This window comes from Kaistia defluvii (assembly GCF_026343955.1).
GTDB classification, from domain to species: domain Bacteria; phylum Pseudomonadota; class Alphaproteobacteria; order Rhizobiales; family Kaistiaceae; genus Kaistia; species Kaistia defluvii.
Genome location: NZ_JAPKNI010000003.1, coordinates 277,341 through 332,522 on the forward strand (window position 1 = coordinate 277,341; position 55,182 = coordinate 332,522).

Genomic DNA, 55,182 nt, shown 5'->3' on the forward strand with positions numbered 1-55,182 from the left:
CAAGGGTGGCGGCCTGATCGCCCCGAAGCACCAGTCCGCCTTCGAGACGATGGCGCTGTTTCCCATGCTGGACGATCCGACCTATGTGATGAAGCGCCAGCTGATGTGGATCCCGCTGTTCGGCTGGTACACGTGGAAGGCCGGCATGATCCCGGTCGACCGCGCCGGCGGTTCCAAGGCGCTGCGCAAGCTCGCGGCCGACGCAAAGGAAGCCGTGCAGGAAGGTCGCCAGGTCATTCTGTTCCCGGAAGGCACGCGCCGCGCGGCCGGCTCGCCGCCCGACTACAAGTTCGGCATCATCCATCTCTATCGCGAGCTGAAGGTGCCGGTGGTGCCGATCGCGATGAATTCGGGCCTGTACTGGCCGCGCAAGAGCTTCCTGCGCTTCCCCGGCACCATCGTCATCGAAGTGCTCGATCCGATCCCGCCGGGTCTCGATTCGAAGACATTCCTGGCGACGCTGATCGGCGTTCTCGAGCCCGCGACCGACAAGCTGCTGGTCGAAGCCGCCGAGGGCCCCTCTCCGCCGCCGCTGCCGCCGGAAGCCGCGTCGCGCATCGACACAATCCGGGCGAGTGAATCCGCCTAGCGCCGCACGCTCAGGCCGCCGGCTCTTCGGCCAGAAGCTGGCCGGCCAGCCACTCGAGCTGCGGATCCTCGATGCCGAGGCTTGCCAGATGCGCGGCCGTGGCAAGCACGTAGTCGCGGTTGCTGCCGGCTTTGCCGACGCTGTCGCGCACCTGCGCCAGCACCGCCTCGCGCGAGAGGTCGCCGGCATATTGCGGATGGTCGCGGTCGACGACATAGGTCACGGCCCGCACATAGTCCCGCGCCGGCCGCTCGAGCCGGATGCTGCGCTCGACCTCCAGGTAGGAATTGGTCACGAGTTCACGCTCGCGCAGATAGGCGAGAACCGAGTCCCGCGCGTCCGGCGCGACGCGAAACGCCATGCCCCGGCAGGAACCGCCGCGATCGAGGCCGAGCACCAGCCCGGGATGTTCCGGCGTCCCGCGATAGATATAGGACTGGACGCAGAAGGCGCGCCGCTCGCCTTCGAGATGCGCCGGAAGCGCTTCCTCAAACGGGAAGCCGGGCCGCCACATCAGCGAGCCATAGCCAAAGATCCAGAAATCGGACATGAGTGCGTCCTCGAAAAGACAGATTGTCACCGCGTAACAGCCGCCGCCCGCCACATCAACGGAGGAAACGGATGATCGACCCGGCCAAGACGGACGCAACCGCAGGCGCGGACGCTGCCGCGACGATCCGGCCCCGTTCCGCCCGACGCAAGTTCCAGTTCGTCATCGGCGCCGCCGTGCTGCTGTGCGCGCTCTGGGCCGGCGGCTGGTTCTGGGCCAACCGCATCGCGACCGAGCGAATCGCCGCCATGAAGGCGGATTTCGTCGCCGAAGGCGGCGTCATCGGCTGCGACGCCGAATCGCTGGGCGGTTTCCCGTTCAAATTCACGCTCGATTGCGCCCCTGCCTCGCTGGAACTGCCCTCGCGCGGCCTGTCGGCCAGCGTCGGCGCGCTGGAGGCGATCGCGCTCCTCTACAATCCCGGCCATGTGCTGGCCTCGGTGCAGGGACCGCTGTCGCTGAAGGCCCCGGGCGATCTCGCCATCCAGGCGAACTGGACCTCGCTGCAGACCAGCATCCGCGTCGGCACGTCCCGCCTGAAGCGCTTTTCCGCCGTCACCGACGACCTGACGGCCACCATCAACGCGCCGGCCGACCCGCGCCTGCCCACCGCCGCACGGGCGAAGCATGCGGAACTGCACCTGCTGCAGAACGACGCCGACGCCACGGCGCTCGACCTCGCCGGCACCGTCGACGGTTTCGCCGCCACGATTCCCGGCGCCCCGCAGCTGCCCGATCTCTCCGCCCAGCTCTACGCCATCCTGCCCGGCGCGCTGCCAGAGCTTCGCGACGGCCATGTCGATCCGCTGCCCGCCTGGCTCGCCGCCGGCGGTCAGGTCAAGCTCGGCCAGCTTGGCATCGATGTCGGCGGCTTCTTGGCCAATGCCAGCGGCAACCTCTCGGTCGCCCACGACGGCGTCATCTCCGGCAAGGTCGCGATCCGCGTCGACCAGCTCGAAAAGCTGCCCGATCTCGTCGAGCTTCTCCATCCCGGAAGCCGCGACCGCGTCGCGCAGATCCTGGTTCCGCTCTCCGCCTTCCTGAAGCCGGTTCAGGTCGACGGCAAGACCTGGCGCGAGACGACGCTGACGATCAAGAACGGCCGGGTCTCGGCCGGCTTCATCCCGCTCGGCCGCCTGCCGCCGCTGAAGCTCGGCAATGCCGCCGGCGTCGCCGGAACCTGAACCAGGCCTGGCGCGCGGCTTGCTTGCCGTTATCGGAACAAAAGCACTCCGGAGACCTGCGCATGATGAAACGGCCCGTTGGCACCCAGGCCCCGCTGCTGGGCACCCAAGCCCCGCTGCGGCTGATGGTGATCAATCCCAACACGTCGGAGGCGATCACGGGCAGGATCCAGGCCCTGGCCGAGGACGAGGCCGGACCGGATGTCGCCGTCTCCGCCATCACCGCCCGCTTCGGCGCGCCCTATATCTCCGACCGGGCCGGCGCGGCGATCGCCGCCGACGCCGTGCTGGATGCCGCCAAAGCGGAGGCCCTGAAGGGCGTCGAGCCGGATGCAATCGTCATCGCCTGCTTCGGCGACCCGGGCCTCGACGCCTTGCAGGCCGCCTTTGCCTGCCCTGTCGTCGGCTTCGCCGAGGCCGGCCTTCGCGCGGCGGCAGCCGAGCCCGGCCCGTTCATGGTTGCCACCAATGGCCAGGCCTGGTGCGACATGCTTTCGGAGCTCGCCGGGACGATCGGTCTCTCCGACCGCATCTCCAGCTTCCTGTCGATCGGCGATGCGGCCGCGCGCGATGCCGAACTTTGCCGCACGATGATCACGGAAGAGGCGGAACGGACGGGAGCGGCCCGCGTCGTGCTCGGCGGCGCCGGCCTGATCCCGATCCTCGGCGACGTCGCCACCGACCTGCCGCTGCCGCTCATCGACCCGCACAGGACCGCGATCCGCAAGGCGATCGCATTGGCAAGGTCTGATCCTTCCTTCACCTCTCCCTGAGGGAGAGGTGAAGGAAGCGCGGGCCTCAACCCCTACGGCTTCGTGTGATCCCGGCGGCCGAAGTCCGGCGCGGCGGTGTCCTGGCCGATCGCGACGATCGAACGGCGGATGGCGCGGGTGCGGGTGAATAGGTCGAACAGCGTGTCGCCGTCGCCATTGCGGATCGCCCGCGTCAGCGTCGCGAGGTCCTCGTTGAAGCGGCCCAGCATCTCGAGCACGGCTTCCTTGTTGTTGAGGAAGACGTCGCGCCACATCGTCGGGTCGGAAGCCGCGATGCGGGTGAAATCGCGAAAGCCCGAGGCCGAGAATTTGAGCACTTCGGAGCGGATGCCGGATTCGAGGTCCGCGGCCGTGCCGACGATGTTGTAGGCGATCAGATGCGGCAGGTGACTGGTGATCGCCAGCACCAGATCGTGGTGCTCGGCGCTCATCGCCTCGACATTGGCGCCGAGCGCGCGCCAGAACGCCATCAGCTTTTCAACCGCTGCGGGATCGACGGTTTCAGCCGGGGTCAGAACGCACCAGCGGTTCTGGAACAGATCGACCAGCCCGGCATCGGGACCGGAATGCTCGGTGCCCGCCAGCGGATGGCCGGGGATGAAGTGCACGGCCGAGGGCAGATGCGGCGCCATCGCCTTGACGACGGAAACCTTGACCGAACCGACGTCCGAGACGATCGCGCCGGCCTTCAGATGCGGGCCGATCTGTTTCGCCACCTCGCCGGACGCGCCGACCGGAACGCAGACGATGACGAGATCGGCATCGCGCACGGCATCCGTCGCATCCGCGAAATAGACGTCTCCCAAGCCGAGCTGTTCAGCGCGGGCGAGCGTCGCCGGACTGCGGGTCGAGATCGCGATCTCGCCCACGACGCCAGCGCGGCGCGCGGCGAGGGCGATCGAGGCGCCGATATGGCCGATGCCGACCAGGGCGAGCTTGCCGAAGAGAGGCTCCGACATCAGGGCGCCGTCCGGTGCACGAAGTCGCGCAGCGCCGCGATCGTCGCCTCGTTCGCCTCGGCCGATCCGATGGTCATGCGCAGCGCATTGGGCAGATGATAGCTGGTCATGACGCGCAGAATGATGCCATGCGAGACGAGATATTCGTCGGCGTCGACCGCGCGGCGACCCTTCTCTTCCGGGAAATGGATCAGCACGAAGTTGCCGACGCTCGGCGTTACCTCGAGGCCGAGGGAGCGGATGCCCTCGGTGACCCGGGGCAGCCACTCCTCGTTATGGGCAACGGCGGCGTCGATATGCGCGCGATCGCGCAGCGCCGCAATGCCGGCCGCCATGGCCGGGGCGGAGACGTTGAACGGGCCGCGAATCCGGTTCATCGCGTCGATCACCTCGGCCGGACCATAGCCCCAGCCGAGGCGCACGCCGGCCAGGCCGTAGATCTTCGAGAAAGTGCGCGTCATCAGCACGTTCGGCGCGCTGCCGGCGAGTTCGATGCCGCTCTCGTAATCGTTGCGGCGGACATATTCCGAATAGGCGGCGTCCAGCACCAGCAGGACGCGCGGCGGCAGCGAGGCATGCAGCCGGCGGATCTCGCTGAACGGCAGATAGGTGCCGGTCGGGTTGTTCGGATTGGCGACGAAGACGATGCGCGTCTTGTCCGTCACCCGTTCGAGGATGCCGTCGACATAGGCCGTCAGGTCCTTCTCCGGCGCGACGACGGGCGTGGCGCCCGCGGCCTGGATCAGGATCGGATAGACGTTGAAGCCGTGCCGCGAATAGATCGCCTCGTCGCCCGGCCCCAGATAGACATGGCTGACCATGGCCAGCACGTCGTCGGAGCCGTTGCCGCAGATGATGCGCGATGCATTGATGCCATAGGCGTCGGCGATGGCGGCGCGCAGTTCGCCGGCCGAGCCGTCCGGATAGATCTCGAGCTTCGCCGCCGTCGCCTGATAGGCGGCAACCGCCGCCGGGCTCGGTCCGAGCGGCGTCTCGTTCGAGGAAAGCTTGTAGACCTTGGAGCCGCCGGTGGCCTTCGAGCGGCCCGGCACGTAAGGCGCGATATCCAGCACGCCGGGACGCGGCACGGGCCGGTCGGCGGGCTTGGCGTCCGGCGTCTTCGACGACTTGCTCATCACGATACTCCCGCCTCGCCGAGGCGCTCATAGAGAACTGGATTGGCGTCGACATCGCCAATGGCGATGCCGCGCGACAGCGCGCCCACGCGCGCCACATCCTCGAATCCCGCATGCGCCGCGAGGGCGGCGACCGGTGTTCCGACCGGCAGAGCGATCAGCTTTTCCGCCCCTGCCTCGGCCAGCACGGTTCCGCCGGCCGCGACGATCGCCGGCCACGGATCCTTGCCGATCGCCGTCACGGCGAAAAGGTCAAGGTCAGGCGGCGTCGGATCGGCGAGTTCCGGCGCGATGACGAAGGTCGGATGCTCGGCCGGACGGCCGGCGATTCGGATATAGGGCGACATCGCCATGATGCGCGGCGCGGACGGACGCCCGAGCGCCCGCCACCAGGCGCCGGCGGAGGCCGGCTGCTCGGCCGAGACCAGACCGAGATCGGTGCCGGTCTCGCGGATATGGTTGATGGTCGATACCGCGTCGGCATAGCCGTGCAGCGCGACGGTGAAGCCGAACAGGAAGCGGGCGGTATCGCGCAGCGCGTCGCGGGCGACACCCTGGTCGATGCCGACGTCGAAATTCGCCTGCATCCGCGTGAAGGTCGTGATGATCTCGCGCCAGATATGCTCGACGGTCCAGATCGGCAGGGCTCCCTCGTGGCGGGCGACCAGCCGGCGCATCATGTCGGCTTCGCGGCCGGGACGGAACGCGGCGCCCGGCCGGCTCGTGCCCTTGACCTTGATCAGCGTGTCGATGGCCGTGCTGCGCTCGACCAGGCAGCGATGCATCTCGGCATCCAGCTCGTCGATCGTTTGCCGGATGCGGGCGAGTGTCACCGCGTCTGCTTCGGTGGCAGAATTCTTTGTCTCGGTCGAGGCCATCGTTCCGATCGGCTCTTGGCGGGAAAAACACAGGCCGCGCCAAGGCGGCCGGCGGCGGCCGATTCATAGGCAAGCCCAACCGCAAAATCAAAGAAAACATCGCGGTGGCGGCCGACAACGGCGGAGAAGATCTATCCGGGCGGCGCCAGCGCCGGACGGAAGGCGGGCTGGCGTCGGCGATGACTGCGCGCCGGCAGGCCCTGATAGACCAGCTTGGTCGCCTCGACGATCTGGACGCCGGCGAAGCCCGGCCAGAGCATCTCCCCGGTCCGCTCCCAGCCACGCCCGCTATGAATCAGCATCCGGCTGGCAAAGGGCGGGGCGAACAGCGCGCCGCTCCACGCCGTCTCGCTGAGCTCGGTATTGCGCAGCAGCGTCGCCAGCTGGCCACGGCTGAACGGCCGGCCATAGCCGAAGGGCGTGCTCTCCACCCGCGCCCAGATGCCGCGCCGGTTCGGCACCACGACGATCAGCTTGCCGCCTGGCACCAGCACGCGCCAGAGTTCGCGCAGCGTCTCGCGCGCATTGGACGCCGTCTCCAGGCAATGGATGACCAGGATGCGGTCGATCGACGAATCGGTCAGCGGCAAGTCGTCCTCGGCGACGAGCGCGGCCAGGTTGCCGCCCTCGGACGGCCAGTTCATCACCCCCTGGGCGGCCGGCATGAAATTGAGCACGCGCTCCGCCTGCGCCACGAAAGGGGCGAGATAGGGCGTCGCATAGCCGAGTCCCAGCACCCGGTCGCCGGTGACGCGCGGCCAGAGCGCCGTCAGCTTGGCCGCAACCAGGCCCTGCGCGACGCCACCCAGCCGCTCGGTGTAGAAGCTCGCGAGATCGAGCACGTCGGGCGTCAACGTACGGCCCTGTTCCAAGCACGATCTCCCCTGTCGATGTCGGCGCGACGATGTTAGGTAACGATCCGAAACGACGCCACCCCATCCCTACGCCCATATTGGAGTTCGTCATGGCTCTCGCAATCTTCCAGTTCCCCTGCCTCTCCGACAATTACGGCGTGCTGATCCACGACGAGGCTTCCGGCCGCACCGCCTCGATCGACGCCCCCGACGCCGCGGCGGTCAGCGCCGCGCTCGACAAGACAGGCTGGAGACTGACGGAAATCCTGACGACGCATCACCACGCCGACCACACCGACGGCAATCTGGCGCTGAAGACGACCACCGGCTGCACGATCACCGGGCCGAGCTACGAGGCCGACACCATCCCCGGCATCGACAACACCCTCTCGGAGGGCGACGTCTATGATTTCGCCGGCCATCCGGTGCATGTGATCCACACGCCCGGCCACACGCTGGGCCACGTCGCCTACTACCTGCCGGAAGACGGCCTCGCCTTCGTCGGCGACACGATGTTCGCGCTCGGCTGCGGCCGCGTCTTCGAAGGCACGCTCGACCAGATGTGGGATTCGCTGCAGAAGCTCGCCGCCCTGCCGGACGAAACGGTCGTCTATTGCGGCCACGAATACACCGAATCGAACCTCCGCTTCGCCATGACCATCGACGCCGCCAACCCGGCGCTGGTCGCCCGCGGCGAGGAAATCCGTGCGCTGCGGGCCGCCGGCAAGCCGACCGTGCCGACGACCATCGCCGCCGAGAAGGCGACCAACCCCTATCTGCGCGCCGGCGATCCCAAGGTCCGCGCCGCCATGGACATGCCGACCGCCCCGGCCTCCGAAGTCTTCGCCGCCATCCGCACCGCCAAGGACAATTTCAAGTGAGCTCGGCCGACGAGATCATCCGCAAGCTCGAACTCGAACCACATCCCGAGGGCGGCTTCTATCGCCGCACCTTCGAGGACAGCGTCACCCAGGACGGCCGGCCCGCCTCGACGGCGATCTACTACCTGCTCGCCGCGGGCATGAAGTCGCACTGGCACAGGATCGATGCGATCGAGGTCTGGCACTATTATGCCGGCGCGCCGATCGAGCTGTCGCTTTCGGAAGATGGCGGCGTGACCGAGACGTTTCGTCTCGGCGGCGATGTTCTGGCCGGGGAGCAGCCGCAGGTCATCGTGCCCACCGGCTGGTGGCAGGCGGCCAGGAGCCTGGGCGACTGGACGCTGGTCGGCTGCACGGTGGCGCCGGGCTTCCGTTTCGAAGGCTTCGAACTGGCGGCGCCGGACTGGGTTCCGCTCGATCAGCCCGAGCGTTGCTGAGGAGAAGACCGCCATTCTTCATCGAGAGTGGCGAAGCGGCATCGCCAAATCGGCGACGGCCCGTTAAGGTGCGGTCGCCGTTGGGGCAATGGCATGAAATCCTAGATCTGAGTTTGGGGGGAAGACGTTGGTGTACCGCAGGGATAGGTCATGACGGCCCCAATCAAGAGCGTTCTCTTCGTCGACTATGACAGCCTTTATCTGAGCCTTCGGGCCCGCGATCCGGGCATGGCGCGGCGTTTCGCGCTGCGGCCCGGCGTCTGGCTCGAGGCGATCGAGGCCGGATTGCTGCTGGAACCGCGCGGCGAGGAGATCGCCCGCCGCCGCATCCTGATGCGCCGCTGCTATGCCGATCCCAAGCTGTTGGGCAAGGCGCGCTCCGCCTTTACCGGCCATGGCTTCCAGATCGTCGACTGCCCGCCTTTGCCGGGCCGCGAGCGCAACTCGGCGGAAATCCACATGGTGCTCGACACCATCGATGCGCTGGCGCACCAGACCGGCTTCGAGGAATTCATCCTGCTGTCGGCCGATTCCGACCTGACGCCGGTGATCTACCGGCTGCGCTCCTACAACCGCTCCACGGTGATCTACTCGACGCTGACGACCTCGTCCGGCTATCGCGCCATCGCGGACGGCGCGCTGGATGAACAGGCGCTGATCGCCCTGCTCGCTCCCACCGCCGATGGCGAAACGCCCGAGACGACGGACGAGGCGGAAGAGGAGAACGCACAGGGCCGCCCCCATGGCAGCGAGCGCGACGGCCTGGCTGGCCTCGCCCGCCGCGTGCACCAGGCCACCAACGTCCCGCTGTTCTCGCCGCGCGTTTATGGCGAGCTGTTCCGTGCGCTGACCCGCGAAGTGGCCGAGAACGGCTATCACTTCCAGACCACCGCCGAGAATGTCGCCGCGCGGCTGACGGCCAATGGCCGCAACGCATCGCGCCGGCAGATTGCCTTCGTGGTCAAGGGACTGGCGCTGAAGGGACATGTCTTCTCGACCAGCGACAGCCCGGAAAAACTGGCGGAAGCGTTCAAGGAGCAGGTGCTTTATCTCGCCCGCAATGCCGGCGTCGAAATCGACGAGGGCATGGAGACGCTGATCAGCACCTGGATCGTCGGCCGCGACGGTTCGGCCCCGGCCGCCTTGCCGCCGCCGGAGGCGCCATTGGTCGCAGCCGTTCCGGTCGAGCGCCCGGCGCCGCGCCCGATCCCGTCGCCGCCGCCCATGCCGGCCGCGTCGCAGCCGGCCCCGGTCCAGACAGCCGGAACACGGCCGGCAGTGTCGCAGCCCGATGCGCCGCAACCCGCCACGCGACAGCCGCCTTCGGCGTACCAGCCCCAGTTCCAGCGGTCTGTGAGCGCGCCGCAGCCGGACGCCCCATCGCCGGTTTCCGCCGCCTCGCGCCTGTCGGCGCAACCCGCGGCCCAGCCGGTGGCGCCGCAGGCGGCCCCGCGCGAAGCGCGTCCGATCAGCCTGCAGCCGATCTCGGCGAGCATGCCCCAGCCGAGCCGACCGATCCAGGTCCACGCCATCGTCGAGCCGGCGCCCGAACCGGTCGCGCCGGAACCGCCGGTCGCCGCCCCCGTCGAGCGGACTCCACGTCCGGTCGCGGAACCCGCGGCGCCGGTGCTGAGCCCCGCGCCCCAGACGCCGCCGCCGCAGGCCAGCATTCGCGCCGAGGTCCGGGCCGAGCCGCCGCAGCCGGCGCCGCGCCGCTCGCAGGTGGATCCGGAATCGCTGCTCGCCGAGATTTCCTCGCCGCAGCCAGCCCCCCGCGCCCACATCGCCCCGCCGCGTCCGCGCGCGCCCCGGCCAATTGCCCCGGAACCGGCTGCCGAACCCGCGCCGTCAGCCAGCCCGGCGCGCCCGCAAGCCCCCCGCGCCCCGGCCGGCACCGCCGTCGCCACGCGGCCCCCCGCCCGGCGCCTCTCCAATCCGGCGCCCGACGATGCCGGCGACCCGATCGAAAGCTCGATCCTCGCCGCGATTGCCCAGGCGGTCGATGTGCTGGTCGATGACGGCGAGGCGGAGATGCCGCAGCCGGCGCCCAAGCCGGTCGAGCCGCCGGCGCAGCGCGCCACGCCGCCGCGGGCCCCTGCCCGCATCGCGGCACCCGCCCGGGCGCCGGAACCGACGCAGGACCCGGCCGCCGAGGATGGCGACATCGGCGACGAGATCCAGCGGATTCTCGCCGCCTACAGCCAGAACCGGAAGCCGACCGGCCGCTGATCGGGCGAACGACGCACCCAATGAAAAAGGCCGGCGCTGAGCGCCGGCCTTTTTTATGAGCGATGGCAGATCCGCTGCCGGCGATCAGCCATTCGCCATGTACTGGCCGCCATTGATGGTGAGCACGGCGCCCGTCATGAAGGCGGAGGCGTCCGAGGCGAGATAGGCGACAAGGGCGGCGATTTCCTCGGCCTTGCCAAGGCGACCGACCGGAATCTGACCGAGAATCCCTTCCATCACCTTGGGCGGCACCGCCATCACCATGTCGGTATCGATGTAGCCGGGGCAGATGCAGTTGACCGTGATGCCCTTGCGGGCGTTCTCGAGCGCCAGCGCCTTGGTGAAACCGACGACGCCGGCCTTGGCGGTCGCGTAATTGACCTGGCCGAGTTGCCCCTTCTGCGCGTTGATCGACGAGATGTTGATGATGCGGCCGAAGCCGCGCTCGCGCATCCCTTCGATCAGCGGACGCGTCATGGTGAACATCGAATCGAGATTGGTGCGCATCACGCTGGACCATTGATCCTGGTCCATCTTGTGAAACCAGCCGTCCCGCGTGATGCCGGCATTGTTGACCAGCACCGCAACGGGCCCGACGGCCTGTTCGACGGCGCGAACGCCCTCCGCACAGGCCGCTGCATCGCTCACGTCCCACTGAAACACCGGGATGCCGGTCTCCGCCTGAAAGGCATGCGCCTTCTCGACATTGCCGGCGAAGCTGGCCGCAACCGTATAGCCGGCCGCCTGCAGCCCCTTTGACACGGCCGCGCCTATGCCGCGCGTACCGCCGGTAACGAGGGCGACTTTCCCCATGTGTTCCTCCCCAGATTGACCGGTTGAATTCCGGTCTCGATGAAATCCGCCGAAGCGTTAGCGCTCGACGGTAAGAGCAATTCCCATTCCACCGCCGATGCAGAGGGTGGCGAGGCCCTTCCTGGCGTCGCGGCGCGCCATCTCGTGCAGCAGCGTGACCAGGATGCGGGCACCGGAGGCGCCGATCGGATGACCGATGGCGATGGCGCCGCCATTGACGTTGACCTTGGCCGGATCCCAGCCGACGCCCTGGTTGACGGCGCAGGCCTGGGCGGCGAAGGCCTCGTTGGCTTCGATCAGGTCGAGGTCGTCGACCGACCATCCAGCCTTCTGCAGCGCCTTCTTCGAGGCCGGGATCGGGCCGGTACCCATCAGGGCCGGGTCGACGCCGGCCGTCGCCCAGGAGGCGATGCGGGCAAGCGGCGTGACGCCGCGCCGCGCGGCCTCGGCGGCCGACATCAGCAGCAGCGCCGCGGCGCCGTCATTCAGGCCCGAGGCATTGCCGGCCGTGACCGTCCCGTCCTTCGAGAAGGCCGGGCGCAGCTTGGCGGCGGCCTCCATCGTCGCGCCGGCGCGGATATATTCGTCCTGGTCGACGACGATGTCGCCCTTGCGGGTCGAGATCGTGAAGGGCGTGATCTCGTCCTTGAACTTGCCGGCCTTCTGCGCCGCCTCGGCCTTGTTCTGCGAGGCGGTGGCGAACTGGTCCTGCTGCTCGCGGCTGATCTGGAATTCGCGCGCGACATTCTCGGCCGTGACACCCATGTGGTAGCCGTTGAAGGCGTCCCAGAGGCCGTCCTTGATCATGGTGTCGACCATGTTCATGTCGCCCATCTTGGTGCCGGCGCGCAGATGCGCCGCATGCGGCGACAGCGACATCGATTCCTGCCCGCCCGCGACGATGATCGAGGCATCGCCGGTCGCGATCTGCTGCATGCCGAGCGCGACCGAGCGCAGCCCGGAGCCGCAGACTTGGTTGAGGCTCCAGGCGGTGGTCTCCTTGGGCAGGCCGGCCAGCATCGAGGCCTGGCGCGCCGGGTTCTGGCCCTGGGCCGCGGTCAGCACCTGGCCGAAAATCAGCTCGCTGACCGCTTCCGGCTCGGTCTTGCCCTGCTCCAGCGCGGCCTTGACCACGGCGGCGCCGAGCTGGTGGGCCGGAATATTGGCAAAGGCGCCGTTGAAGGACCCGACAGCGGTGCGCGTGGCGGCGGCGATGACGATGTCGTTTTCTGAAGCCATGGTGCTTTTCCTCGATCGGGGTTTGGCGACTGCCGGTTGAAACAATCAGAGACCGGGTGGCGGAGGCTGTCAATCGAGGCTCACGTTACGCGATTGTTGCAATGCATCGTTTGCGCAGCATGGGACTGACAATGCAGCGCACAATCAATTTGGTGGATTCCTGGAAAGCTCCTATCGTGGCGATGTGGGAGACAGGTTGCCCGGCGCGCCAGCCCGACAATCACGCAAGAGGGACGAGGGGAGCGATCATGACCAAGGAAAAAGAACCGACCACGATCAAGAAATATGCGAACCGCCGGCTCTACAATACCGGCACTTCGACCTATGTGACGCTTGAGGACCTCGCGAACATGGTCAAGGCGGGTGAGGATTTCGTGGTTTTCGATGCGAAGTCCGGCGATGAGATTACCCGGTCGGTGCTGACCCAGATCATCTTCGAGCAGGAGAACAAGGGGCAGAACCTGCTGCCGATCACCTTCCTGCGCCAGTTGATCCGCTTCTACGGCGATTCCATGCAGAATCTGGTGCCGACCTATCTCGATTTCACCATCGACAGCCTGACGCGCGACCAGGACAAGCTGCGTGGCCAGATGGCCAATGCCTTCGGTCCGAGCGCCTTCACCGCGATCGAGGACACCGTCCGGCGCAACACCGAGATGTTCGAGCAGGCGATGCGCATGTTCCTGCCGTTCAGCGGCGGACGCCCGGAACCGGCCGGCACAGGCCCGAACGGCAAGCCGGAGGCGCGGGCGGATAGCAAGCCGGCCGAGCGCGCCGATGGCGAGTTCGACCTGCTCAAGCGCCAGCTCGACGAGATGCAGAAGAAGATCGAGAAGCTGGCCGAGAAGGGCTGACGTCCCCTTCCGCCCGCAGGACATCGCCCCGGCCGCGACGCGGCCGGCGCCGGCGGGCGCGTGTCGCTCCGTCCGAGGAAACGTCGATTCGTTGCAGTCCGCCTCCCCAGTTCCTAAATGGATACCTGCCCTGGTCGGCGTGCGAATGTTTCGCCACCTTCCCGACGGGTCGATAAGGCTACTGGCACATGGCGAAGATTCTTCACGGTGACATTCTCGGCCCGGAAACGCCGGGCTCGAAGGAAGACAAGGCGCGCGCCGAGACGGTGCGCCGGGGCTTCTGGAAGAAATTCCGCGCCGCCGCCCGCCACATTCCCTTCGCCGAGGACGTGGCTGCGGCCTATTTCTGCGCCTTCGACAGCGCGACACCGATTCGGGTCCGCGCCACGCTGATCGGTGCGCTGGCCTATTTCGTCCTGCCGGTGGACGCCGTCCCCGACTTTCTCGTCGGCATCGGCTTCGCGGATGATGCAACCGTGCTGATGACCGCCCTGACCCTGCTGCGCGGTCACATCCAGCCGGCCCACTATGAAGCGGCGAAGCGGGCATTGGCCGGCGAAAAGCCGGCCTGACCCGGCCGGCGCCGCGCCTTTCGGGCGGGAGGGCCACACTCTCGCCCCATTGGCTCCACCTTCTCTCCCTTCGACTGTCTGGCTGGACGACGGGGTGGGCGAGATTCATGATTGGTTAGTGTTTCATGGATTGTTAACGGAACCCGCGCAGTTTGACGTAATTGCTCGGGTGAAGGATCCACCCGCCCGATCGTTTTCTGCAAATTTGGTGGGAAAAATATGAACGGAAAAAGGATCGCAACGGCAGCGCTCCTCATGGGTGCTTTGTTCGGTTTCGCAGCGACTGCGGCGGCGCAGACCCCGAAACGCATCGGCACGTACAAGGACTGGAGCTCCTACGCCTACTCCGACTCGCGTGGAAAAGTTTGCTACGCGGCCTCCCAGCCGAAATCCCAGGCTCCCCAGGGTGTCAACCGCGACCCGGCCTATTTCATGGTCACCGCGCGGCCGTCCGAGAATGTCCGCAGCGAGGTCTCCGTGATCATCGGATATCCCTTCAAGGAAGGCTCCAAGCTGACGGTCGATATCGACGGACAGAAGTTCTCGATGTTCACCAAGGATGATGGCGCCTGGATCGAGAACGCCGCGCAGGAAACCGCCATGATCGCGGCGCTGAAGAAGGGCCACTCGATGTCCGTCAGCGGCACCTCGCGCCGCGGCACCCAGACAAGCGACAGCTATTCGCTTTCCGGCGTCACGGCCTCGCTTGACGCATTGGCAAAGAACTGCCCCTAGGGTTTTCTGGCCCTCCAGAATTTCAAATGGCCGGGCTCGCCCGGCCATTTTCATGTTCAGCCGAGGGAACCCGCTCGCCGGCGGCGGCGAGCCGGGCCCGAAGCGGTGCGAGATGGTGCGCCGGCCGCAGCCGCTCGCGCAAATGCTCCGGCCGTGTCAGCGGCCCGTAGCGTTCCGCCCAGCGCACCAGATTGGCCGGATCGCGCACGGCATTCCAGTCGTCGACGATGACGATCGGCAGATCGGCAAAGAGCGGATCGAGCGGCGACGTCCTGGTAATCACGATCGAACCGAGCATCAGGGCCTCCCATGTGCGGTGGCAATCGAGGCCATGGCCGACCGCACTCAGGACGAAGGGATGGCCGGCATAGAGCCGCCAGATCTCCGTCTGGGAAACGCGCTTCGCCGGCACCGCGACATGCGGGCAGCCGGCAAGGACGCGAACGGCCTCCCGACGCTCCTCCGAATGGAGCCCAAGTCCGAGATCGCAGAAGACGCGCGGCGCCTGCAACTCGGGCGGCCTGCGCCCGCCCGCTCGCCGCGCAAGATGTCCGAGCAGACGCCGCGGACTGGCAAAGGGGCGGCGCGAATGCAGGTCGAGTCCGATCGGATAGGCACGAATCCGAGGGTCGCCACCGCCGCCGTCATGGTTCTGCGTCGCCCATGCCACGAGGTAGGGCGAGGCCAGCAGGGACCGGACAGTCTCTGGCGCCAGTTCCGACGGCACAGACAGATCGCCATCCGTCGTCACCAGGACGAAAGGCGCGCGGATCGTCGGCAGCGACTCGCGCGCGAAAAGATCGAGATCGCAAGTTTCGCCCCGACGGGCCGCCGTCCCGAGGCGCACCCATACCAGACCGCGGGCTCCCGCATAGTGCGCTCGGAAGAAGCCGGCCGGCTGGACCGCCTCGGTGTGGCCGAGCCAGTAATCCTCCGGACCTGCCACGTCGCAGAACTGCGCGATCCCCTTCGACCAAAGGCAATCGAGCGGCGCGGCGCCCGGGCGGGGCGCCCGGAAGGTCAGCTCCGTGATCCAGCGTCGAATGGCACGTCGGCTCATAGGCAATCCCCCCGCCTCACCCCCGATACTCGCGCCGCAGGCTACCCGCTGATACGGTGGATACAAGCGGCAAGACGGCTCTTTGATTGACTCGGCCGACCGTTCCGCGTTAAAAGCCGCCAAATTCTCGCGAAGAGGTATCCTCTGAGCCGCCGACCGGGACCCGATCCCGGAGGTCAACGTCCGCCAGCGCGTCGCGCCCGCGGGCGCTGAACGTCTTTGGGAATTCGGCGGATCGGAAGCGGTCCATTCGAGGAAGAGCGGAACGGATGTTCGACAACCTTTCAGAACGCCTCTCAGGCATTTTCGACAAGCTCACCCGTCGCGGCGCGCTGTCGGAAAGCGACGTCAACGAGGCGATGCGCGAAGTTCGCCGCGCGCTGATCGAGGCCGACGTCGCTCTCGACGTCGTGCGTTCCTTTACCGACAAGGTCCGCTCGCGCGCCATTGGCGCAGATGTCATCCGCTCGGTGACACCTGGCCAGATGGTCGTCAAGATCGTTCACGACCAGTTGGTCGAGATGCTGGGCGCCGAAGCCGAGCCGATCGACCTCAACGCGCCCGCCCCCGTCGCCATCATGATGGTCGGCCTCCAGGGCTCGGGCAAGACGACCTCGTCCGCCAAGATCGCCCGCCGCCTGACCCTGCAGCAGAAGCGCAAGGTCCTGATGGCGTCGCTCGACGTCCGCCGCCCGGCGGCCCAGGAACAGTTGCGCATCCTCGGCGAGCAGAACGGCATCGACACGCTGCCGATCGTCGCCGGCCAGTCGCCGACCGACATCGCCACGCGCACCCTCCAAGCCGCCCGCCTCGGCGGCTATGACGTCGTCATCCTCGACACTGCCGGCCGCACGCATATCGACGAGCCGCTGATGGTCGAGATGGCCGACATCAAGGCCATCGCCAAGCCGCACGAGATCCTGCTCGTCGCCGACAGCCTGACCGGTCAGGACGCCGTGAACCTTGCCCGCTCGTTCAACGAGCGCGTCGGCATCACAGGCATCGTGCTGACCCGCGCCGATGGCGACGGCCGCGGCGGCGCGGCGCTGTCGATGCGCGCCGTCACCGGCAAGCCGATCAAGCTGATCGGCACCGGCGAAAAGGCGGACGATCTCGAGGACTTCCATCCCGGCCGCATCGCCAACCGCATTCTCGGCATGGGCGACATTGTCTCGCTGGTCGAGAAGGCCGCGCAGAACATCGACATGGAAGAGGCCGCCAAGGCGGCCGAGAAGATGCGCAAGGGCATCTTCGATCTCGACGATCTCGCCGCCCAGCTTCGCCAGATGGAGAAGATCGGCGGCATGTCCGGCATGCTCGGCATGCTGCCGGGCGTCGGCAAGATCAAGAAGCAGCTCGACGGCGCCAATCTCGACGACAGCATGATCAAGCGCCAGGTCGCGATCATCTCGTCCATGACCAAGGCCGAGCGCCGCAATCCCGACATCCTCAAGGCCAGCCGCAAGAAGCGCATCGCCGCCGGTTCCGGCTCGAAGGTCGAGGACGTCAACCGCCTGCTCAAGATGCACCGCCAGATGGCCGATATGATGAAGGCCATGGGCAAGCAGAAGGGCGGCGGCATGCTGGGCAAGATGATGGGCGCCCTCGGCAGCGGCATGGGGGGCATGCCTCCCGGCGGCATGGGTGGCGGCATGCCCAACATCGATCCGGCCCAGCTGGAAAAGCTTGCCAAGCAGATGGGTGGCGGCGCCGGCCTGCCGCCCGGCCTCGGCAAGGGAATGCCCGGCCTGCCGGGCCTCGGCGGCAAGCTGCCGGGCCTGGGCGGCATACCCGGCCTCGGCAAGAAGAAATAATCCGTACGGACCCCGGTCCCTAACCCTTCAGAAGATCTCGCTTTAAAAGGAAGAAAAGCATGTCCCTCAAGATCCGTCTTTCCCGCGGTGGCGCCAAGAAGCGTCCGTTCTACCGTATCGTCGTCACCGATGCCCGTTCGCCGCGCGACGGCCGCTTCATCGAGCGTATCGGCACGTTCGATCCGATGCTGGCCAAGGACGCCGCCAACCGCGTCGTGCTCGACCTCGACCGCGCCAAGCATTGGCTGTCGGTCGGCGCCCAGGCGACCGATCGCGTCGCCCGCTTCCTGAGCGATGCCGGCGTCGTCAAGCGCGACCCGCGCAACAACCCCGAGAAGGCCGTCCCGGGCAAGAAGGCCCAGGAGCGCGTTGCCGAGAAGGCCAAGAAGGCCGAAGCCGCTGCTGCCGCCGCTGCCGAGTAATTCAGGGATCCGTCCCTCGCCATTCCCTCTCCCGCACGCGGGAGAGGGTTTCTGCCGACGCGCCGCCCTGCCTGATGACGGCCGCCGGACGTCCTGCCCGCCCAAGGTGTGTATTCGACCGGGATCGGGCCGCCTGCTTCCCATGCAGGCCCCTATCCGGCCATGACCGCTGACAGAAAGACTCGCCGATGCCCGCTCCGGACCCAGACCAGGTTCTCCTCGGCCAATTCGGTGCCGCCCACGGCATCCGCGGCGAGATCAAGATCAATTCCTATACCGAGGAGCCGCTCGGCATCGCCGATTACGGCCCGTTCACCCTCGATGACGGCCGCGCCGTCGAGATCGATTCCGTTCGCATGCAGGGTGATGGCGTCGTCGCCCGCATCAAGGGCATCTCGGATCGCAATGGCGCCGAGACCCTGCGCAACCGAAAGCTGTTCGTCGAGCGCGCCGCCTTGCCGGAACTCGAGGAAGAAGACGATTTCTACCACGCCGACCTGATCGACCTGGCGCTCGAGCTCACCGATGGCAGCGCCTATGGCAAGATCGTCTCGGTGCAGAATTTCGGCGCCGGCGACCTGATCGAGATCGAGCCGGCCGCGGGCGGCAAGACCTTCTACCTGCCGTTTACCCGCGCCATCGTGCCGACCGTCGACATCAAGGCTGGTCGCGCCGTGGTCGTGCCGCCGCCCGAGACCGAAGCGCGCCCGGAGGACGGCGAGCCCGAGTCCGAGGCGTGAGCGATTCGTTGGCAGACGCGCCCGGCGCGGCGACCGTGACGCCCGGCCTGGGCGGTCGCTGGCGCGCCACCATCTTGACCCTCTACCCGGAAATGTTCCCGGGCCCGCTCGGGCAGTCGCTTTCCGGCAAGGCGATGGCCGAGGGCAAGTGGTCGCTCGACGCGGTCAACATCCGCGATTCCGCCACGACCAAGCACCGCAATGTCGACGACACCCCGGCCGGCGGCGGGCCGGGCATGGTGATGCGCGCCGATGTGGTCGCGCGCGCGCTCGATGCCGCGGCGCCGGCCGACGACCCGCGCCCCCGCCTGCTGATGAGCCCGCGCGGCAAGCCGCTCGACCAGGCACGGGTGCGCGAACTCGCTGCCGGCCCCGGCGCGCTGATCCTCTGCGGCCGGTTCGAGGGCGTCGACGAGCGCGTCATCGAGGCGCGCCAGCTCGAGGAAGTCTCGATCGGCGACTACGTGCTCTCGGGCGGCGAGCTTGGCGCCATGGTGCTGCTGGATGCCATCGTCCGCCTGCTGCCCGGCGTCATGGGCGGCGCGGAATCCGGCACCGAGGAGAGCTTCGAGGGCGGCCTGCTCGAATATCCGCACTACACCCGCCCGCGCGAATGGGAAGGCCGCTCCATTCCCGACGTCCTGCTTTCCGGCGATCACGCGGCGATCGCCAAATGGCGGCGCCAGCAATCCCTCCGCATCACCGCCGAGCGCCGGCCCGACCTGCTCGACAAGGGCTGATCTCAGCTTTCGCCGGCGGGGCTGACGGCCGCTTCGAACACCCGGGCGAAGCCTTCGACGAGTTGCTCGTCCGAATAGAGCAGCGGATCGTCCATCGGCTCGACCATGCCCTTCATCGTCAGCAGGCCGATCGCCGAGAGATAGGCGAGGAACGCCATCAGGCGCGGTTCCACAGCCGCGCGCGGCGGCCGCTCGCCCTGCTCCTGGCGCAGGACGTTCGTCGCTTTCGCGAACAGCAGGTCGTTGAGCGGCCGGATACGGGCGAACTGCTCGCGATCCCAACGGATGGCGCCGGCGCCGGCGACCTGACCGAACAGGAAGGCAAGGCGGAAATCGTCGAGCCGCGGCGCGAAGGAATCGACCGTCCCGCCAAGGATGGCCCGCAGCGCGCCACCGCCGTCGGCAGCCTCGTCGACCCTTGCCTCCACCGCCTTCGCCTGCGCCTCGATCACGCCATGCACGAGTTCGAAGGCCAGCGCGTCCTTGGAAGGAAAATAGTAGTAGAGCCCGGTCTTCGACATCCCGACCTCGCTCGCGACCGCGTCGAGGGTCATCGCGCCGATGCCGTCGCGAAGCAGCACGCGCCGGGCCCCCGCCAGAATTTCCTCGCGCGACTGGTCGCGCTTGCGCTCGCGCCGGGCCGCCCGCGCGGCTGTCTTGTCATGCCCCTGCTCGTCCGATTCCGCACTCGTCACGCTCGCCACTCTCCCGACTGCCGCACTCGATTTTACCAGAATTCCAAAAGTTGTCCCACGTTTGACTTTTTCGAACAACGGTCTAAAATTCAAATCATAGTCGTTTGGGATGTCGGATCGCCGATCGGAGGAGCTGGCAATGGACGGGCTGAGTTTCGACAACCCGCTATTCGCGACCTATGCGATCGCGGCGACGATCCTGATCCTCAAGGCAGCCGCCATGGCCTGGCTGGTTGTCTTCCGGATGATCCGGGAAAATGGCGGCTTCCGCTCGCCCGAGGACACCCGCAAGACCCTCGCCAACCCGAACCCGCATCCGGACCAGCTCGCACCGAACGAGCGCGTCGAGCGGCTGCGGCGCATCCAGCTGAACGACCTCGAGAGCCTTCCCTACTTCTTCGTGGCCGGCTTCCTCTGGATCCTGACCGAGCCCTCGCTCGTCCTCGCCCAATGGCTGTTCTATGGCTACGTCCTGACCCGGCTGGCGCATTTCGTCGCCTATCTGACCGCGCAGATCCACGACATCCGGGCGCTGCTCTGGACCCCGGGCTCGCTGATCCTGATCTACATGGCGGCCAGTACGCTCGTGACCGCGCTCTTCTAGGCTCGATCGAAAGGGAGATGGAAATGACCGTTCAGGACCCGATCGCCGGATCGCAGGCCAAGCCCGCGATGCGTGATTTTCTGTCGCTGCCGACCTGGATCCACGCTGGCCGGAACGAAAGCGGCGGATCGCTGAGCCTGGTGGAACAGATCATTCCGCCCGGCTTCACCTCGCCCTGGCATGTCCATCACGACGAGGACGAGTCGTTCTTCGTCATGGCCGGCGAGATCACCGTCTACGCCTCCGGCCGCGCCCGGATTGTGGGAGCCGGCCAGTTCGCCTTCGGCCCCCGCGCGCTGCCGTATGGCTTCCGCGTCACCGGCGCGGAACCGGCCAGGCTCCTGCTCATCACCACCGGCTCCGGCTTTGCCGATTTCGTCCAGGATGCCAGCGATCCGATCGCGGACGGGGTCGCGATCGAGCCGCACGAACCGGACATAGCCCGCGTCATCGCAGCGGCCGAGCGGCACGGGCTTGCCATCCTAGGCCCGATCCCCGACCTCGCTGCCGCATGAGGTGAGGACGAGACATCCGGTCCGGGTCGGCATCATGCCGGCACGGGCACGGCAGCGCTGGACTTTCCGGCCCGCTTCCTGTACACGCGCGCCATCCGAAGCCTTCAACGGCTAAGGAACAATAACTGAAAACAGCGCACCGAAACGCTAGCGGTCCGAAAAGGGCCGCATCGGCAGGAGTTGAGACTATGGTCAATATCATCGAACAGCTCGAGAAAGAGCAGCTCGAAATCGTCGCCGCCATGCGTGCGGTTCCCGAGTTCCAGCCCGGCGACACCGTCAAGGTCAACGTGAAGGTTGTCGAAGGCACCCGTTCGCGCGTGCAGGCCTATGAAGGCGTCTGCATCGCCCGTTCCGGCGGCGGCCTCTCGGAGAGCTTCACCGTCCGCAAGATTTCCTATGGCGAAGGCGTCGAGCGCGTCTTCCCGGTCTATTCGCCGCTGATCGCCGGCATCGAAGTCGTCCGCCGCGGCAAGGTTCGCCGCGCGAAGCTTTACTACCTGCGCGATCGTCGCGGTAAGTCGGCTCGTATCGTCGAGCGGACCGAGCCCCGCAAGGAGAAGGCGAAGGCTTGAGTCCTTCGACTTCCAGAATTGCGAAGGCGGGTCCCAGCGACCCGCCTTTTTTATTGGGAGAAGACCATGGATCGCTTCAAGCAGAGCAACCGCGCCAATTGGGACGAGCGCGCCGAGATCCATGCGCAGGACCGGACCGGCTTCTATGCGATTGACCGCTTCCTCGCCGGCGAGGACGTGCTCTATCCCATCGAATCCGCCGAGATCGGCGCGGTTGACGGGCTGAAGCTGGCGCATTTTCAGTGCCACATCGGCATCGACACGCTCTGCCTCGCCCGCCGTGGCGCCATCGCCACCGGGCTCGACTTCTCGCCCCAGGCCATCGCCAAGGCGCGGGCGCTTTCGGCTCGCTCCGGCGTTCCGGCGGACTTCGTCGAGGGCGAGGTCTATGACGCCCCGGACCTGCTCGGCACGGATTTCGACATGGTCTTCACCAGTTGGGGCACGATCACCTGGCTCGACGACATCCGCGCCTGGGCAAAGGCGATCGCCGGCACGCTGAAGCCGGGCGGCCGGCTCTACTTCGCCGACAACAGCCCCGCCATCGCGACGCACGAGGAAATCGACGGCGTGATCCGGCCCCATTACGACTGGCGGTCCGCGCGCGAAAAGCCGCAGCGCTTCGACTCGCCGACGACCTATACCGGCGACGAGACGCCGCTGGTCACCGACTTCACCTATGAGTGGATGCGCGGCACGTCGGACGTGATCGACGCCCTGCTCCGAGCCGGAATGCAGCTCGACTTCCTGCGCGAGCACGAAGTGTTGCCTTTCAAGCTCTTTCCGATGATGGTCGATGCCGGAGACCGCATGTTCCGCTTGCCGGCCGGCATTCCGCGCATGCCGCTCGCCCTGTCGCTCGGGGCGACGAAACGCTGACCGACCGGTCATGATCCGAATTGTCGTTCCGGCAATTGACTGCTATTTAGAACCGCTATGAACAGCCCCTTCGCCCGCATCCATCAGCCGACGACCGCCGAATTCGCGGCGCTGACGGATCATGCGCGGCTTCCCTGGCGGTTTTTCGCCCGTCTGCTGGCAACCGAGGATCGCGGTTCCGATCGACTTTGACGGGGCAGTGGCCCCGAACGATCGCCCCTCGCGCAAGCAATTTATCCTTCAGGAAGAAGACGTCATGACCACGTCGAACGGCAATCCCCGCACTCTCTACGACAAGATCTGGGACGACCACGTCGTCGAGAAGAACGACGACGGCAACACCATCCTCTATATCGACCGTCACCTCGTGCATGAGGTGACGAGCCCGCAGGCCTTCGAAGGCCTGCGCATGGCCGGCCGCAAGGTTCACCAGCCTAAGAAGACGCTGGCCGTCGTCGACCACAACGTGCCGACGACCGATCGCACGCATGGCATCGAGAACCCGGAATCGGCGCTGCAGGTCGCGACGCTGGCCGAGAACGCGGCCGAGTTCGGCGTCGAATATTATTCCGAGCTCGACCGCCGCCAGGGCGTCGTCCACATCGTCGGCCCAGAGCAGGGCTTCACCCTGCCCGGCATGACCATCGTCTGCGGCGACAGCCACACCTCGACGCATGGCGCCTTCGGCGCGCTGGCGCATGGCATCGGCACGTCGGAGGTCGAGCATGTGCTCGCCACCCAGACGCTGATCCAGACCAAGGCCAAGAACATGCTGGTCACGGTCGATGGCGTCGCGCCGGAGGGCGTTTCGGCCAAGGACATCGTGCTGGCCATCATCGGCGAGATCGGCACCGCCGGCGGCACCGGCCATGTGATCGAATATGCCGGCGAAGCGATCCGTGCCTTGTCGATGGAAGGCCGCATGACGGTCTGCAACATGTCGATCGAAGGCGGCGCCCGCGCCGGCCTTATCGCGCCCGACCAGACGACCTATGACTACATCAAGGGTCGCCCCAAGGCGCCGACCGGCGAGACCTGGGAACAGGCGCTGCGCTACTGGGAAACGCTCAAGTCGGATCCCGGCGCGCATTTCGACACCGAGTTGCGCCTCGACGCCGCCAGCCTGCCGCCGATCGTCACCTGGGGCTCCTCGCCCGAGGACGTCGTCTCGATCGCCGGCGTCGTGCCGAACCCGGACGAGATCGCCGACGAGAACAAGCGCAAGTCCAAGTGGCGCGCGCTCGAATATATGGGCCTGAAGCCCGGCACCCGCATGGTCGACATCCCCGTCGAGCGCATCTTCATCGGCTCCTGCACCAATGGCCGGATCGAGGATCTGCGCGCTGCCGCCGCGATGATCCGTGGCCAGACAGTGCGCGAGGGCGTCAACGCGATGGTGGTGCCCGGTTCCGGCCTGGTCAAGGAGCAGGCCGAGGCCGAGGGCCTGGACGTGCTGTTCAAGGCCGCCGGCTTCGAATGGCGCGAGCCGGGCTGCTCGATGTGCCTGGCCATGAACGACGACCGGTTGAAGCCGCATGAGCGCTGCGCCTCGACCTCGAACCGCAATTTCGAGGGTCGCCAGGGCTTCAAGGGCCGCACCCATCTGGTGTCGCCGGCCATGGCCGCCGCCGCCGCGATTGCCGGCCACTTCGTCGACATCCGCAGCTGGCGCTAAGCCGCCGGCACAGCCGACAAAAAAGGGGCCCGGACGTCACCGTCCGGGCCCCTTCTTCATTCTAGACCACTGTTACCAGCGCGGGCCGCCATGGCCACGCGTGTAGTAGCAACGCTCGCCGACCACGACCTTTCGCCACTCCATGCGGCCGTGGCGCCAGACCTTGCGCTGCTTCACCACCGGGCGGCAGACGCGATGACGCTTATTGCCCCAGCCGTGGCCGCCGCGCGGACCATTGTCCCAGCCGCGACGGTCCTGACGGCTGTGGTGCGGTTCGCCGCGATGCCAGGCGAGCGCCCCACCCGTCGAAGCGGCGAGCGTGCCGGTGGCAAGGACGAGGGTCGTCGCAACGGCAATCATGGTTTTCTTCAGCATCGAAAACTCCCTTGGTGACGGTCAGGCCGACGGCCGGCCTGCTGCGTCTATCAAGGGCTTCAATGCATGAACCACGGCTGAGATGCATGTTCAGCCATGGTTCAGGATCACTATCTGTTAAAGGGCACGACAGTCAGACAACCTTACCAGCCATTGTCGACCCAGTAGCAGCGCCGGCCAACCACGACGTTGCGCCAGCGCCAGCCATGCGAGGTGTGCACCCGCACATTGCGGACCACCGGCCGGCAGACACGGCTCGCGCCATTGTCCCAGACGCCGGCGCCGTAGCCGAGGCCGAGCCCAAGCCCGAAGGCCGGGCCCCACCCCCAGCCCCAGCCGCCATTCCAGCCGCAGTTCCAGCAGCCGCCATTCCACCCGCCGCCGTGCCAGCCACCATTCCACCCGCCCCCATGCCAGCCGCCGCCACCGCCGTGCCAGCCGCCACCGCCGCCATGCCATCCGCCGCCACCACCGTGCCAGCCGCCGCGGGGCCACATATAGCCGCCGCCGTGACCACCCCGATGCTGCGCCAGAGCATCCCCTGTCGTGGCGCCGACCATGCCCAGGGAAAGGACAAGCGCGGCCGCGGCGGAGACCAGTGTATGTTTCACCATCACCCTTACTCCTGAAAACCACGACGTCGCCGCCCCACCACGATCCCGGCGAGCCGTGCTGTGGATGCAGTTTCAACGGGCAAGCCCGGCCGTTTCTTCAGCGCGGCGCGGGTTCAACCGGCCGCAGGGGTTCCGACACATTCAAGATTGCATCGTGGAAACCGATGCGACATTGCTATGAAATGGGAAACAGTCCGGGCGCCGCCAGTGGCAAGCGGACATGGCGATACGGAATCATGGAAACGCTGCCTCTCTCGACCCGCTTCGAAACCGCCGCGCTCACCATCGATGATGCGCTGGAGTTCGCGCCGCTGCTGGCCGCCTATGTCCAGGACATGAAGCGCGGCGCGCCGCGCCACCCCGACCTCTATTACGCCGAGACCCTGCTGCGCGACCGCACGGCCGAGATTTTGGGCGCCCGCCTCGATGGCGTGCTGGTCGGCTTCGCCGTGTTCTGCGACCTGCCCGACGCCATGTCCGGCATGCGCGTCGGCCAGTTGGAGGACCTGTTCGTCATCCACGAATCGCGCGGCCGCGGCATTGCCCGCGCCCTGGTCGAGGCGCTGGCCCGCAAGGGCCGCTCGCGCGACTGGCTGTCGCTGCGCTGGATGGTGCCGGAGGGCTCGTCGATGCGCACCACCTTCGCCGAGACGCTCGGCAAGAAGGCGCGGCTCGAGAGCTTCATCGTGCGTATCGAGCGCGGCCCCTCCGCCTGACTGGCGAAACCCGGAACCCGGCCCCATATCCAGGCGGCCGCGAGCTGCCTGTCGCCGGCAGCCTTCCCACCCCACCAGCCGGATCCGACCCGCACCATGGCAAAGCTCGACCTCGACGCCCTCAAGGCGCCCTCGCTCGATGATTTTCTGACCCTCGGCCAGGCGGCGCTCGAAAGCCTGCCGGATGAATTCCGCAGCCTGTCCGGCGAGATCGAGATCCGCGTCGACGATTTTCCCGATGACGAGGCGCTCGACGCACTCGGCATCGAGTCCGAATTCGACCTGCTCGGCCTGTTCCAGGGCGTCGGCCTCGCCCATGCCTCGGCCACGGAATATACCGGCATGCTGCCGAACCGCGTCTGGCTCTACCGCCGCCCGATCCTCGACTACTGGGCCGAGCATGACGAGACGCTGGGCGCGATCGTCAGCCATGTGCTGATCCACGAGATCGGCCATCATTTCGGCCTCTCGGACGCCGACATGGAAGCGATCGAGGAAGCGGCCGGCTAAGGCGGCCTGAAACGTCGCCCAATCGCCGAAAGTCTTGACCTTGGCCGGTTTTCAGCGCATTTACCGCCGTCTGAACGGCTAATTGGGAATGATCACCATGGAAAAATTCACGACGATGACCGGCGTCGCGGCCCCGCTGCCGCTGATCAACATCGATACCGACATGATCATTCCGAAGGACTATCTGAAGACGATCAAGCGCACCGGGCTCGGCAAGGGCCTGTTCGCCGAAATGCGCTTCAACGACGATGGCAGCGAGAACGAGACGTTCGTCCTCAACAAGCCGGCCTACCGCCACGCCACGATCCTGGTCGCCGGCGACAATTTCGGCTGCGGCTCGTCGCGCGAGCATGCACCCTGGGCCCTGCTCGACTACGGCATCCGCTGCGTGATCTCGACGTCCTTCGCCGACATTTTCTACAACAACTGCTTCAACAACGGCATCCTGCCGATCCGCGTCTCCAAGGAAGACCTCGACAAGCTGTTCGACGACGCCAATCGCGGCGAGAACGCGCGCCTGACGGTCGACCTCGAAGCGCAGGAAATCCGCGGCCCCGACGGCGGCTCCGTGCATTTCGACATCGACCCGGCCCGCAAGGAAAAGCTGCTGAGCGGTCTCGACGATATCGGCCTGACCATGGTCAAGGCGCCGAACATCGAAGCCTTCGAAAAGACCACCGAAGCCGTCCGCCCCTGGGCCTGATCGCTTTTTTCTCGCATTTCGAAAGGCGCCGGAAGCACTTCCGGCGCCTTTTTTGTTTGGCGCCCGCTCGGCTGCTGACCCACCCATCCAGACAAGGCACTGCTCACCTCGCCGTCATCCCGGCCCCGAGCCGGGATCGATTCACCCGAGGCATAGGAGGTTCGCGAGGCGACGAACCCAGCGGCACCGGGAGGCTCGCTGGGCAGGGAACGCGGCTGCATGGATCCTCGCTTTCGCGAGGATGACGGCGAGCGTGGGGGAGCGGCGAGCCAGTTCTGGTCGGCGGCCGTGAGGAGACGCCGGCGTCTCTCTTCACCTCTCCCTGAGGGAGAGGTCGACGCACGCAGTGCGGCGGGTGAGGGTTTACAGCCTCCCCGGATAGGCGCCCATACCATCCATACAGGGCACCGCCCTCACCCCACCCTCGCCGTCATCCCGGACTTGATCCGGGATCCATTCAGCCGAGGCATCGGGAGGTTCGCACGCCCAAGATCGCAGCTGCATGGATCCTCGCCTTCGCGAGGATGACGGCGAGCGTGGGGGAACGGCGAGCCAGTTCTGGTCGGCGGCCGTGGCCGACGCATAGAGCCCGTCTTGGACGGCGGCCGCGGCGGAAGCATAGAGCCAGTGTTGGACGGCGAGCGGGCGCAAGCACCGAGCCCGCGTTGGACGGCGAGCGTGGGGAGGGCTGGCGCCCCTTCCCCTCTCCCTGAGGGAGAGGTCGACGGCCGAAGGCCGGCGGGTGAGGGTTTACGGTCTCTCCGGAGAGGCTCCCATGCCGATACCCATCCGGACAAGGCACCGCCCTCGCCCCTCGCCGTCATCCCCTACCCCCGCGCGGCGATCGCCTCGGCCCGCGCCAGCAGGCGCTTGGCCATGTCGGCGTGCAGGCGCTCGACCATGCGGCCGTCGACGCGCACCACGCCCTTGTCCGCGTTCTCCGCCGCGTCGAACACGAAGGCGATCCGGTTCGCCCAATCCAGTTCCTCGGCGTCCGGCGCGAAGGCGGCGTTGGCACCAGCGATCTGGGCCGGGTGGATCACCGTCTTGCCGTCGAAGCCGCATTGCCGCGCCTGCAGGCACTCGGCCGCAAAGCCTTCCGTGTCGGCGATGTCGTTGTGGACGCCGTCGAGGATCTCGATCCCCGCCACCCGCGCCGCCGCCAGCGCATTCATCATCCAGGGCAGCATCGGCGCCCGGCCGGGCAATTGCCGCGTGCCCGTCTCGCGGGCGAGGTCGTTCAGGCCCAGCACCAGCACGCTGAGCGGCAGGCGAGCATCCTGCGCCTCGGCGATCTCGAGCGGATCGAGAACCGCGCGCGGCGTCTCGATCATCGCCCAGAGCGGCAGCGCGACATCCGAAGGGATCATCGCCCGCACGCGAGCAAGGTCGCCGGCCCGCGAAATCTTCGGCAGCAGCAGCGCGTCTGGCAGCGCCGCGATGACCGAGGCGAGGTCGGCCTCGATCCAGGGCGTGTCGAGCCCGTTGGCGCGCACGACGATCTCGGCCCGGGTGCCCGCCTGCCGCAGCGCGCCGACCGCTTCGATCACGCGAGAGCGCGCCGCGTCCTTCTCCGAGGGCGCCACGGCATCCTCAAGATCGAAGATCACGACATCGGCGCCGAGCGTCGGCGCCTTGGCCATGGCGCGGAGATTGGAGCCCGGCACATAGAGGGCGGAGCGGCGCGGACGGATCGGCTTCATGGGGGCTTCCTGGGTTGCGTCGACCGCAGCATAGGCAGGAGAGCAGATAAGCGGAACCGAATCGGCTAGTTTCGCACCGCCGGCCAGGCCGCCGGCGCCGCAGGAAGCATGCGCATGACCGTCCCGACCGCACCCGTCACCAAGCCCGCCATCCTCGTGATCTCCTCGACCGTCGTGCGCGGCGCCGTCGGCGGACGCGGCGCCGCCTTCGCGCTGGAACGCTTCGGCCATCCGGTCTGGTCCGTGCAGACGGTGACGCTGCCCTGGCATCCGGGCCACGGCAAATCCAGCCGCATCGTGCCCGATGAAGCCGCCTTCGAGGCGCTGATGGAAGACCTGATCCGCGCCCCCTGGCTTGGCGAGATCGGCGCGATCCTGACCGGCTATATGGGTGCGGCCAGCCAGCCGGCCGCCGTGGCCCGGCTGGTCGACGCGGTGAAGGCGGCGCGGCCCGATGCGCTCTATCTCTGCGATCCCGTGATGGGCGACGCCGGTATCCTCTATGTGCCGGAGGCGACGGCGAGCGCCATTCGCGACCATCTCGTGCCGCGCGCCGACATCCTGACCCCGAACCCGACCGAGCTGGGCTTCCTGACCGGCAATCTCGCGCTTCCAGCCGAGGCGCTGCACGCCGCCGCCACGCGGCTGTCGACGCCGCGCATCGCCGTCACCTCGGCCGCCGGCACGGAAGGCGAGATCACCACGCTGCTGCTGTCGCGCAACGGCGCGGGTCACGACACCATCCGCGCCAGCCACGCCGCGATCGGCGGCCGCGTGCCGAACGGCACCGGCGACCTGTTTGCCGCGCTGTTCCTGGCCCGTCTGGTCGAGGGCGCGGCCGACGCGGAGGCGCTGCGTCTCGCTACCGCCGCCGTCGCCGACGCGATCGACGCGGCAGCCAGCCTCGGCAGCAACGAACTCCCGCTCGCCGCCATCCAGGATCGCCTGCTTTCGCCGCGCACGCCGGTGCGGATCATCCCGTGAGCGGGATGCGGGTCGTCGGCATCGACGGCTGCCCCGCCGGCTGGATCGCCGTTTCGATTTCTCCCGAAGGTCCGATCGAGCCCGAGATCCGGATCGTTTCGCGCTTCGCCGAGCTGATCGAGGCGGCCGAGAACGCCATCCTTGCGGTCGACATGCCGATCGGCCTGTCGGATTTCATCGGGCCGGAAGGACGCGGCCCCGAGCGGCTGGTGCGCCAGCGGCTCGGCGAGCGGCAGAGTTCCGTCTTCTCGGTCCCCTGCCGCAGCGCCGTGATGACCGAGGATTATCGCGAGGCCTGCGCGGTCGCCGCCGCAGCGTCCGATCCGCCCCGCATGGTCTCGAAGCAGTGCTTCCACATCTTCCCCAAGATGCGCGAGATCGACGCGCTGATGACGCCGGCATTGGAGGCGCGGGTCTACGAGGTGCATCCGGAACTCGCCTTCTGGCGGCTGAATGGCGAAGCGGCGATGTCGCTGCCGAAGAAGGTCAAGAGCCGCCCGAATCCGGCGGGCCTCGACCAGCGCCGCGACCTGCTCGTCCGCCATGGCTACGAGGCCCGGCATCTCGCCAACCCGCCACGCGGCGCGGCGGCCGACGACCTGCTCGACGCGGCGGCGAATGCCCTGATCGCGCGGCGCATCTTTCGCGGCGAGGGCGAGAGTTTTCCGGCCGAACCGGCGCGCGATTCCAGAGGGCTGCGGATCGCGATCTGGGCGTAGACAGACGCGTTCGCGGCGTGCAAACCCTCTCGACCCATGCGTCAAAGCCGTTTATTGGAACGCCACGATCATGCTGCACTGCATGATGCCGTCTCAGGCCCCCTTTGGAGCACCACCCGATGGCCAAGGCCCATGAATTCCCGTCTCGGCTGCTGCGCGGCTATGCGACCTTTCGCGATCAGCGCCTGCCGCAGGAGAGCTCGCGCTACAAGGTTCTGGCGGAAACCGGCCAGCGCCCGCGCACCATGATCCTCGGCTGCAGCGACAGCCGCGCCGCCCCGGAAACCATCTTCGACGCCGCGCCCGGCGAGCTCTTCGTCGTCCGCAACGTCGCCGCTTTGGTGCCGCCCTTCACCCCGGATGGCGAGCATCACGGCACGTCGGCGGCGATCGAGTTCGGCGTGATGGGCCTCAAGGTCCGCAACCTCGTCGTCATGGGCCATGGCCGCTGCGGCGGCATCACCGCCTACCTGGCCGAACGCGACGCGCCGGAACTGCAGGGATCCAACGACTACATCAGCAAGTGGACCTCGCTGCTGAAGCCGGCCGAGGCGCTGATCTGCGACGATCCGGTCGAGACGAGCGACCGCCAGCGGGCGATGGAGTTCGCCTCGATCCGCCAGACGATCGAGAACCTGCGCACCTTCCCGTGGATCAAGAGCCTGGAAGAGATCGACGAACTGGAGCTGCATGGCGCCTGGTTCGATATCTCGACCGGCGAGCTCTATCTGCTCGACAAGGAAACCGGCCGCTTCACGGTTCCCGACGAGATCGTGGTTTAGGGTAGCGGGACGCTCTTTTCTCGCGGGTTGTTCCAACCTCGACCCTCATCCTGAGGTGCCGGGCAAAGCCGGGCCTCGAAGGAGGGTCCAGGAAACACCCGGTCGACGTCGCGACATGGCATCCCCCGGATAGGACGACAAGCCTGGGCACCGGCTGGATCCTCCTTCGAGGCTTCGCGGACGCGAAGCACCTCAGGATGATGACCGAGCGAGTCCATCGGCAGTCTCAAACGAAAAAAGGCGCAGCCTCGCGGCCGCGCCTTTTGTCATTTGGAGCCTAAAAGTCTCAGGCAGCCTGCTTCTTCGGCTGGATCAGCTTGCGGTTGACCAGCACTTCGGCGATCTGCACGGCGTTGAGCGCGGCGCCCTTGCGCAGATTGTCGGAGACCACCCACATGTTGAGGCCGTTCTCGACGGTGGCGTCCTCGCGGATGCGCGAGATGTAGGTCGCGTCCTCGCCGGTCGCCTCGTACGGGGTGATGTACTGCTCTTCTTCCGGATTATCGATGACCAGGCAGCCGGGCGCCTCGCGCAGGATGTCGCGCGCCTCGTCGGCGGTGATCGGCTTCTCGAACTCGATGTTGACGGATTCGGAGTGCGAGACGAACACCGGCACGCGCACGGCGGTGCAGGTCAGCTTGATCTTCGGATCGAGAATCTTCTTCGTCTCGGCCATCACCTTCCACTCTTCCTTCGTGTAGCCGTCTTCCATGAAGACGTCGATGTGAGGGATGAGGTTGAAGGCGATGCGCTTGGTGAACTTGGTCGATTCGACGGGATCGTTGACGAAGACGGCGCGGGTCTGCGTGAACAGCTCGTCCATGCCTTCCTTGCCGGCGCCCGACACCGACTGGTAGGTCGAGACGACGACGCGCTTGATCGTGGCGATGTCGTGCAGCGGCTTCAGCGCGACGACGAGCTGCGCGGTCGAGCAGTTCGGGTTAGCGATGATGTTGAGCTTGGAGAAGCCGACGATCGCATCGGCGTTCACTTCCGGCACGATCAGCGGCACCTGCGCGTCATAGCGCCAGGCCGACGAATTATCGATGACGACGCAGCCCTGCGCGCCGATCTTGGGCGCCCATTCCTTGGAGATGGCGCCGCCGGCCGACATCAGGCAGATGTCGGTGTCGGAGAAGTCATACTGGTCAAGCGGCTTCACCTTCAGCACGCGGTCGCCGAAGGAGACTTCGGTGCCCTGGCTGCGGCGGGAGGCGAGCGCCACGACCTCATCGGCCGGGAAGCCGCGCTCGTCGAGGATCGAAAGAATTTCGCGGCCCACATTGCCCGTGGCGCCGACGATCGCGACCTTGTAACCCATGTTCTGTCCTGCTCCTTGTCCGTCTCTCTCCCCCACCCGTCCGTCCGCGAAAAACCGCGTCCGATCGGCCCCGTCTCCCTCAGGGCCCCGAGGGAGATTGGGGGCGCAGGAGGGACAGTCAGGCGGTCGTCGTGGTTTTCGACGTTTTGTCGGTGGTGGAGATGCGCGTGACGGCCGTGCTTGCCCGGGTGACGGAAGCCACCAGGTCGACTAGGATCGAAGATGCAACGGCGTGCGCGGTCATCGGTCTGCCCGAATGATGTTGGCGCACGTTTTGCCGCCAAACCGGCGCAAAGTCAACGGAGACGAACGACTTGAGCCACATGCAGCGGGTATTCGGACGTCTCTCGGCCATCCTCGTCGCCCTGGGCGTTGGGCTGGCAGCGCAGGCCGCGCACGCCGGCGCGCGCGTGCCGGAAGCCGAGATCGCGGCGCTGTTTTCCGGCGTGACGCTGGACGGCATCTACAACAATGGCGCGTTCTTCAGCGAGACCTACAGCGAAGACGGCTCGGTGCGCTATCACGACATCGACGGCTCCGATTCCGGTCAGTGGTCCGTGCGCGACGGCAAGTTCTGCACCTTCTACGACAGCCAGGAAGGCGCCTGCTTCTTCGTCGAGCGCGACGGCGCCAACTGCTTCACCTTCTTCGTGCCGGACGAGACCGGCGGCCCCGACGCCGGCCCGGCCAAGGACTGGACCTCGCGCGGCTGGGACCGGCGCAAGCCCTCGACCTGCCCGACCGCGCCGGAAATTCAGCTCTGAGCCGGCTCAGCCTGCCGACGGCGGGGATCCAACCCGCCGATCCCGTGTGAGGCGATCCGTGCCGGACGCGGGCGGTCAGCCCACCAGCGCGTGGAAGGCGGCGAGGTCGGCGGCGGACAGGTTCCACTCCGAGGCCTTCGCGTTGGCGGCGATCTGCTCCGGCGTCGTCGCGCCCGCGATTACCGAGGGCACCGATTCCTGCGCCAGCAGCCAGGCGAAGGCGAGCTCCAGAACGGTGTGGCCGGACGCGACGGCGAAAGCGTCGAACTTTTCCACCAGCACCAGATTGCGCTGCGTCAGATAGCGCTCGCCGAGCGCCTTCCAGGCGCTGAACCGGCTGCCGGGCGGTTGTTCGCCATTTCGGTACTTGCCGGTCAGCAGCCCGCTGGCGAGCGGGAAGAACGGAATCAGCGCCAACTGCTCGTCGCGCACCACCGGCAGCATCGCGCTCTCGATCGTGCGCTCGACCAGGCTGTATTCATCCTGGCTGGAAACGAAGCCGCGATAGCCAGCCTTGCGGGCCGCGTCCTGCGCCTCGCGCAACTGCTTCGGCGAGAAGTTCGAGGCGCCGTAATGGCGGATCTTGCCGGCCGTCACCAGTTCCTCCAGCGTGGCCAGCGTCTCCTCGATCGGCGTTTCGGGATCGGGCTCGTGCTGCTGGTAGAGGTCGATGCGATCGGTCTTCAGCCGCGTCAGGCTGTCCTCGACCGCCTTCAGGATATAGGGGCGCGAGGCCCGCTTGCCCTCGGGCGAGCCCTTGATCGGCTTGCCGAACTTGGTCGCCAGCACGATCTTGTCGCGCCGCGCGCCCAGCACCTCGCCCAGAATGATCTCCGAATTCGTGTCGGCGTAGATGTCGGCCGTGTCGAAGAAATTGATGCCATGGTCGATCGCCGCGTCGATCACCCGTCGTGATCCCTCGAGGTCGATGCGTCCGCCGAAATTATTGGTGCCGAGACCAATCACGGAGACGTCGAGATCCGTGTTGCCGAGCTTGCGGGTCTGCATCGAGGGTACCTCTTGGTCAAATGGAACGGCGATCATCAGGCTCTCAAACTAGGGCCTGTCCATCGCCACCGCCAGTCGCACCGTGCAATTCGCACACCCGCCGGAATCTGTGGCGCGAATGTCGCGCCCCTGCGGCATGGAGGGTTCGCGCCCCGCTTCCGCAAGGTTCCGGTTGACTTTGCCCGCGCCGCCTCCATTTATTGCGAATAGTTCTCAATTGCATTCTTGAAAGCCATCATGCGGACCATCGAGGAAGAGAAGGCGTCCGGGGCCGGCTGGCGTCGCGAGCGGGGCGCGCCCTCGCTCTCCGAAGTCCACAGCTCGATCGCGGTGGATCCCGGCGCGCCGAATTGGCGCAAGGCGGCGGCGTTCCTGGGCCCGGGCTATCTGGTGGCCGTCGGCTACATGGATCCCGGCAACTGGGCGACCTCGATCGCCGGCGGCTCGCGCTTCGGCTACACGCTGCTATTCGTCGTGCTGCTGTCCAGCCTGATGGCGATGATCCTGCAGGCGCTGGCTGCCCGGCTCGCCATCGCCACCGGGCGCGATCTGGCGCAGGCCTGCCGCGACGCCTATCCGGCGCCCGTGGCCGCCATGCTGTGGCTGTTTGCCGAGATCGCGATCTGCGCCACGGACCTTGCCGAGGTGATCGGCACGGCGATCGGCCTCAACCTGCTGTTCGGGATTCCGCTCGAGATCGGCGTGCTGATTACGGCGCTGGACGTCTTCCTGGTCCTCTACCTCCAGACCAAGGGCTTCCGATGGGTCGAGGCGCTGGTCATCACGCTGCTTGGCGTGATCGCGGTCTCGTTCCTGGTGCAGATCGTCATGGCCGACCCGGTCTGGGGCGACCTGGTGCGCGGCTTCGCGCCGACCACCCAGATCGTCACCAATCCGAACATGCTTTATCTGGCCCTCGGCATCATCGGCGCGACGGTGATGCCGCATAATCTCTACCTGCATTCCGGCATCGTGCAGACCCGCGCCTACCACACCGACAGCCAGGGCAAGCGCGAGGCGATCCGCTTCGCGACGCTGGATTCGACGCTGGCGCTGCTGTTCGCGCTCGCCATCAACGCCTCGATCCTGATCCTGGCGGCGTCCGCCTTCCACGCCAAGGGCTCGACCGAGGTGGTGGAGCTCGACAAGGCCCATGCGCTGCTGCATCCCCTGCTCGGCTCGGCGCTGGCGCCCACCCTGTTCGCCATCGCGCTGCTCTGCTGCGGCCTGAACTCGACCGTGACCGCGACCATGGCCGGCCAGATCGTCATGGAAGGCTTCCTCAACATCCGCCTGGCGCCCTGGCTGCGCCGGCTGATCACCCGCGGCATCGCCATCGTGCCGGCGGCGGCCGTCACGATCTATTATGGCGACAAGGGCGCGGGCCAGTTGTTGATCCTGTCGCAGGTCATCCTCAGCCTGCAGCTGCCCTTCGCGGTGATCCCGCTGGTGAAGTTCACCGCCGAGCGGCGCAAGATGGGCGAGTTCACGGCCCCGCGCTGGCTCACCGCCGTCGCCGGCATCATCGCGGCGACGATCATCGTCCTCAACATCAAGCTGATCTTCGATGTGCTGGCGGGCGGATAGGGCTCCGCTGCTTCCCCACCCTCGCCGTCATGCCCGCGAAGGCGGGGCGCCATACAGCCGAGGCTTGGCCCGCAAAACCTCCCGAGAACCCGGTTGAATGGATCCCCGCCTTCGCGGGGATGACGGATGTGTGGGGAGGTGCTTCCAGACAACAAAAAGCCCCCGTCCATCGAACGGGGGCCTTTTCAAGACACCGGGGAAAGCCGGCCTTACATCACGGCGCCGATCTGCCACGGCACGAATTCCGCGTCGCCATAGCCGAGGTCTTCCGACTTCGAGTGCTTGCCGGAAGCGACCGCGACGATCTCATCAAAGATCTCCTGACCCTTGGCCTCGATAGAAACGCCGTCGAGGACGTCGCCGCAATTGATGTCCATGTCCTCGATCATGCGGGTGTAGACGTCGGTATTGGTCGCCAGCTTGATCGACGGCGTCGGCTTGTAGCCGGCGGCCGAGCCACGACCGGTGGTGAAGACGATCATGTTGGCGCCGGACGCGATCTGGCCGGTGACGGCGGCCGGGTCGTAGCCGGGGCTGTCCATGTAGACGAAGCCATGGGTATCGACCGGCTCGGCATATTTGTAGACGCCGCGCAGCGTCGAGGTGCCCCCCTTCGCCGCCGCGCCGAGCGACTTCTCCAGGATCGTCGTCAGGCCGCCGAGCTTGTTGCCAGGCGAAGGATTGTTGTTCATCTCGCCCCGGTTCCGTTCGGTATAGTCTTCCCACCACTGGATCAGGCCAACCAGCTTCTCGCCAACTTCGCGGTTGGCCGCGCGGCGGGTGAGCAGGTGCTCGGCGCCGTAGATCTCCGGCGTTTCCGACAGGATGGTGGTGCCGCCATGCTTGACGAGGATGTCGGAGGCATAGCCCAGCGCCGGATTGGCGGTGATGCCGGAATAACCGTCCGACCCGCCGCACTGCAGGCCGACCATGATCTCGGAAACCGGCGTCGCCTGGCGCTTGTAGGCGTTGGCCGCCGGCAGCATGTCCTTGATCACCGCGATGCCGGCCTCGATCGTCTTGCGGGTGCCGCCGGATTCCTGGATCGTCATCGTGCGGAAGCCGTCATGCTCGACGAGATTGTACTGCTTCATCAGGCGCGGGATCTGGAACACTTCGCAGCCGAGGCCGACGACGAGAACGCCGGCGAGGTTCGGATGCGCGGCATAGCCCCACTGCGTCCGCTCCAGCGTCTCGTAGCCTTCGCCCGAGCCGCCCATGCCGCAGCCCTGGCCGTGCACGAAGGCGACGACGCCGTCGACATTGGGATAGTCCTTGAGGATATCCGAGCGGTTGAAGGCATCGGCGATGTAGCGCGCCACGGTCGCCGAGCAGTTCACGCTGGTCAGGATGCCGATATAGTTGCGCGTACCGACCTTGCCATTGGGGCGATAGTAGCCGTCGAAATGACGGCGCTCGGCCAGCGGCAGCAGGCCGTCATCATGCGCGCCCTCCGCGAACTGGTAGTCGCGGTCGAATTCGGACATGCCGCAATTGTGCTCATGCACCCATTCGCCCGGCGCGATCGCCGTCTTGGCGAAGCCGATGATCTGGCCGAACTTCAGCACCGGCGAACCCTCGGCGATGCCGGTGACGGCGATCTTGTGACCCTTGGGCACGCGCTGGCTGGCGGTCACACCCTCGACGATCGATCCCGGCAGGATCGTGTCGATGGCGACGCGGACATTGTCGGTCGCGTTCAGGCGCAGGGTGCGGGGATTGGCAGCGGTGGTGACGCTCATCGAGGTTCTCTAAAACAAGAGGCAAGGGCTGAGGCTCCGCCCCGCGATCGCGCAGCCTTGGCGCGCAGGGCGGGAACCCCAGTCGTATTTTTCAGGTGAAGATGACATTCACCAGTGATCAGTCTTGTCGATCGTCATACAATAGCGACGACCGCCTGTCACGGAAAAGCCGGGTCGTTGCCCAGCGACAATTCGATCGCCTCGCGAAGCGGGAAGCTGGGTTGCGCGCCGGGCTTGGCGCAGGCGAGCGAGCCGGCGACGGCGGCATGGCGCATCGCGGTCGCCAGGTCCGCCCCCTCGTCGAGCAGCGCTGCCAGCACGCCGCAGAACGTGTCGCCGGCGCCGGTCGTGTCGACCGGAACCACCTGAAGCGCGGGGACGCTGATCGTGTCCTCGCCGGTCGCGGCGACCGCGCCGTCCGGCCCGAGCGTCGCGATCACGGTGCGCTTCAGTTCGCCGGCGAGACTTGCCACGGTCTCGGCGCCGGTGGAGCCCGGCAGCAGGCCGAGGTGACGTGCGAGATCGGCCGCCTCGGTCTCGTTGACGAGGATCATGTCGATGTCGGCAAACGCTTCGCGCTCGATCGGAAGGAAAGGCGCGATCGAGAGGATGACGCGGGCGCCGGCAGCCTTTGCCGCCCGGGCGGCGGCCAGCGTCTCCGCGAAGGGCGTCTCCATCTGCAGCAGCAGCGTGTCGCCGGCGCCGATGGAACCGGACGGCAGATCGGTCGCCTTGAGCCTGGCGTTGGCGCCCGGCGACAGAACGATGGTGTTTTCGGCATGATCGTCGACGGTGATCACCGCCATGCCGGTGGTCTTGCCGCGGCGCTGGACGCCGGAGAGATCGACACCGCCAGCCTCCAGTTCGGCGAGCGCGGTCGCGGCCATCTCGTCATCGCCGACTGCGCCGATCATCTTCACCCTGGCGCCGGCGCGCCGCGCGGCGAGCGCCTGGTTGGCGCCCTTGCCGCCCGGGATCAGCTGGTATTCGGATCCGGGCACCGTCTCGCCCGGGCGCGGCAGGCGCGCGGTCCGACTGACGAGATCGATATTGATGGAGCCGAAAACCGTGATCATGAATGTTTCCTCAACAGGACGTTTCGTGGCGTCATAGCGTATTTCAGCCGGTCCGCGCGCAGAGAATGCCGACGCCGCACGGCGCGCACAAGGGGCCCGTCGGCCGGACGGGGAAACGGCCTGGCGGGCCCGTCCGCGCCCGGCGCGGGCAGGAACGCGGGCACTGCAACAAATAAGATCGCGGAGAGGGCTGCTGCCACATTCCGCAATCCCGAAAACACAGTTAAGCTCTCTCGAAATTAACCGGAATCGTGGCGCGGAGATCGCGGGCTTGTCGAACGTGTGTTTTGGGGCGCGGATGAGCCGGCACGGCCGGATGACGCACCGTCTCGCCGCATGGTCCGTATCGTCCCGTCGCGCCGAAGGCCTTCTGGTCCATCAACCGCCTTGACCAAATCGGCGACGGCAGATGGACCGCGAAACTTTCACCACAGTTCGACCCTAAGTTCGGGCAACAAGACCGGTTTCCCGAGAAAACAGACAGAAAATGACTGAGACTCCGTACCAGATTTCGCGGCGCCGCCTTTTGGCATCGGCCGGCGCCTTCGTCGCCGCCGCAGCCATTGGCAACCTGTTCCCGGTTGAGGCCATGGCGCAGGCCAACAGTGTCGCCGCCTCGCTCGCGACCGACGGACCCTTCACCCGGTCGACCGTGGCGGAAATTGCGCGCCGCCTCTCCCGCGTTCCGTTCGCAGCCCCCTCGTCGCGGCTGCCGGAAGTACTGCAGAACCTGACCTACGACCAGTACCGCGACATCCGCTTCAAGCCCGAGGCGTCTGTCTGGGCGGATGACGGTCTGCCGTTCAAGTTGCAGTTGTTCCATCCGGGCTTCTATTTCAAGGAGCCGATCGAGGTCGCGATCGTCAAGGAAGGCCAGGCCAAGCACCTGCCCTACTCGACCAACATGTTCGATTTCGGGCCGCTGGTGCCGAAGGGCATCCCCGATACCGACATGGGCTTTGCCGGCATCCGCGTGCACGGCCCGATCAACAGCCCCGACTATTTCGACGAGATCGTCGTCTTCCAGGGCGCCAGCTATTTCCGCTCGGTCGGCCGCGGGCAGACCTACGGCATTTCGGCGCGCGGTCTCGCCATCAAGACGGCCGAGCCCGAGGGCGAGGAATTCCCGATCTTCCGCGCCTTCTGGGTCGAGACCCCGGTCAAGGAAGGCGACACCATCGTGCTGCACGCGCTGCTCGACAGCCCGAGCACGTCCGGCGCCTACCGCTTCACCATCCGCCCCGGCTATCCGACGACGATGGATGTCGAGGCGACGCTGTTCCCGCGCGTCGACCTCACCAAGGTCGGCCTCGCGGCCGGCACCAGCATGTTCTTCTTCGGCTCGAATGACCGCATCGGCATCGACGACTTCCGCCCGGAAGTGCACGATTCCGACGGCCTGCTGATGGTCAATGGCCGCGGCGAGCGCCTGTGGCGTCCGATTTCCAATCCGACGACGCTGCAGATCAGCGCCTTTGTCGACGCCGGCCCGCGCGGTTTCGGCCTGATGCAGCGCAACCGCGTCTTCGACAATTACGAGGATCTCGAGGCTTCCTACGAAGCCCGGCCGAGCCTCTGGGTCGAGCCGGTCGGCGATTGGGGCCAGGGCGCCGTGACCCTTGTCGAGATTCCGACCAATTCGGAAGTGCACGACAACATCGTCGCCTATTGGCAGCCGAAGGACGTGATCGCCGCGGGCACCGAATACGCTTTCGCCTATCGGCTGTCCTGGGGCGGCGACCCCAATTACGTGCCGGGCGGCATGGTCGTGGCGGGCACCCGCATCGGCCGCGCCTCGCTCGATGGCGACAGCCCCAATCGCCGCTTCGTGATCGACTTTTTCCCGCCCCAGGCGCAGGAAGGTCATCCCTCCAAGGAACCGAAGGCGACGGTCAGCACTTCCAAGGGTAAGATCACCAATGTGGTGGTCATGCCCAACCCGAAACTGGGCGAGGGTTGGCGCGTCAATTTCGAGCTCGACCCAGAAGACGCGACCATGGTCGAATTGCGGGTCGTGTTGCAGTTCCCCGACGAGCGCCCTGCGGAGACCTGGGTCTATCGATGGACGGCCTGATCACTCTTTCTGCCCCGGAAGCGGAACAACCGGCGGATCGGCCCCCGCCGGTTGATCCTGGCCCCCATGCGACGACCGCCCCGCAGCTTACGCCCGGCATGCCGGAGGAAACCCCGTCCGACATGCCGACCCAGTCGCTCTGGCGCTTCCGCCGGCGCGACCGTCGCAAATTCGTTGATCCGCGCCGCTCGCGCTCGTCCTGGGTTCGCCGCATCGGCATCCTGGGCAGCGCCTTCCTGCTCGCCGCCGTCGCCGTCTACGAGATGGAGCAGGTGCTCATCGTCGGCGGCCTCACGCCGATCGAGATCGCCGTGCTGGTGCTGTTCGCGCTGAATTTCGGCTGGATCGCGCTGGCCTTCGTCAGCTCGATCGCCGGCTATGGCGTTGTCATGGCCCGGCGCTACCGCCAGAAGCGCACGCCGCCCGGCCCGCTCGGCGGCAAGACCGCCATGCTGATGCCGACCTACAACGAGGATCCGTCGCGCGTCTTCGCCGCGGTGGAGGCGATGGCCGTCGGCCTCGATGAGTTGCAGCAGGGCCCGGCCTTCGACTGGTTCATCCTGTCCGACACCACGGATCCCGACGTGGCCCTGGCCGAAGAGGCGGCGCTGCTGACGCTGCGCGACCGGCTGGGCGACCGGGGCCGGGTCTATTACCGACGCCGCCGCAAGAACGTCGCCCGCAAGTCGGGCAATGTCGCTGACTTCTGCACCCGCTGGGGCGCCGCTTACGACCATATGCTGGTGCTCGATGCCGACAGCCTGATCGCCCCCGAGACGATCGTCGAGCTGGCGCGCCGGATGGAGGAGGATCCCGATGCCGGCCTGATCCAGACCATCCCCGCCCTCGTCAACGGCACCACCATCGTCGCCCGGCTGCAGCAGTTCGCCGGCCGGGTCTACGGCCCCGTCGTCGGCGCCGGCCTCGCCTTCTGGACCGGTTCCGAGGGCAATTACTGGGGCCACAACGCCATCATCCGCACCCGCGCCTTCATGGATGCGGCGGGCCTGCCCGACCTGCCCGGCAAGCCGCCCTTCGGCGGCCATATCCTCAGCCACGATTTCGTCGAGGCGGCGCTGCTGCGCCGCGCCGGCTGGACCGTGCGCATCGCCGAGGATCTCGCCGGTTCCTACGAGGAAAGCCCGCCTTCGATCATCGACCTCGCCGTGCGCGACCGCCGCTGGTGCCAGGGCAATCTGCAGCATGTTCTGGTGCTGCCCGCGCGTGGCCTGCACTGGGTCAGTCGCATCCACCTGATGACCGGCATCGGCTCCTATCTCGCCTCGCCGCTCTGGCTGCTCCTGATCCTCGCCGGCCTGGCGCTGTCGCTGCAGGCGCATTTCATCCGGCCGGAATATTTCACCGAGGACTTCCAGCTCTTCCCGACCTGGCCGGTGATCGACGCCGAGCGGGCGCTGCGCCTGTTCGGGCTGACGCTGGTGATCCTGTTCGGCCCGAAATTCCTCGGCCTGGTGTCGTTCCTGCGCAACCGCACCGACCGGCGCAAGGTCGGCGGCTTCCGGACCATTGCGAGCTTCCTGTTCGAGATCATCATCTCGGCGCTGATCGCCCCGGTGATGATGCTGGTCCATACAGGCGCGATCCTGTCGATCCTGCTCGGCCGCGATTCCGGCTGGAAGCCGCAGCGCCGCGACGATGGCGGCGTGCCGATCCGGTCGCTGATCATCCGGCATCGCTGGCATTTCCTGCTCGGCGTGGCGCTGCTTTGCGCCGCCTGGCTCGATTCGCTGGTGCTGGTCGCCTGGCTGTCGCCCGCCATCCTCGGCCTGCTGCTGGTGGTGCCGGTTTCCGGCATGACCGGCTCGAACAAGGTCGGCCGCTTCATCCGCAGGATCGGCCTGCTGCGCACGCCCGAAGAGGTCGATCCTCCCGCCGTGGCGATCGCCGCCGCCGCCGCGCGCCCGAGCTACGAGGCAGCGGTGGACAAGGCGCCTGACCTCGTCGCCATCGCCGGCGACGAGACCCTGCGCGCCACCCATCTCGCCCTGACCGACGCCGTCCCGGCGCGCCCGCGCGGCAAGATCGATCCGGTCGAGGCCCAGGCGATCGCCAAGATCCAGGAGGCCGACACGATCGAGGAGGCGGTCTCCTTCCTGACGCCGCAGGAGCGCGCCATGGTGATGGCAACGCCGGCCCTGCTCGCGCGGTTGAGCGCTCTGCGCGCCTGAGAACGATTCGCGGCGTCCTCTCCCTGGCGGGAGGGGACGCCAGAATGCTTCGACTTCCATAATAAACGACGGACCCGACTGCGCACAGGCGCGAGCGGGCGAAGGTGAAACGCGCCAAGTCCTGGTTGCAGGCCGCCCGCGAGCAAGTCCCGGCAGAGGGTTTTGTTATTCGTCGTATGAAACTAATGTGCTGCCGCCGCATTGCAGCGTAGAATTCCGATCTTTTCGCAAGCGCACAAACCTTGTAATCATTCCCGGGAGAGGCTCGCTCGCGCAGCGACAGAGCACGGCAATGTTGGGGGAATACGTGACCATCAAGAAAATCCTGGTCGCCAACCGGTCCGAAATCGCCATCCGCGTTTTTCGCGCGGCGAATGAGCTGGGCATCACGACCGTCGCGATCTTCGCCGAGGAAGACAAGCTCGCGCTGCACCGCTTCAAGGCGGACGAGGCCTATCAGGTCGGCAAGGGTCTCGGCCCCATCGAAGCCTATCTGAACATCGCCGACATCATCCGCATCGCCCGCGAGGCGAAGGTCGATGCCATCCATCCGGGCTATGGCCTGCTCTCCGAGAGCCCCGAATTCGCCGAGGCCTGCGCCGAGGCTGGGATCATCTTCATCGGCCCGTCGCCCGATACCATGCGCATGCTCGGCAACAAGGTCGCCGCGCGCAATCTGGCGATCTCGGCCGGCGTGCCCGTCATGCCGGCGACCGATCCGCTGCCGGACGACCCGGAATTCATCAAGGCGGAGGCAGCCCGCATCGGCTATCCGCTGATGCTCAAGGCCTCCTGGGGTGGCGGCGGACGCGGCATGCGCGTCATCCGCGACGAGGAGACCCTGCTCAAGGATGCGATCACCGCCAAGCGCGAGGCCAAGGCCGCCTTCGGTAAGGACGAGATCTATCTCGAGAAGCTGGTCGAGCGCGCCCGCCACGTCGAGGTGCAGATCCTCGGCGACCAGCACGGCAACATCGTCCACCTCTATGAGCGCGACTGCTCGGTGCAGCGCCGCCACCAGAAGGTCGTCGAGCGCGCCCCCGCGCCCTACCTCGCCGAAAGCGAGCGCAAGGAAATCACCGACTACGGCGTCAAGATCGCCAAGGCATCGAACTATTACGGCGCCGGCACCGTCGAATTCCTGATGGATGCCGATACTGGCAAGTTCTACTTCATCGAAGTGAACCCGCGCATCCAGGTCGAACACACCGTCACCGAGCAGGTGACCGGCATCGACATCGTCAAGGCGCAGATCCACATCGCCGAAGGCGCGGCCATCGGCACGCCCGAATCCGGCGTACCCGAGCAGGACGCCATCCGCCTGAACGGCCATGCCCTGCAGTGCCGGATCACGACGGAAGACCCCGAGCAGAACTTCATCCCGGATTACGGCCGCATCACCGCCTATCGCGAGGCGTCGGGCTTCGGCATCCGCCTCGACGGCGGCACGGCCTATTCCGGCGCGGTGATCACCCGCTTCTACGACCCGCTGCTGGAAAAGATCACCGCCTGGGCGCCGACGCCGCAGGAAGCGATCTCGCGCATGGACCGCGCGCTGCGCGAATTCCGCATCCGTGGCGTCGCGACCAACCTGACCTTCGTCGCCAACATCATCAACCACCCGCAGTTCCGCGACAATTCCTACACGACGCGCTTCATCGACACGACGCCGGAGCTGTTCTCGGCGGTGCGCCGGCGCGATCGTGGCACCAAGCTGCTCAACTACATCGCCGATGTCACCGTCAACGGCCATCCCGAGACGCGCGGCCGCGTCAAGCCGAAGGCCGACGCGCTCGCCAAGGTCATCCCGCATTTCGCGGCCGACCCGGCCCCCGGCACCAAGCAGTATCTGGACGCGCACGGTCCCGAAGCCCTCGCCAAATGGATGCGCGCCGAAAGCCGCGTCCTGATCACCGACACGACCATGCGCGACGCGCACCAGTCGCTGCTCGCCACCCGCATGCGCACGCATGACATCGTCGGGATCGCCGACGCCTATGCACGCGGCCTGCCGGGGCTTCTCAGCCTCGAATGCTGGGGCGGCGCCACCTTCGACGTCTCGATGCGCTTCCTGACCGAGGATCCCTGGGAACGCCTCGCCATGGTGCGCGAGCGCGCGCCGAACATCCTGCTGCAGATGCTGCTGCGCGGCGCCAATGGCGTCGGCTACACCAACTATGCCGACAATGTCGTCAAGTTCTTCGTCAAGCAGGCGGCCAAGGGCGGCGTCGACCTGTTCCGCGTGTTCGACTGCCTGAACTGGGTCGAGAACATGCGCGTCTCGATGGATGCGGTGCGCGAGGAGGGCAAGGTCCTCGAGGCGGCGATCTGCTACACCGGCGACATCCTCGATCCCGACCGCGCCAAGTATGACCTGAAATACTATGTCGGCCTGGCCAAGGACCTGGAAAAGGCCGGCGCGCATGTCATCGGCCTCAAGGACATGGCCGGCCTGCTGAAGCCGGCCGCCGCCAAGAAGCTGATTGCGACGCTGCGCTCCGAGACCGAACTGCCGATCCACCTGCACACGCATGACACGTCCGGCATCTCCGCCGCGACCGTGCTGGCCGCGGTGGAAGCCGGCGTCGACGCCGTCGACGCGGCGATGGACGCGCTGTCCGGACTGACCTCGCAGCCCTGCCTCGGCTCGATCGTCGAGGCGCTGAAGGGCTCGGATCGCGACACCGGACTCGACCCCGATGCAATCCGGAAGATCTCGTTCTACTGGGAGGCAGTGCGCGGCCAGTATGCCGCCTTCGAGAGCGACCTGAAGGCCGGCGCCTCGGAAGTCTACCTGCACGAGATGCCGGGCGGCCAGTTCACAAATCTGAAGGAACAGGCCCGCTCGCTCGGCCTCGACACGCGCTGGCACGAGGTCGCGCAGGCCTATGCCGACGTCAACCAGATGTTCGGCGACATCGTCAAGGTGACGCCGTCCTCCAAGGTCGTCGGCGACATGGCGCTGATGATGGTGTCGCAGAACCTGTCCGTCGCCGACGTCGAGAACCCGGCCAAGGACATCGCCTTCCCGGATTCGGTCGTGCAGATGATGCGCGGCGATCTGGGTCAGCCGCCGGGCGGTTGGCCGCAAGCGATCCAGAAGAAGGCGCTGAAGGGCGAGACCCCGTCGACGGCGCGCCCCGGCTCGCTGATCGCCGACGCCGACCTCGAGGCCGAGCGCAAGACGGCCAGGGAGAAGGTCGGCAATGGCGAGATCGACGATTTCGCCCTCGCCTCCTACCTGATGTATCCCAAGGTCTTCACCGACTTCGCCAAGGGCCTGCAGAACTGGGGGCCGACCAGCGTGCTGCCGACCCCGGTCTATTTCTACGGCCTGCCGGTGGGCGAGGAGATCCTGGTCGAGCTCGAAAAGGGCAAGACCATGGTGATCCGGATGCAGGCCATCGGCGACGCCGACGAGGAAGGCCTGATCCGCGTCTTCTTCGAGCTGAACGGCCAGCCGCGCGTCATCAAGGTGCCCGACCGCGCCAATGCCGGGTCGGTCGTCGCCAAGCGCAAGGCCGAGGACGGCAACCCGAACCATGTGCCGGCGCCGATGCCGGGCGTCGTCTCGACGCTCGCGGTCAAGGCCGGCCAGACGGTCAAGGCCGGCGACGTGCTGCTGTCGATCGAGGCGATGAAGATGGAAACCGCCATCCACGCGGACCGCGACGGCACGATCGCCGAAGTCCTGGTCCACGCCGGCAGCCAGATCGACGCCAAGGACCTTCTGGTAGTGTTCGGATAGGATCTTTCGGGACGCGGTTCCCTGGGATCGCGTCCCGGATTTCGAGACGCCTCCAGCAGACTGGACAACCGTCAGAAATGGTGGAGCTCCGCTGGACCCTCCTTCGAGGCTTCGCTCCGCGAAGCTCCTCAGGATGATGACTGATTTTGTTTCGAGAGTGGAACACCATGCCGGAGCAGGCTCGGTGGTTCCAATCCTGCAGGCTATCCGATCGCACGACCTTCATCCTGAGGTGCCCGGCGAAGCCGGGCCTCGAAGGAGGGTCCAGCCACCTCCAAACCAACCGTTGAACGTCAACGGGCACCCGGCCGCTTGGACAGGATCTGCACGAGCGCCCACTCGCCACGGACCAGCGCTTCCTTCTTGGCTCGCGACCAGCCTTTCAGTTGGCGCTCGGCCGCGTGCGCGTCGGTGATCCGCTCGAAATCCTCGGCCCAGACCAGTTCGACCGGACGGCGGGAAAACGTGTAGCCGCGATAGGCGCCCGACTGATGCTCCAGCAAGCGCCTTTGCTTGTCCTCGGCCGCCGTCGAGCCGACGTAATAGGACCCATCCGCACAGCGAAGCATATAGACGGACGCGCCCATCGAGCCTCCTGGAGCCCTCCTTCGAGGCCCGGCTTCGCCGGGCACCTCAGGACGATGACTTTGGGTTTCGTGGAAGTTTGGGTGAGGTCCGGCCCAAGCGCAACGCGATTCGTGAAGGCGTCAGCATCACAAAGCCAACTAAACAGCGCGGCTACCGCCCAAACGCTCTCCGCCTTGCTTCTCACCCTCTACCATCATCCTGAGGTGCTTCGCGCCAGCGAAGCCTCGAAGGAGGGTCCAGCGAACTCGGATCTTTCGTTTGAAGACAGATACAAGGGCGGAGCGCGCCCCAACCTCAGTGACAGTACTTGCGGCCGCCGCCCTTGCCGCGCTGGCGCAGGTCCATGTGGTAGTGGTCCTCATGGTAGCCGTCGGAGCCCGGCCCCAGCACCGTGTTGAACTTGTCGCAGGCCGACACGCGCGCCGCCTTCAGGAATGTGTCTTCCTTCTCGGTGCGATCCTTCGCCTTGGATACCGTCACCCAGCGGCCTTTCACCTCGAACGCCGCGATATCGACGGCATTGAGGAAGGCGTGTTCGGAGAGCATGGCGTTGGCGACGCGGTTGCGGCCGCGGCAGGAATAGGAATCCGCCACCCGCAATGCCGTCACCCGGCCGCCCAGCGTCACCTGCGCCGAGGGCTGGATGTCCTCCTCGACCCAGCGGGCCAGCGTCGTCGCCATCGCGCAGTTGATCTTGGCGCCCGGCTGGAGATCCACCTTGCCGCCTTCGAGCGCCGTGACGTCGAACGGATCCGGCCCGCCACAGCTGCCGGCATGGATCGCCGGCAGGGCGGCGGCCGAGATCTTCAGCCCGCTCATGGACGCCCTGCAGGCGGCGAGCGCCTCCGGCACGGCGGGGGTGATCTTGGGAACCAGAGCGGCCAGCACCACCTCCGGCTTGCGACGCGGCATGGGCAGCGCGGGCGGCGGCGCCTCGGCGACCGCGGATTTTTCGTCCTCGGTTTTACCAATGGGCGCGGGATCGGCCGGGGCGAGCGCAGCTTCCTTATCCGGCGGTGGCAGCCGGTCGCCCTTCTTCAGGCTGCCGTCGACATTTCGCCCCTCGGTCGGCGTCGGCTTCAGCAGCGTCGGCAGCACGGGCGGCGCAAAGGCGAGTTCGCCCTCGCTCGGCGGATCGGCCGGCACCGCGCCGGCGAGCGCGGAAGCGGCGGCGATGGCGCCGGCGGCAAGAGCGGGGTCGGCGGGAACGGGCACCGTCTTCACCGTGCCGACCGTCGCCTCGGCCGGGGCCGGAATGGCGACCAGCCCGGCTGCCTTGCGGTCCTCCGCCGGCTTCGTCCGCGGCAAGGGCGTGGCGGCTACGGCCGGCGCCTGGGGCGCCACCGCCTCGACCGCCTCGGCCTTAACGGGAGGGCGCGGGGTGGGTAACGGCGTGCTAACAGCCGCGCTGGCCGCCGGGGTTTCCGCGACCGGCGGCGGCGCCGCCGCCGCCTTGGCAGGCTCGACGGCCCGTGGGGCGCGATGCGGCTTCCGCTTGGCGGGCTTGCGCTCAGAAGTCTGGTTGACCTTGGGAAAGACCTTCTGGAACAGCTGGTCGGGGGTGACAGCCCGGGCCTCGATCGGCATCGCGCCGACGAACAGGGCGGCCAGAAGGCCGCCCGCGCCAAACGTCAGGACCCGCAATTTTGCCATCGCCGTACCTGCCCGCCTCATGATTGCCAGTGGCTTCTCAAAGATAAGCAACGCAATGCAACAGCGTTCCGTTCCGGCCGGCGCCGCGGGACGCCCTCGCCTACCAGACGAAGGCCTCCGTCAGATCGCGCCGCCCGACCAGCATGGCATCCGCGACGAGACGCAGCGGCGCCCCGTCGACATCGCTCTGGCCGGACGCGAGAAGCCGGGCGAAATGGGCGTAGATCCGCTCATATTCCTCGCTCGGCGCCTCGACGGCGAGCTTGCCGTCGACCTCCAGCGCCGCGCCGCCCTTGTAGAGGCGCAACCTGTGGCCAGCGGCGGTCTCGATCGTCATGTGCCACTTCTCGTCGCCCTGCTCGCGCCAGTCGAAGTCTGCGGTGAGGGCCGGCTGTGACGCCTCGGCGCTGCCGAAAGTGAGCTTGGCCGCGATCGGCGTCTGCCGGTTTTCCGGATAGGTCAGCGTCGCCGCCTTCACGAAGGGCGCGAAGGGCAGGATCTTGACGAAGATTGACAGCGCATTGATGCCGGGATCGAACACGCCGAAGCCGCCCGGCTCCCAGATCCATTCCTGGCCCGGATGCCACTTCTTGACGTCCTCGCGCCATTCGATCTTGACCGAACCGACGCCATGCTGGGCGAGCAGCGCCTTGGCCTCGTCCACGGCCGGGTTGAACTGCGAATGCCAGGTGGCGAACAGAACCTTGCCTTTCGCCGCTGCAAACGCCTTCAGATCCTCGAATTCGGCCAATGTTGCCGCCGGCGGCTTCTCAAGCAGCACATGCTTGCCGGCTTCGAGCGCCTCGCGGGCGATGGTGTGGCGGACGTCCGGCGGAGTATTGACCGAGACGATGCCGATCTCCGGCATCGCCGCGTAGAGATCGGCCGCCGTCTTGAAGCTCGGCACGCCGTTATGGCTGAGCCCACGCTGGCTGACCACCGCCGCGACCTCGAAATCGTCGCTCTTGTCGATCACCGGCAGGTGCTGGTCCTGCGTGATCTTGCCGAGCCCGATGATCGCGATTTTCTGCTTGGCCATCTATTCCGCCCTGATCGTTTCTGCTGTTTGATTTGGTTGTGGGCGATCTAACACCATGCAGCGCCGGATCGCAAAAGGCCCGACCCGCCGGTCAGGCGGGCTCGACGTCGAGATGCCGGATGAAGATCACCAGCTTGTGCGCGCCGACATCGCGCTCGACCTCCGTCCAGCCGCGCGCGGCGTAATAGCCGCTCTTCTCCGGCACGGCGCAGAGGTAGATGCGGTCGAAGCCGAGCGCGCGGGCCTCGTCGACGATGCGGCCCGACAGCATCTCGCCCATGCCCTGCCGGCGCTCTTCCGGCTCCACCCACAGCGCCGCCAGCCAGGGCGTATATTGCGGCCGCTCCTCGACATCGCTGTCGATCAGAATGGCGGAGCCGACGAATTCGTCGCCCCGATGCGCGACGACCCCGAGCGGCACGGCGTCGGTCTTGAACTGGCGCAGATGGCCGAGCAGCGTCGCCAGCGGCTCGCCGGCCTCGCGCCACCAGGCATGCCACATCCGGTCGGCGACGGTGCCGATGAATTCAGAGCGCGCGGCAAGGCTGGAGATCGTCACGTCGGTCACTGGAACTGAGCCCTCAAATCCACGGTGTCGCGCACGCCTATATCGGCAAAATGAGCCTGGAGCCAATCCTCCGCCGCCATCCGGCCGGCGGCCTGCAACTCCTCGAAGAAGGCCCGCGACGTATCGAACTTGGTCGAGGCCGAGAACTTTTCCAGCGCCTTGCCGGCATCGATGCGATGGATGCGGTTGTGGCGGTAATGGCCGGGATCGAGCCTTCCCTCGGCCAGCATCCGGTTGACGAAGTCGATGGTGCGGAGTTCGCGCAGCAGCGAGGCATTGAAGGTAATCTCGCTCATCCGCTCCAGGATTTCCTTGGTCGAGGTCGGCACGGTGGGTCGCTCGATCGGGTTGATCTGCACCAGCAGGATGTCGGCCGTCCGGGTTTCGGTGAAGAACGGAAACAGCGCCGGATTGCCCGTGAAGCCGCCGTCCCAGTAAGGCTCGCCATCGACTTCGACGGTCTGGAAGAGATAAGGCAGGCAGGCCGAGGCCATCACCGCATCGACCGTGATGCCGCCATCGGAAAACACCTTGATCTTGCCGGTCTTCACCGCCGTCGCCGAGATGAACAGCCTTGGCGCGGCGCAGGCGCGGACCCGCTCGAAATCGACCATCTCGATGACGATCTCGCGCAGCGGGTTGATGTTCATCGGGTTGAAGCCGTAGGGCGAGGAGAAGTTCGTCATCGCCTCGATCATGTGGATGGGCTGCATCGCCGGCACCCGCCAGGCGCCCATCCAGGCGCCGATGAAATCCCGCGCCGAGGCGCCGGGGCGGCCGGCGGCGCTGACCCGCATCCAGAATTCCTGGAGCCGCGAGCGCGCGCCCGCCGCGCCGTCGCGCGCCATGCCGTCGGCGAGCGCCACGGCGTTCAGCGCGCCGGCGCTGGTGCCCGAGATCGCCTCGAAGCCAAGGCGGCCGTCTTCCAGCAGCCTGTCGAGCACGCCCCAGGTAAACGCCCCATGCGCCCCGCCGCCCTGCAGGCCGAGATTGATGATCTTCCGTCCCGGTGCCGCGGCGCTCATGCCGCCGTCCAGCCGCCATCGATCGACTGCAGCGATCCGGTGATGCTGCGCGCGCCATCGGTGGTCAGGAACAGCGCCAGCGCCGCCACTTCCTCGACGGTAACGAATTCCTTGGTCGGCTGGGCGGCGAGGATGACGTCCTTCTTCACCTGCTCCTCGGTCATGCCGCGCGCCGCGGCGGTGGCCGGAATCTGCTTTTCCACCAGCGGGGTCCAGACATAGCCGGGGCAGATGGCGTTGACCGTGATGCCCTTGTCGGCCACTTCGAGCGCGACCGTCTTGGTGACGCCGGCAATGCCATGCTTCGCCGCGACATAGGCCACCTTGTAGGGCGAGGCGACCAGCGCATGCGCCGAGGCCGTCGAGATGATGCGGCCCCAGCCCTTCTGCTTCATCGCCGGCAGCGCCAGGCGGATGGCGTGGAAGGCCGCGGTCAGGTTGAGCGCGATGATCAGGTTCCACTTGTCGACCGGGAATTCATCGATCGGGGCCACATGCTGCACGCCGGCATTGTTGACCAGCACGTCGATGGCGCCGAACTCCTTCTCGACATCGCCGATCATGGTGGCGATCTCGTCCTCGCGCGTCATGTCGGCGCCGGAATAGCGCACCTCGACGCCGAACTCGGCCGCCAGCTCGGCACGCAGCTTTTCTATCGCCACCGGGTCACCGAAGCCGTTCAGCACGACATGAGCGCCGGCGCCCGCCATGGCCCTCGCCATGCCGAGACCGATGCCGGAGGTCGATCCCGTCACCAGCGCAACCTTGTCCTTCAGATGACCGTCCTTCGACATGAATTCGCTCCGGAATGAATGATAAGGGGTGAGAACCGAGCCAGACGACCATATATTGCGGCGCAGCAGCAAGGGAAGTTGACGTCGGTGTCGCGCCCCGCTCGGCCTTGCGGGCGATCCGTGATAGAACGCGGCGCGGCGGATCCTTGCCCGCGCGCATGAGGATTGGATGACCATGAGCGGAGCCAAGCACGCCACGGCGACCGGAACGGACCAGATCGTGCTCGAACATAGCGACCACGACCACGACCATTGCGCCCGCGACGCCATCGCCCATGCCGAGGCGATTTCCGCCGCCGAGGGCCTGCGCTTCACGGAGCAGCGCCGCAAGGTTCTGGCCGCTCTCGCCGAAAGCCATGTCCCCGCCAGCGCCTATGACGTGATCGACCGGCTCGCCGCCGAGGGCCCCCGCCCGGCGCCGGTCTCCGTCTATCGCGCGCTCGAATTCCTGGTCGAGCACGGCTTCGCGCACCGGATCGAAAGCCGCAACGCCTATATCGCCTGCTCGCGCGGCCCGGAGGGCCACGACAAGCCCGGCCATGGCGCGGCCACCGTCTTCCTGCTCTGCGAAAGCTGCGGCGCCGCGGGCGAGGCCTCGTCCGCCGCGCTGACCGAGGCGCTCGCCGCCGTGACGCAGGCGGCCGGCTTTGCGCCGCGCGCCCCGATCATCGAAATCCGCGGCCTCTGCGCCCGCTGCCGCGAGGCGGCATGATGCCTGGCGATACGCTCCTGCACCTGAGCCCGAAAAGCTCTCGCCCGCTTGCGGGAGAGGGTTGGGTGAAGGCCTTGCCTTCAAACGAAGTTCCAAATTCGCGCCTTCGGCGCGCCCTCACCCCAGCCCTCTCCCGCATGGCGGGAGCGGGAGCGACAACGCGTGATCTCGCATGAACGAAATCTCTTGCTCCCCCGAATTCACCGCCGGCCCGCTGCCGCGCCGCCGCGCCACTGCCGTGCGTGTCGGCAAGGTCCTGGTCGGCGGCAACGCCCCCGTGGTCGTGCAGTCGATGACCAATACCGACACGGCCGACATCGACGGCACCGTGGCGCAGATCGCGGCCCTGGCCCGCGCCGGATCGGAACTGGTGCGCATCACCGTCGACCGCGACGAGGCGGCGGCCGCCGTGCCCTTCATCAAGGAGAAGCTGCTCGCCCGCCGCATCGACGTGCCACTGATCGGCGACTTCCACTATATCGGCCACAAGCTTCTGACCGATCATCCGGCCTGCGCCGAGGCGCTGGACAAATATCGCATCAATCCCGGCAATGTCGGCTTCGGCGAGAAGCGCGATCGCCAGTTCGCGACGCTGATCGAACTCGCGATAAAATACGACAAGCCGGTGCGCATCGGCGTCAACTGGGGTTCGCTCGACCAGGACCTGCTCACCCGCCTGATGGACGAGAACGCCGCTTCCGCCACGCCGATCTCGGCTGCCGCCGTGATGCGCGAGGCGATCTGCCAATCGGCCATCCTTTCCGCCAACCTTGCCGAGCAGATCGGCCTGCCGCGGGAAAAGATCATCCTCTCGGCCAAGGTGTCGAACGTGCAGGACCTGATCGCCGTCTATCGCGATCTCGCCCGCCGCTCCGACCATTGCCTGCATCTGGGCCTCACCGAGGCCGGCATGGGCACCAAGGGCATCGTCGCCTCCTCGGCCGCGATGGGCATTTTGCTGCAGGAAGGCATCGGCGACACGATCCGTGTCTCGCTGACGCCGGAGCCGAACGGCGACCGCACCCGCGAGGTGCAGGTGGCGCAGGAACTGCTGCAGACCATGGGGTTCCGCGCCTTCCTGCCGATCGTCGCCGCCTGCCCCGGCTGCGGCCGCACGACCTCGACCGTGTTCCAGGAACTGGCGAGCCGCATCCAGGAAGACATCCGCACCTCGATGCCGGTCTGGCGCGAGCGCTATCCCGGCGTCGAGGCGCTGAAGGTCGCGGTGATGGGCTGCATCGTCAACGGCCCCGGTGAATCGAAGCACGCCGACATCGGCATCTCGCTCCCCGGCACCGGCGAAACCCCGGCCGCGCCCGTCTTCATCGACGGCAAGAAGGCGATCACGCTGCGGGGCCCCGCCATTGCCGAAGATTTCCGCAAGCTCGTGGATGAGTATATCGAGAAGCGGTTTGGGATTGGCGCGAAGGCAGAGGCGCCGGAAGCAGCGGAGTAGGCGCGAACGCCCCCTCCCCGAAAACGCAGAAGCGTTTTCGACCCTCCCTCAAGGGGAGGGTTCGGAGCGAGCTTGTTCTGCTGCGTCTGCGATGGCCCTGTAGACCGCTTCGACGTTGTTCATCACATCGGGATTGGTGAGGCGCAGGACACGGAAGCCCCGCGCTTCGAGCCATGCGGTCCGCCTTGCGTCGGCAGCGATCGCCGCCTCGGCAAAATGCTGGCTGCCATCGATCTCGACGACCAGGCGACGTTCGGCACAGAAGAAGTCGACGATGAACGGACCGATCGGGACCTGGCGCCGGAACTTCAGGCCCTCGACGGCGCGAGC

Annotated in this window: 55 protein-coding genes and 1 pseudogene (2 of these 56 running past the window's edge); 32 read left to right on the plus strand and 24 right to left on the minus strand. The window is 67.0% G+C overall.

The window, feature by feature from the left end; genetic code table 11:
• Nucleotides 1-589: the 3' portion of a lysophospholipid acyltransferase family protein gene (locus OSH10_RS09360; protein ID WP_266331394.1), read on the plus strand. It extends 203 nt beyond the left edge of the window; only the last 589 of its 792 coding nucleotides appear in the window; the start codon falls outside the window, past its left edge; it ends in the stop codon at nt 587-589.
• Nucleotides 590-599: 10 nt separating this feature from the next.
• Here OSH10_RS09360 and OSH10_RS09365 read toward each other — a convergent pair whose 3' ends face one another.
• Entirely contained in the window at nt 600-1,139 is a 540-nt protein-coding gene (locus tag OSH10_RS09365) for a gamma-glutamylcyclotransferase (protein WP_266331395.1), read from the minus strand.
• Nucleotides 1,140-1,210: 71 nt separating this feature from the next.
• Between OSH10_RS09365 and OSH10_RS09370 the strand changes: the two genes are divergently transcribed.
• Together OSH10_RS09370 and OSH10_RS09375 are read left to right on the plus strand one after the other, a co-directional pair.
• Complete coding sequence (locus tag OSH10_RS09370) at nt 1,211-2,323, plus strand: DUF2125 domain-containing protein (protein WP_266331396.1); 1,113 nt, start codon at nt 1,211-1,213, stop codon at nt 2,321-2,323.
• A gap of 62 nt (nt 2,324-2,385) precedes the next feature.
• Complete coding sequence (locus tag OSH10_RS09375; protein ID WP_266331397.1) at nt 2,386-3,096, plus strand: aspartate/glutamate racemase family protein; 711 nt, start codon at nt 2,386-2,388, stop codon at nt 3,094-3,096.
• A gap of 32 nt (nt 3,097-3,128) precedes the next feature.
• On the opposite strand, the gene OSH10_RS09380 is transcribed toward OSH10_RS09375, so the two are convergent.
• The 4 genes from OSH10_RS09380 to OSH10_RS09395 form a co-directional block, all read right to left on the minus strand.
• The gene (locus OSH10_RS09380; protein WP_266331398.1) at nt 3,129-4,055 is read right to left on the minus strand and encodes a prephenate/arogenate dehydrogenase family protein; all 927 of its coding nucleotides are present in this window, start codon (nt 4,053-4,055) and stop codon (nt 3,129-3,131) included.
• Nucleotides 4,055-5,191, minus strand: coding sequence for a histidinol-phosphate transaminase (gene hisC / locus OSH10_RS09385; protein ID WP_266331399.1), 1,137 nt, complete (start codon nt 5,189-5,191; stop codon nt 4,055-4,057). The genes OSH10_RS09380 and hisC overlap by 1 nt, the downstream gene beginning before the upstream one ends.
• Nucleotides 5,191-6,024, minus strand: coding sequence for a chorismate mutase (locus OSH10_RS09390; RefSeq protein ID WP_266331400.1), 834 nt, complete (start codon nt 6,022-6,024; stop codon nt 5,191-5,193). The genes hisC and OSH10_RS09390 overlap by 1 nt, the downstream gene beginning before the upstream one ends.
• A 176-nt stretch (nt 6,025-6,200) precedes the next feature.
• The gene (locus tag OSH10_RS09395) at nt 6,201-6,941 is read right to left on the minus strand and encodes a class I SAM-dependent methyltransferase (RefSeq protein ID WP_266331401.1); all 741 of its coding nucleotides are present in this window, start codon (nt 6,939-6,941) and stop codon (nt 6,201-6,203) included.
• A 92-nt stretch (nt 6,942-7,033) separates the two neighbouring features.
• Here OSH10_RS09395 and gloB point away from each other — a divergent pair, with 92 nt between their 5' ends.
• From gloB to OSH10_RS09410, 3 genes are all read left to right on the plus strand, one after another.
• Nucleotides 7,034-7,804, plus strand: coding sequence for a hydroxyacylglutathione hydrolase (gene gloB, locus OSH10_RS09400; protein ID WP_266331402.1), 771 nt, complete (start codon nt 7,034-7,036; stop codon nt 7,802-7,804).
• Complete coding sequence (locus OSH10_RS09405) at nt 7,801-8,241, plus strand: cupin domain-containing protein (RefSeq protein ID WP_266331403.1); 441 nt, start codon at nt 7,801-7,803, stop codon at nt 8,239-8,241. The genes gloB and OSH10_RS09405 overlap by 4 nt, the downstream gene beginning before the upstream one ends.
• A 150-nt stretch (nt 8,242-8,391) precedes the next feature.
• Nucleotides 8,392-10,470, plus strand: coding sequence for an NYN domain-containing protein (locus OSH10_RS09410; RefSeq protein ID WP_266331404.1), 2,079 nt, complete (start codon nt 8,392-8,394; stop codon nt 10,468-10,470).
• 84 nt (nt 10,471-10,554) lie between these two features.
• Here OSH10_RS09410 and phbB read toward each other — a convergent pair whose 3' ends face one another.
• Together phbB and OSH10_RS09420 are read right to left on the minus strand one after the other, a co-directional pair.
• Nucleotides 10,555-11,283, minus strand: coding sequence for an acetoacetyl-CoA reductase (gene phbB / locus OSH10_RS09415; RefSeq protein ID WP_266331405.1), 729 nt, complete (start codon nt 11,281-11,283; stop codon nt 10,555-10,557).
• A gap of 57 nt (nt 11,284-11,340) precedes the next feature.
• Nucleotides 11,341-12,522: an acetyl-CoA C-acetyltransferase gene (locus tag OSH10_RS09420; RefSeq protein WP_266331406.1), complete on the minus strand. Its 1,182-nt coding sequence runs from the start codon at nt 12,520-12,522 to the stop codon at nt 11,341-11,343.
• A gap of 248 nt (nt 12,523-12,770) precedes the next feature.
• On the opposite strand from OSH10_RS09420, the gene phaR reads away from it, so the two are divergent.
• The 3 genes from phaR to OSH10_RS09435 all read left to right on the plus strand — a co-directional run bounded on the left by phaR (nt 12,771) and on the right by OSH10_RS09435 (nt 14,683).
• Nucleotides 12,771-13,376, plus strand: coding sequence for a polyhydroxyalkanoate synthesis repressor PhaR (phaR, locus tag OSH10_RS09425; protein ID WP_266331407.1), 606 nt, complete (start codon nt 12,771-12,773; stop codon nt 13,374-13,376).
• 188 nt (nt 13,377-13,564) lie between these two features.
• Nucleotides 13,565-13,948: a YkvA family protein gene (locus tag OSH10_RS09430; protein ID WP_266331408.1), complete on the plus strand. Its 384-nt coding sequence runs from the start codon at nt 13,565-13,567 to the stop codon at nt 13,946-13,948.
• Nucleotides 13,949-14,203: 255 nt separating this feature from the next.
• On the plus strand, nt 14,204-14,683 hold the full coding sequence (locus OSH10_RS09435; protein WP_266331409.1) for an invasion associated locus B family protein: 480 nt from the start codon (nt 14,204-14,206) through the stop codon (nt 14,681-14,683).
• Between the two features lie 22 nt (nt 14,684-14,705).
• Here the strand turns inward: OSH10_RS09435 and OSH10_RS09440 are convergent, their stop codons facing one another.
• The gene (locus tag OSH10_RS09440) at nt 14,706-15,743 is read right to left on the minus strand and encodes a hypothetical protein (protein WP_266331410.1); all 1,038 of its coding nucleotides are present in this window, start codon (nt 15,741-15,743) and stop codon (nt 14,706-14,708) included.
• A gap of 269 nt (nt 15,744-16,012) precedes the next feature.
• Here OSH10_RS09440 and ffh point away from each other — a divergent pair, with 269 nt between their 5' ends.
• From ffh to trmD, 4 genes are all read left to right on the plus strand, one after another.
• The gene (gene ffh / locus OSH10_RS09445) at nt 16,013-17,557 is read left to right on the plus strand and encodes a signal recognition particle protein (protein WP_266331411.1); all 1,545 of its coding nucleotides are present in this window, start codon (nt 16,013-16,015) and stop codon (nt 17,555-17,557) included.
• A 59-nt stretch (nt 17,558-17,616) separates the two neighbouring features.
• Nucleotides 17,617-17,979: a 30S ribosomal protein S16 gene (rpsP, locus tag OSH10_RS09450; protein ID WP_266331412.1), complete on the plus strand. Its 363-nt coding sequence runs from the start codon at nt 17,617-17,619 to the stop codon at nt 17,977-17,979.
• Nucleotides 17,980-18,167: 188 nt separating this feature from the next.
• On the plus strand, nt 18,168-18,719 hold the full coding sequence (gene rimM / locus OSH10_RS09455; RefSeq protein WP_266331413.1) for a ribosome maturation factor RimM: 552 nt from the start codon (nt 18,168-18,170) through the stop codon (nt 18,717-18,719).
• A gap of 47 nt (nt 18,720-18,766) precedes the next feature.
• Nucleotides 18,767-19,459 carry a tRNA (guanosine(37)-N1)-methyltransferase TrmD gene (gene trmD / locus OSH10_RS09460; RefSeq protein WP_266331775.1) on the plus strand — a complete coding sequence of 231 codons (693 nt, stop codon included), beginning with the start codon at nt 18,767-18,769 and terminating at the stop codon, nt 19,457-19,459.
• 2 nt (nt 19,460-19,461) lie between these two features.
• Here trmD and OSH10_RS09465 read toward each other — a convergent pair whose 3' ends face one another.
• Nucleotides 19,462-20,154 (minus strand): TetR/AcrR family transcriptional regulator, encoded by a 693-nt coding sequence (locus OSH10_RS09465; RefSeq protein ID WP_266331414.1) that lies wholly within the window; start codon nt 20,152-20,154, stop codon nt 19,462-19,464.
• A 139-nt stretch (nt 20,155-20,293) separates the two neighbouring features.
• Here OSH10_RS09465 and OSH10_RS09470 point away from each other — a divergent pair, with 139 nt between their 5' ends.
• From OSH10_RS09470 to leuC, 6 genes and pseudogenes are all read left to right on the plus strand, one after another.
• The gene (locus tag OSH10_RS09470) at nt 20,294-20,758 is read left to right on the plus strand and encodes an MAPEG family protein (RefSeq protein ID WP_266331415.1); all 465 of its coding nucleotides are present in this window, start codon (nt 20,294-20,296) and stop codon (nt 20,756-20,758) included.
• A gap of 23 nt (nt 20,759-20,781) precedes the next feature.
• Nucleotides 20,782-21,273 (plus strand): cupin domain-containing protein, encoded by a 492-nt coding sequence (locus OSH10_RS09475; protein WP_266331416.1) that lies wholly within the window; start codon nt 20,782-20,784, stop codon nt 21,271-21,273.
• Nucleotides 21,274-21,461: 188 nt separating this feature from the next.
• Nucleotides 21,462-21,836: pseudogene (gene rplS / locus OSH10_RS09480) on the plus strand (50S ribosomal protein L19); the annotation flags it as partial.
• A 78-nt stretch (nt 21,837-21,914) separates the two neighbouring features.
• Nucleotides 21,915-22,727, plus strand: a complete 813-nt coding sequence (locus OSH10_RS09485; RefSeq protein ID WP_266331418.1) for a class I SAM-dependent methyltransferase — start codon at nt 21,915-21,917, stop codon at nt 22,725-22,727.
• 57 nt (nt 22,728-22,784) lie between these two features.
• A complete protein-coding gene (locus tag OSH10_RS09490; RefSeq protein ID WP_018183301.1) occupies nt 22,785-22,919 on the plus strand; it encodes a hypothetical protein in 135 nt (44 codons plus the stop codon).
• Nucleotides 22,920-22,983: 64 nt separating this feature from the next.
• Entirely contained in the window at nt 22,984-24,402 is a 1,419-nt protein-coding gene (leuC, locus tag OSH10_RS09495) for a 3-isopropylmalate dehydratase large subunit (RefSeq protein ID WP_266331419.1), read from the plus strand.
• A gap of 72 nt (nt 24,403-24,474) precedes the next feature.
• Here leuC and OSH10_RS09500 read toward each other — a convergent pair whose 3' ends face one another.
• Together OSH10_RS09500 and OSH10_RS09505 are read right to left on the minus strand one after the other, a co-directional pair.
• Nucleotides 24,475-24,777 (minus strand): hypothetical protein, encoded by a 303-nt coding sequence (locus OSH10_RS09500; RefSeq protein WP_266331420.1) that lies wholly within the window; start codon nt 24,775-24,777, stop codon nt 24,475-24,477.
• 143 nt (nt 24,778-24,920) lie between these two features.
• The gene (locus tag OSH10_RS09505; protein ID WP_266331421.1) at nt 24,921-25,391 is read right to left on the minus strand and encodes a hypothetical protein; all 471 of its coding nucleotides are present in this window, start codon (nt 25,389-25,391) and stop codon (nt 24,921-24,923) included.
• A 236-nt stretch (nt 25,392-25,627) separates the two neighbouring features.
• Between OSH10_RS09505 and OSH10_RS09510 the strand changes: the two genes are divergently transcribed.
• The 3 genes from OSH10_RS09510 (at nt 25,628) to leuD (ending at nt 27,320) form a co-directional block, all read left to right on the plus strand.
• Nucleotides 25,628-26,107 carry a GNAT family N-acetyltransferase gene (locus tag OSH10_RS09510; protein WP_266331422.1) on the plus strand — a complete coding sequence of 160 codons (480 nt, stop codon included), beginning with the start codon at nt 25,628-25,630 and terminating at the stop codon, nt 26,105-26,107.
• Nucleotides 26,108-26,203: 96 nt separating this feature from the next.
• Nucleotides 26,204-26,617, plus strand: a complete 414-nt coding sequence (locus tag OSH10_RS09515) for a metallopeptidase family protein (protein ID WP_266331423.1) — start codon at nt 26,204-26,206, stop codon at nt 26,615-26,617.
• Between the two features lie 97 nt (nt 26,618-26,714).
• Entirely contained in the window at nt 26,715-27,320 is a 606-nt protein-coding gene (gene leuD / locus OSH10_RS09520) for a 3-isopropylmalate dehydratase small subunit (RefSeq protein ID WP_266331425.1), read from the plus strand.
• Nucleotides 27,321-28,147: 827 nt separating this feature from the next.
• On the opposite strand, the gene OSH10_RS09525 is transcribed toward leuD, so the two are convergent.
• Nucleotides 28,148-29,023, minus strand: a complete 876-nt coding sequence (locus tag OSH10_RS09525; protein WP_266331426.1) for an HpcH/HpaI aldolase/citrate lyase family protein — start codon at nt 29,021-29,023, stop codon at nt 28,148-28,150.
• Between the two features lie 114 nt (nt 29,024-29,137).
• Between OSH10_RS09525 and pdxY the strand changes: the two genes are divergently transcribed.
• From pdxY to OSH10_RS09540, 3 genes are all read left to right on the plus strand, one after another.
• Complete coding sequence (pdxY, locus tag OSH10_RS09530) at nt 29,138-30,007, plus strand: pyridoxal kinase (RefSeq protein ID WP_266331427.1); 870 nt, start codon at nt 29,138-29,140, stop codon at nt 30,005-30,007.
• Between the two features lie 5 nt (nt 30,008-30,012).
• A complete protein-coding gene (locus tag OSH10_RS09535) occupies nt 30,013-30,726 on the plus strand; it encodes a DUF429 domain-containing protein (RefSeq protein ID WP_266331777.1) in 714 nt (237 codons plus the stop codon).
• Nucleotides 30,727-30,845: 119 nt separating this feature from the next.
• On the plus strand, nt 30,846-31,508 hold the full coding sequence (locus OSH10_RS09540) for a carbonic anhydrase (protein ID WP_266331428.1): 663 nt from the start codon (nt 30,846-30,848) through the stop codon (nt 31,506-31,508).
• A 286-nt stretch (nt 31,509-31,794) separates the two neighbouring features.
• Here OSH10_RS09540 and OSH10_RS09545 read toward each other — a convergent pair whose 3' ends face one another.
• Nucleotides 31,795-32,829, minus strand: a complete 1,035-nt coding sequence (locus OSH10_RS09545; RefSeq protein WP_266331429.1) for an aspartate-semialdehyde dehydrogenase — start codon at nt 32,827-32,829, stop codon at nt 31,795-31,797.
• A 118-nt stretch (nt 32,830-32,947) separates the two neighbouring features.
• Nucleotides 32,948-33,154, minus strand: a complete 207-nt coding sequence (locus OSH10_RS09550; protein ID WP_266331431.1) for a hypothetical protein — start codon at nt 33,152-33,154, stop codon at nt 32,948-32,950.
• On the opposite strand from OSH10_RS09550, the gene OSH10_RS09555 reads away from it, so the two are divergent.
• Nucleotides 33,144-33,593: a hypothetical protein gene (locus tag OSH10_RS09555; RefSeq protein ID WP_266331432.1), complete on the plus strand. Its 450-nt coding sequence runs from the start codon at nt 33,144-33,146 to the stop codon at nt 33,591-33,593. The two genes, OSH10_RS09550 and OSH10_RS09555, sit on opposite strands and share 11 nt — an antisense overlap.
• A gap of 75 nt (nt 33,594-33,668) precedes the next feature.
• On the opposite strand, the gene OSH10_RS09560 is transcribed toward OSH10_RS09555, so the two are convergent.
• Nucleotides 33,669-34,601 carry an aldo/keto reductase gene (locus OSH10_RS09560; RefSeq protein ID WP_266331433.1) on the minus strand — a complete coding sequence of 311 codons (933 nt, stop codon included), beginning with the start codon at nt 34,599-34,601 and terminating at the stop codon, nt 33,669-33,671.
• 237 nt (nt 34,602-34,838) lie between these two features.
• Between OSH10_RS09560 and OSH10_RS09565 the strand changes: the two genes are divergently transcribed.
• Nucleotides 34,839-36,188, plus strand: a complete 1,350-nt coding sequence (locus tag OSH10_RS09565; protein ID WP_266331434.1) for an Nramp family divalent metal transporter — start codon at nt 34,839-34,841, stop codon at nt 36,186-36,188.
• A gap of 209 nt (nt 36,189-36,397) precedes the next feature.
• Here OSH10_RS09565 and OSH10_RS09570 read toward each other — a convergent pair whose 3' ends face one another.
• Together OSH10_RS09570 and OSH10_RS09575 are read right to left on the minus strand one after the other, a co-directional pair.
• Complete coding sequence (locus OSH10_RS09570) at nt 36,398-37,930, minus strand: UxaA family hydrolase (protein ID WP_266331436.1); 1,533 nt, start codon at nt 37,928-37,930, stop codon at nt 36,398-36,400.
• 158 nt (nt 37,931-38,088) lie between these two features.
• A complete protein-coding gene (locus OSH10_RS09575) occupies nt 38,089-39,006 on the minus strand; it encodes a ribokinase (RefSeq protein WP_266331438.1) in 918 nt (305 codons plus the stop codon).
• Nucleotides 39,007-39,493: 487 nt separating this feature from the next.
• Here OSH10_RS09575 and OSH10_RS09580 point away from each other — a divergent pair, with 487 nt between their 5' ends.
• The 3 genes from OSH10_RS09580 (at nt 39,494) to pyc (ending at nt 47,017) form a co-directional block, all read left to right on the plus strand.
• Nucleotides 39,494-41,080, plus strand: a complete 1,587-nt coding sequence (locus OSH10_RS09580) for a glucan biosynthesis protein (RefSeq protein WP_266331440.1) — start codon at nt 39,494-39,496, stop codon at nt 41,078-41,080.
• Nucleotides 41,068-43,269, plus strand: a complete 2,202-nt coding sequence (gene mdoH, locus OSH10_RS09585) for a glucans biosynthesis glucosyltransferase MdoH (protein ID WP_266331441.1) — start codon at nt 41,068-41,070, stop codon at nt 43,267-43,269. The genes OSH10_RS09580 and mdoH overlap by 13 nt, the downstream gene beginning before the upstream one ends.
• Before the next feature lie 307 nt (nt 43,270-43,576).
• A complete protein-coding gene (gene pyc / locus OSH10_RS09590; protein ID WP_266331442.1) occupies nt 43,577-47,017 on the plus strand; it encodes a pyruvate carboxylase in 3,441 nt (1,146 codons plus the stop codon).
• A 293-nt stretch (nt 47,018-47,310) separates the two neighbouring features.
• Here the strand turns inward: pyc and OSH10_RS09595 are convergent, their stop codons facing one another.
• From OSH10_RS09595 to OSH10_RS09620, 6 genes are all read right to left on the minus strand, one after another.
• A complete protein-coding gene (locus tag OSH10_RS09595) occupies nt 47,311-47,604 on the minus strand; it encodes a GIY-YIG nuclease family protein (RefSeq protein ID WP_266331443.1) in 294 nt (97 codons plus the stop codon).
• 295 nt (nt 47,605-47,899) lie between these two features.
• A complete protein-coding gene (locus OSH10_RS09600) occupies nt 47,900-49,258 on the minus strand; it encodes an extensin family protein (RefSeq protein ID WP_266331444.1) in 1,359 nt (452 codons plus the stop codon).
• Between the two features lie 100 nt (nt 49,259-49,358).
• On the minus strand, nt 49,359-50,297 hold the full coding sequence (locus OSH10_RS09605) for a Gfo/Idh/MocA family protein (RefSeq protein WP_266331445.1): 939 nt from the start codon (nt 50,295-50,297) through the stop codon (nt 49,359-49,361).
• Between the two features lie 91 nt (nt 50,298-50,388).
• A complete protein-coding gene (locus OSH10_RS09610) occupies nt 50,389-50,865 on the minus strand; it encodes a GNAT family N-acetyltransferase (protein WP_266331446.1) in 477 nt (158 codons plus the stop codon).
• Nucleotides 50,862-51,890, minus strand: a complete 1,029-nt coding sequence (locus OSH10_RS09615) for a patatin-like phospholipase family protein (RefSeq protein WP_266331447.1) — start codon at nt 51,888-51,890, stop codon at nt 50,862-50,864. The genes OSH10_RS09610 and OSH10_RS09615 overlap by 4 nt, the downstream gene beginning before the upstream one ends.
• Nucleotides 51,887-52,684, minus strand: coding sequence for a 3-hydroxybutyrate dehydrogenase (locus tag OSH10_RS09620; RefSeq protein ID WP_266331448.1), 798 nt, complete (start codon nt 52,682-52,684; stop codon nt 51,887-51,889). Before OSH10_RS09620 ends, OSH10_RS09615 begins: the two co-directional genes overlap by 4 nt.
• Before the next feature lie 175 nt (nt 52,685-52,859).
• Between OSH10_RS09620 and OSH10_RS09625 the strand changes: the two genes are divergently transcribed.
• Together OSH10_RS09625 and ispG are read left to right on the plus strand one after the other, a co-directional pair.
• Nucleotides 52,860-53,396 carry a transcriptional repressor gene (locus OSH10_RS09625; RefSeq protein WP_266331449.1) on the plus strand — a complete coding sequence of 179 codons (537 nt, stop codon included), beginning with the start codon at nt 52,860-52,862 and terminating at the stop codon, nt 53,394-53,396.
• 172 nt (nt 53,397-53,568) lie between these two features.
• Nucleotides 53,569-54,852, plus strand: a complete 1,284-nt coding sequence (gene ispG / locus OSH10_RS09630; protein WP_266331450.1) for a flavodoxin-dependent (E)-4-hydroxy-3-methylbut-2-enyl-diphosphate synthase — start codon at nt 53,569-53,571, stop codon at nt 54,850-54,852.
• 48 nt (nt 54,853-54,900) lie between these two features.
• On the opposite strand, the gene OSH10_RS09635 is transcribed toward ispG, so the two are convergent.
• A protein-coding gene (locus OSH10_RS09635) for an endonuclease domain-containing protein (RefSeq protein ID WP_266331451.1) crosses the window boundary here: on the minus strand, nt 54,901-55,182 show its 3' portion. It continues 99 nt past the right edge of the window; 282 of the gene's 381 nt are visible here — the last part of the coding sequence; its start codon lies beyond the right edge, outside the window; its stop codon occupies nt 54,901-54,903.

Bases quoted from the DNA above. Each gene is read 5' to 3' on its own strand.
- OSH10_RS09595 (WP_266331443.1), bottom strand. From the start codon at position 47,604: ATGGGCGCGTCCGTCTATATGCTTCGCTGTGCGGATGGGTCCTATTAC.
- OSH10_RS09525 (WP_266331426.1), bottom strand. From the start codon at position 29,023: ATGAAGCCGATCCGTCCGCGCCGCTCCGCCCTCTATGTGCCGGGCTCC.
- OSH10_RS09535 (WP_266331777.1), top strand. From the start codon at position 30,013: ATGCGGGTCGTCGGCATCGACGGCTGCCCCGCCGGCTGGATCGCCGTT.
- OSH10_RS09615 (WP_266331447.1), bottom strand. From the start codon at position 51,890: ATGAGCGCCGCGGCACCGGGACGGAAGATCATCAATCTCGGCCTGCAG.
- OSH10_RS09510 (WP_266331422.1), top strand. From the start codon at position 25,628: ATGGAAACGCTGCCTCTCTCGACCCGCTTCGAAACCGCCGCGCTCACC.
- ffh (WP_266331411.1), top strand. From the start codon at position 16,013: ATGTTCGACAACCTTTCAGAACGCCTCTCAGGCATTTTCGACAAGCTC.
- OSH10_RS09490 (WP_018183301.1), top strand. From the start codon at position 22,785: ATGAACAGCCCCTTCGCCCGCATCCATCAGCCGACGACCGCCGAATTC.
- OSH10_RS09365 (WP_266331395.1), bottom strand. From the start codon at position 1,139: ATGTCCGATTTCTGGATCTTTGGCTATGGCTCGCTGATGTGGCGGCCC.
- phbB (WP_266331405.1), bottom strand. From the start codon at position 11,283: ATGGGGAAAGTCGCCCTCGTTACCGGCGGTACGCGCGGCATAGGCGCG.
- gloB (WP_266331402.1), top strand. From the start codon at position 7,034: ATGGCTCTCGCAATCTTCCAGTTCCCCTGCCTCTCCGACAATTACGGC.
- OSH10_RS09580 (WP_266331440.1), top strand. From the start codon at position 39,494: ATGACTGAGACTCCGTACCAGATTTCGCGGCGCCGCCTTTTGGCATCG.
- rimM (WP_266331413.1), top strand. From the start codon at position 18,168: ATGCCCGCTCCGGACCCAGACCAGGTTCTCCTCGGCCAATTCGGTGCC.
- OSH10_RS09625 (WP_266331449.1), top strand. From the start codon at position 52,860: ATGAGCGGAGCCAAGCACGCCACGGCGACCGGAACGGACCAGATCGTG.
- OSH10_RS09420 (WP_266331406.1), bottom strand. From the start codon at position 12,522: ATGGCTTCAGAAAACGACATCGTCATCGCCGCCGCCACGCGCACCGCT.
- leuC (WP_266331419.1), top strand. From the start codon at position 22,984: ATGACCACGTCGAACGGCAATCCCCGCACTCTCTACGACAAGATCTGG.
- OSH10_RS09440 (WP_266331410.1), bottom strand. From the start codon at position 15,743: ATGAGCCGACGTGCCATTCGACGCTGGATCACGGAGCTGACCTTCCGG.
- OSH10_RS09540 (WP_266331428.1), top strand. From the start codon at position 30,846: ATGGCCAAGGCCCATGAATTCCCGTCTCGGCTGCTGCGCGGCTATGCG.
- mdoH (WP_266331441.1), top strand. From the start codon at position 41,068: ATGGACGGCCTGATCACTCTTTCTGCCCCGGAAGCGGAACAACCGGCG.
- OSH10_RS09430 (WP_266331408.1), top strand. From the start codon at position 13,565: ATGGCGAAGATTCTTCACGGTGACATTCTCGGCCCGGAAACGCCGGGC.
- OSH10_RS09605 (WP_266331445.1), bottom strand. From the start codon at position 50,297: ATGGCCAAGCAGAAAATCGCGATCATCGGGCTCGGCAAGATCACGCAG.
- OSH10_RS09485 (WP_266331418.1), top strand. From the start codon at position 21,915: ATGGATCGCTTCAAGCAGAGCAACCGCGCCAATTGGGACGAGCGCGCC.
- rpsP (WP_266331412.1), top strand. From the start codon at position 17,617: ATGTCCCTCAAGATCCGTCTTTCCCGCGGTGGCGCCAAGAAGCGTCCG.
- OSH10_RS09545 (WP_266331429.1), bottom strand. From the start codon at position 32,829: ATGGGTTACAAGGTCGCGATCGTCGGCGCCACGGGCAATGTGGGCCGC.
- OSH10_RS09515 (WP_266331423.1), top strand. From the start codon at position 26,204: ATGGCAAAGCTCGACCTCGACGCCCTCAAGGCGCCCTCGCTCGATGAT.
- OSH10_RS09600 (WP_266331444.1), bottom strand. From the start codon at position 49,258: ATGGCAAAATTGCGGGTCCTGACGTTTGGCGCGGGCGGCCTTCTGGCC.
- OSH10_RS09375 (WP_266331397.1), top strand. From the start codon at position 2,386: ATGATGAAACGGCCCGTTGGCACCCAGGCCCCGCTGCTGGGCACCCAA.
- OSH10_RS09550 (WP_266331431.1), bottom strand. From the start codon at position 33,154: ATGTGGCTCAAGTCGTTCGTCTCCGTTGACTTTGCGCCGGTTTGGCGG.
- hisC (WP_266331399.1), bottom strand. From the start codon at position 5,191: ATGAGCAAGTCGTCGAAGACGCCGGACGCCAAGCCCGCCGACCGGCCC.
- OSH10_RS09370 (WP_266331396.1), top strand. From the start codon at position 1,211: ATGATCGACCCGGCCAAGACGGACGCAACCGCAGGCGCGGACGCTGCC.
- OSH10_RS09500 (WP_266331420.1), bottom strand. From the start codon at position 24,777: ATGCTGAAGAAAACCATGATTGCCGTTGCGACGACCCTCGTCCTTGCC.
- OSH10_RS09570 (WP_266331436.1), bottom strand. From the start codon at position 37,930: ATGAGCGTCACCACCGCTGCCAATCCCCGCACCCTGCGCCTGAACGCG.
- OSH10_RS09620 (WP_266331448.1), bottom strand. From the start codon at position 52,684: ATGTCGAAGGACGGTCATCTGAAGGACAAGGTTGCGCTGGTGACGGGA.
- OSH10_RS09380 (WP_266331398.1), bottom strand. From the start codon at position 4,055: ATGTCGGAGCCTCTCTTCGGCAAGCTCGCCCTGGTCGGCATCGGCCAT.
- OSH10_RS09560 (WP_266331433.1), bottom strand. From the start codon at position 34,601: ATGCAGACCCGCAAGCTCGGCAACACGGATCTCGACGTCTCCGTGATT.
- ispG (WP_266331450.1), top strand. From the start codon at position 53,569: ATGAACGAAATCTCTTGCTCCCCCGAATTCACCGCCGGCCCGCTGCCG.
- phaR (WP_266331407.1), top strand. From the start codon at position 12,771: ATGACCAAGGAAAAAGAACCGACCACGATCAAGAAATATGCGAACCGC.
- OSH10_RS09475 (WP_266331416.1), top strand. From the start codon at position 20,782: ATGACCGTTCAGGACCCGATCGCCGGATCGCAGGCCAAGCCCGCGATG.
- OSH10_RS09565 (WP_266331434.1), top strand. From the start codon at position 34,839: ATGCGGACCATCGAGGAAGAGAAGGCGTCCGGGGCCGGCTGGCGTCGC.
- OSH10_RS09505 (WP_266331421.1), bottom strand. From the start codon at position 25,391: ATGGTGAAACATACACTGGTCTCCGCCGCGGCCGCGCTTGTCCTTTCC.
- OSH10_RS09410 (WP_266331404.1), top strand. From the start codon at position 8,392: ATGACGGCCCCAATCAAGAGCGTTCTCTTCGTCGACTATGACAGCCTT.
- OSH10_RS09575 (WP_266331438.1), bottom strand. From the start codon at position 39,006: ATGATCACGGTTTTCGGCTCCATCAATATCGATCTCGTCAGTCGGACC.
- OSH10_RS09435 (WP_266331409.1), top strand. From the start codon at position 14,204: ATGGGTGCTTTGTTCGGTTTCGCAGCGACTGCGGCGGCGCAGACCCCG.
- pdxY (WP_266331427.1), top strand. From the start codon at position 29,138: ATGACCGTCCCGACCGCACCCGTCACCAAGCCCGCCATCCTCGTGATC.
- leuD (WP_266331425.1), top strand. From the start codon at position 26,715: ATGGAAAAATTCACGACGATGACCGGCGTCGCGGCCCCGCTGCCGCTG.
- OSH10_RS09470 (WP_266331415.1), top strand. From the start codon at position 20,294: ATGGACGGGCTGAGTTTCGACAACCCGCTATTCGCGACCTATGCGATC.